The 43942-nt window shown below is 59.7% G+C and carries 36 protein-coding genes, 4 tRNA genes, 2 pseudogenes and 1 riboswitch; of the genes and pseudogenes, 31 read left to right on the plus strand and 11 right to left on the minus strand.

Features of this window, described 5'->3' with window-relative positions; translation table 11 throughout:
- Together YA0848_RS36095 and YA0848_RS19500 are read right to left on the minus strand one after the other, a co-directional pair.
- Window positions 1–293: pseudogene (locus tag YA0848_RS36095) on the minus strand (ribonucleotide-diphosphate reductase subunit beta); the annotation flags it as partial.
- Window positions 294–803: 510 nt separating this feature from the next.
- On the minus strand, window positions 804–1073 hold the full coding sequence (locus YA0848_RS19500) for a DUF2790 domain-containing protein (protein ID WP_034099955.1): 270 nt from the start codon (window positions 1071–1073) through the stop codon (window positions 804–806).
- Window positions 1074–1472: 399 nt separating this feature from the next.
- Here YA0848_RS19500 and acs point away from each other — a divergent pair, with 399 nt between their 5' ends.
- From acs to argR, 7 genes are all read left to right on the plus strand, one after another.
- A complete protein-coding gene (acs, locus tag YA0848_RS19505; protein WP_034099953.1) occupies window positions 1473–3428 on the plus strand; it encodes an acetate--CoA ligase in 1956 nt (651 codons plus the stop codon).
- Window positions 3429–4052: 624 nt separating this feature from the next.
- On the plus strand, window positions 4053–4838 hold the full coding sequence (locus YA0848_RS19510; RefSeq protein ID WP_034099951.1) for an ABC transporter substrate-binding protein: 786 nt from the start codon (window positions 4053–4055) through the stop codon (window positions 4836–4838).
- A gap of 91 nt (window positions 4839–4929) precedes the next feature.
- Window positions 4930–5619 carry an ABC transporter permease gene (locus YA0848_RS19515; RefSeq protein ID WP_003193627.1) on the plus strand — a complete coding sequence of 230 codons (690 nt, stop codon included), beginning with the start codon at window positions 4930–4932 and terminating at the stop codon, window positions 5617–5619.
- On the plus strand, window positions 5616–6314 hold the full coding sequence (locus YA0848_RS19520) for an ABC transporter permease (protein ID WP_034099949.1): 699 nt from the start codon (window positions 5616–5618) through the stop codon (window positions 6312–6314). Before YA0848_RS19515 ends, YA0848_RS19520 begins: the two co-directional genes overlap by 4 nt.
- 1 nt (window position 6315) lies before the next feature.
- Window positions 6316–7428, plus strand: coding sequence for a succinylglutamate desuccinylase/aspartoacylase family protein (locus tag YA0848_RS19525; protein ID WP_198712477.1), 1113 nt, complete (start codon window positions 6316–6318; stop codon window positions 7426–7428).
- 27 nt (window positions 7429–7455) lie between these two features.
- Complete coding sequence (locus YA0848_RS19530) at window positions 7456–8220, plus strand: ABC transporter ATP-binding protein (protein ID WP_010208310.1); 765 nt, start codon at window positions 7456–7458, stop codon at window positions 8218–8220.
- Between the two features lie 205 nt (window positions 8221–8425).
- Complete coding sequence (gene argR, locus YA0848_RS19535) at window positions 8426–9406, plus strand: transcriptional regulator ArgR (RefSeq protein ID WP_034099944.1); 981 nt, start codon at window positions 8426–8428, stop codon at window positions 9404–9406.
- An 8-nt stretch (window positions 9407–9414) separates the two neighbouring features.
- Here the strand turns inward: argR and YA0848_RS19540 are convergent, their stop codons facing one another.
- Window positions 9415–15345 (minus strand): leucine-rich repeat domain-containing protein, encoded by a 5931-nt coding sequence (locus tag YA0848_RS19540; protein ID WP_184316583.1) that lies wholly within the window; start codon window positions 15343–15345, stop codon window positions 9415–9417.
- Window positions 15346–15649: 304 nt separating this feature from the next.
- On the opposite strand from YA0848_RS19540, the gene YA0848_RS19545 reads away from it, so the two are divergent.
- The 7 genes from YA0848_RS19545 (at window position 15650) to astE (ending at window position 23469) form a co-directional block, all read left to right on the plus strand.
- A complete protein-coding gene (locus YA0848_RS19545; RefSeq protein WP_034099940.1) occupies window positions 15650–16870 on the plus strand; it encodes an aspartate aminotransferase family protein in 1221 nt (406 codons plus the stop codon).
- Between the two features lie 205 nt (window positions 16871–17075).
- Window positions 17076–18095, plus strand: coding sequence for an arginine/ornithine succinyltransferase subunit alpha (gene aruF / locus YA0848_RS19550; RefSeq protein ID WP_184316585.1), 1020 nt, complete (start codon window positions 17076–17078; stop codon window positions 18093–18095).
- Between the two features lie 48 nt (window positions 18096–18143).
- Window positions 18144–19169: an arginine N-succinyltransferase gene (astA, locus tag YA0848_RS19555; protein WP_034139052.1), complete on the plus strand. Its 1026-nt coding sequence runs from the start codon at window positions 18144–18146 to the stop codon at window positions 19167–19169.
- Window positions 19166–20635, plus strand: coding sequence for a succinylglutamate-semialdehyde dehydrogenase (gene astD / locus YA0848_RS19560; protein ID WP_169903834.1), 1470 nt, complete (start codon window positions 19166–19168; stop codon window positions 20633–20635). The genes astA and astD overlap by 4 nt, the downstream gene beginning before the upstream one ends.
- 156 nt (window positions 20636–20791) lie before the next feature.
- Window positions 20792–22138 carry an N-succinylarginine dihydrolase gene (astB, locus tag YA0848_RS19565; RefSeq protein ID WP_034099933.1) on the plus strand — a complete coding sequence of 449 codons (1347 nt, stop codon included), beginning with the start codon at window positions 20792–20794 and terminating at the stop codon, window positions 22136–22138.
- Between the two features lie 23 nt (window positions 22139–22161).
- Window positions 22162–22452: a hypothetical protein gene (locus YA0848_RS19570; RefSeq protein WP_034099931.1), complete on the plus strand. Its 291-nt coding sequence runs from the start codon at window positions 22162–22164 to the stop codon at window positions 22450–22452.
- Window positions 22453–22464: 12 nt separating this feature from the next.
- Window positions 22465–23469 (plus strand): succinylglutamate desuccinylase, encoded by a 1005-nt coding sequence (gene astE, locus YA0848_RS19575; RefSeq protein ID WP_034099929.1) that lies wholly within the window; start codon window positions 22465–22467, stop codon window positions 23467–23469.
- Window positions 23470–23589: 120 nt separating this feature from the next.
- On the opposite strand, the gene YA0848_RS19580 is transcribed toward astE, so the two are convergent.
- Window positions 23590–24099, minus strand: a complete 510-nt coding sequence (locus YA0848_RS19580; RefSeq protein ID WP_003193604.1) for a 6,7-dimethyl-8-ribityllumazine synthase — start codon at window positions 24097–24099, stop codon at window positions 23590–23592.
- 114 nt (window positions 24100–24213) lie between these two features.
- A riboswitch (FMN riboswitch) is annotated at window positions 24214–24383 on the minus strand.
- 190 nt (window positions 24384–24573) lie between these two features.
- Here YA0848_RS19580 and ltaE point away from each other — a divergent pair.
- The 8 genes from ltaE to mgtE all read left to right on the plus strand — a co-directional run bounded on the left by ltaE (window position 24574) and on the right by mgtE (window position 32314).
- On the plus strand, window positions 24574–25578 hold the full coding sequence (gene ltaE, locus YA0848_RS19585) for a low-specificity L-threonine aldolase (protein WP_034099927.1): 1005 nt from the start codon (window positions 24574–24576) through the stop codon (window positions 25576–25578).
- 146 nt (window positions 25579–25724) lie between these two features.
- Entirely contained in the window at window positions 25725–28343 is a 2619-nt protein-coding gene (alaS, locus tag YA0848_RS19590) for an alanine--tRNA ligase (protein WP_034099925.1), read from the plus strand.
- A 95-nt stretch (window positions 28344–28438) separates the two neighbouring features.
- Window positions 28439–29680, plus strand: coding sequence for an aspartate kinase (locus YA0848_RS19595; protein WP_034099923.1), 1242 nt, complete (start codon window positions 28439–28441; stop codon window positions 29678–29680).
- A 186-nt stretch (window positions 29681–29866) separates the two neighbouring features.
- On the plus strand, window positions 29867–30055 hold the full coding sequence (gene csrA, locus YA0848_RS19600) for a carbon storage regulator CsrA (RefSeq protein ID WP_003175645.1): 189 nt from the start codon (window positions 29867–29869) through the stop codon (window positions 30053–30055).
- Between the two features lie 62 nt (window positions 30056–30117).
- Window positions 30118–30208 (plus strand) — tRNA-Ser (locus tag YA0848_RS19605).
- 108 nt (window positions 30209–30316) lie between these two features.
- Window positions 30317–30393 (plus strand) — tRNA-Arg (locus YA0848_RS19610).
- A 72-nt stretch (window positions 30394–30465) separates the two neighbouring features.
- Window positions 30466–30542 (plus strand) — tRNA-Arg (locus YA0848_RS19615).
- Window positions 30543–30871: 329 nt separating this feature from the next.
- Entirely contained in the window at window positions 30872–32314 is a 1443-nt protein-coding gene (gene mgtE / locus YA0848_RS19620) for a magnesium transporter (RefSeq protein WP_034099922.1), read from the plus strand.
- Between the two features lie 128 nt (window positions 32315–32442).
- Here mgtE and YA0848_RS19625 read toward each other — a convergent pair whose 3' ends face one another.
- From YA0848_RS19625 to YA0848_RS19635, 3 genes are all read right to left on the minus strand, one after another.
- The gene (locus YA0848_RS19625) at window positions 32443–32769 is read right to left on the minus strand and encodes an Arc family DNA-binding protein (RefSeq protein ID WP_017849200.1); all 327 of its coding nucleotides are present in this window, start codon (window positions 32767–32769) and stop codon (window positions 32443–32445) included.
- 399 nt (window positions 32770–33168) lie between these two features.
- The gene (locus YA0848_RS19630) at window positions 33169–33348 is read right to left on the minus strand and encodes a PA3371 family protein (protein ID WP_034114871.1); all 180 of its coding nucleotides are present in this window, start codon (window positions 33346–33348) and stop codon (window positions 33169–33171) included.
- Between the two features lie 10 nt (window positions 33349–33358).
- Window positions 33359–33589, minus strand: a complete 231-nt coding sequence (locus YA0848_RS19635) for a hypothetical protein (RefSeq protein WP_034099919.1) — start codon at window positions 33587–33589, stop codon at window positions 33359–33361.
- Between the two features lie 324 nt (window positions 33590–33913).
- On the opposite strand from YA0848_RS19635, the gene YA0848_RS19640 reads away from it, so the two are divergent.
- Both YA0848_RS19640 and YA0848_RS19645 read left to right on the plus strand, forming a co-directional pair.
- Window positions 33914–33990 (plus strand) — tRNA-Arg (locus tag YA0848_RS19640).
- 286 nt (window positions 33991–34276) lie between these two features.
- A complete protein-coding gene (locus YA0848_RS19645) occupies window positions 34277–35656 on the plus strand; it encodes an MFS transporter (RefSeq protein WP_034099918.1) in 1380 nt (459 codons plus the stop codon).
- Window positions 35657–35714: 58 nt separating this feature from the next.
- On the opposite strand, the gene YA0848_RS19650 is transcribed toward YA0848_RS19645, so the two are convergent.
- The 4 genes from YA0848_RS19650 to flgA form a co-directional block, all read right to left on the minus strand.
- The gene (locus tag YA0848_RS19650; RefSeq protein ID WP_034099917.1) at window positions 35715–36464 is read right to left on the minus strand and encodes a flagellar brake protein; all 750 of its coding nucleotides are present in this window, start codon (window positions 36462–36464) and stop codon (window positions 35715–35717) included.
- 95 nt (window positions 36465–36559) lie between these two features.
- Window positions 36560–37030, minus strand: coding sequence for a flagella synthesis protein FlgN (locus YA0848_RS19655; protein WP_034099916.1), 471 nt, complete (start codon window positions 37028–37030; stop codon window positions 36560–36562).
- Window positions 37031–37078: 48 nt separating this feature from the next.
- Window positions 37079–37399 (minus strand): flagellar biosynthesis anti-sigma factor FlgM, encoded by a 321-nt coding sequence (gene flgM / locus YA0848_RS19660; protein WP_034099915.1) that lies wholly within the window; start codon window positions 37397–37399, stop codon window positions 37079–37081.
- A gap of 140 nt (window positions 37400–37539) precedes the next feature.
- On the minus strand, window positions 37540–38295 hold the full coding sequence (flgA, locus tag YA0848_RS19665) for a flagellar basal body P-ring formation chaperone FlgA (RefSeq protein WP_034099914.1): 756 nt from the start codon (window positions 38293–38295) through the stop codon (window positions 37540–37542).
- 81 nt (window positions 38296–38376) lie between these two features.
- On the opposite strand from flgA, the gene YA0848_RS19670 reads away from it, so the two are divergent.
- The 7 genes and pseudogenes from YA0848_RS19670 to YA0848_RS19700 all read left to right on the plus strand — a co-directional run.
- Window positions 38377–39309: a chemotaxis protein CheV gene (locus YA0848_RS19670; protein WP_034099913.1), complete on the plus strand. Its 933-nt coding sequence runs from the start codon at window positions 38377–38379 to the stop codon at window positions 39307–39309.
- A gap of 41 nt (window positions 39310–39350) precedes the next feature.
- Complete coding sequence (cheR, locus tag YA0848_RS19675; RefSeq protein WP_034099912.1) at window positions 39351–40178, plus strand: protein-glutamate O-methyltransferase CheR; 828 nt, start codon at window positions 39351–39353, stop codon at window positions 40176–40178.
- Between the two features lie 295 nt (window positions 40179–40473).
- Window positions 40474–40881 carry a flagellar basal body rod protein FlgB gene (gene flgB, locus YA0848_RS19680; RefSeq protein ID WP_003175633.1) on the plus strand — a complete coding sequence of 136 codons (408 nt, stop codon included), beginning with the start codon at window positions 40474–40476 and terminating at the stop codon, window positions 40879–40881.
- 3 nt (window positions 40882–40884) lie between these two features.
- Window positions 40885–41328: a flagellar basal body rod protein FlgC gene (flgC, locus tag YA0848_RS19685; RefSeq protein ID WP_024076985.1), complete on the plus strand. Its 444-nt coding sequence runs from the start codon at window positions 40885–40887 to the stop codon at window positions 41326–41328.
- A 15-nt stretch (window positions 41329–41343) separates the two neighbouring features.
- Window positions 41344–42069: a flagellar hook assembly protein FlgD gene (gene flgD / locus YA0848_RS19690; RefSeq protein WP_034099911.1), complete on the plus strand. Its 726-nt coding sequence runs from the start codon at window positions 41344–41346 to the stop codon at window positions 42067–42069.
- Window positions 42070–42100: 31 nt separating this feature from the next.
- Window positions 42101–43411, plus strand: a complete 1311-nt coding sequence (gene flgE / locus YA0848_RS19695; protein ID WP_034099910.1) for a flagellar hook protein FlgE — start codon at window positions 42101–42103, stop codon at window positions 43409–43411.
- A 143-nt stretch (window positions 43412–43554) separates the two neighbouring features.
- A pseudogene (locus YA0848_RS19700) lies at window positions 43555–43942 on the plus strand (hypothetical protein); the annotation flags it as partial.

Here is a 43942-nt window from a genome sequence, read left to right on the forward strand (position 1 = left end):
AGTTGGTTGAGGTCGGCGCGGCAGTTGATCATGCGCTTTTCGTCGACGGCGACGCGGGCGGAGGCGCCTTCGAGTTCGGCGAGGCCTTCGGCGATGTCGAGTTTGTCCAGGGCGGCCTTGGCGCGCACGATGGCGGCGGAGTCATTGGCGGTGACGGCGCGGGCTTCAATGGCGGCGGCGGCGCCGGCACCGTCGAGGCGGTCCATGTTGGCTTCGGTGGCGTGGCCGGCGTTGGCGCCTTTGGTGGCTACTTCGCCTTCATCTTCTTTGTCGAATTCGTCCCAGCTCAGCATGACGTGTCGTCTCCTGCGTGAGGGCTCCAAGGTGCCCGTGTGAAACCGGATGGTTGGGTATTCACACGGCCCGAGGGCCGCGGTGGATCTTAAGGAATCGTTTCTTGCAACAGCTCGCGCAGGCATTAAACGGAAATTGCGTAACGGGTGCGCTGCGTGAGGCTTGAGGGGCGGAGCGGTCGGTGCTGGCTCCGGCGATGGCCTCAGGTCTGGCTCTTCGTCCCTGTGTAAAGGGATATTGCAGGCCCGATTTACCCGCGCATTATAGGGAAAAAATCGGCTTTGTGTTGCGGCGGATGGTCACGATTGGCCGCTGTGAGGCCATGGTTTTCGGTCAAAGCGCGTGTTTGCAAGGCTTTGCTGGGGTAGGAATTTTTTGACGGGCGGTGGGATGTTTTGGGTAGGCGAGGGTGAGGGCGCAGAGTAGGGCTTTGTAAGGCAGGTTCTTGGCCGCAGAAACGATTTTCTGCGGCGGCCAAGATCCGAGTTTATATCTGAATAATTATGTTATTAGCCGTTAGAGCAGCCATTGCCCATTACATGGTAATTAAGAATATGACGCTGACCTTGGGAGTCTTCATATTCCATTTTTACCGGTACAACTTCGCAGACATTCGGCACGTTGCTCATGGACAGTACTTTGGCGATGTCCAAATGAGTGCTGTAGGTGTAGTCCTCGACAATCGGTGCGTTCTTGCCGGCCAGTTCGGTCGGGGCTTCGTCGGCCAGGGCGGCAGTGGCACACACGCTGCTGAGGGCCATCACTACTAACGCTTTCATTACTTTATTTACCTTCTTCAGGGCGAAAGGGGTCACGGGGCCCTTGTGAGGCCGCGTGTGTAACTTAAAAGTTGGGAAGTTCGGATTAACGTTGCCTTCGTGGGGGCTGTTGCGTTGTTAATCACAGTGCCTTGTTGGCGGAGTTGATTTTAGGCGTGCCGGTTATATTCATATACCCGTGCTTTTGATAAACACTTTTGGCGGTTTTTGTAACAATCGCCAGGTGAAGGATTTTTCATAGGCCGGTAAAGCCCCGTAGGCTGCGGGCCAGAGCGGTGTAAGGGGATAGCAGGGCAATTTGTAGGGTCTTGTTACTACCATCGTCGAATGGTTCTATAGGCTCACCCCGGCTAAAACAGGGGCCATACAAAAACAACTATTGTCACCGAGGTAAGAAAGATGAGTGCGGCTTCCCTGTACCCCGTTCGCCCCGAAGTAGCAGCCAACACGCTGACCGACGAGGCGACCTACAAGGCCATGTACCAGCAGTCGGTGGTCAACCCTGATGGTTTCTGGCGCGAGCAAGCCAAGCGTCTTGACTGGATCAAGCCTTTCACCACGGTGAAGCAGACGTCGTTCGACGATCACCACGTCGACATCAAGTGGTTCGCCGATGGCACCTTGAACGTTTCCTACAACTGCCTGGACCGTCATCTCGCCGAGCGCGGCGATCAGGCAGCCATCATCTGGGAGGGCGATGACCCTGCCGAGAGCCGTACCATCACCTACCGCGAGCTGCACGAAGAAGTCTGCAAATTCGCCAACGCCCTGCGTGGCCAGGATGTGCATCGCGGCGACGTGGTAACCATCTATATGCCGATGATTCCCGAAGCCGTGGTCGCCATGCTGGCCTGCGCGCGCATCGGTGCGATCCATTCGGTGGTGTTCGGTGGTTTTTCGCCGGAGGCCCTGGCCGGTCGCATTATCGACTGTAAGTCGAAGGTGGTGATCACCGCTGACGAAGGCATCCGCGCCGGTAAGAAGATTCCGCTCAAGGCCAACGTCGACGACGCCCTGACCAATCCGGAAACCAGCAGCATCCAGAAAGTTATCGTGTGCAAGCGCACCAACGGCGCGATCAAGTGGAACCAGCATCGCGACATCTGGTACGAAGACCTGATGAAAGTGGCGGGCGCGGTCTGTGCACCGAAAGAGATGGGGGCCGAAGAAGCTCTCTTTATCCTCTATACCTCCGGCTCCACCGGCAAGCCCAAGGGCGTGCAGCACACCACCGGCGGTTACCTGCTGTATGCGGCCCTGACCCATGAGCGCGTCTTTGACTACCGCCCGGGCGAAATCTACTGGTGCACCGCCGACGTCGGCTGGGTCACCGGCCACACCTACATCGTCTACGGCCCACTGGCCAATGGCGCGACCACGCTGCTGTTCGAAGGCGTGCCGAACTACCCGGACATCACCCGAGTGGCGAAGATTGTCGACAAGCACAAGGTCAATATCCTCTACACCGCCCCGACCGCGATCCGCGCGATGATGGCCTCGGGCACCGCCGCCTGCGAAGGCGCCGACGGCAGCAGCCTGCGTCTGCTCGGTTCGGTGGGCGAGCCGATCAACCCGGAAGCCTGGGACTGGTACTACAAGAACGTCGGTCAATCCCGTTGCCCGATCGTCGACACCTGGTGGCAGACCGAAACCGGCGGCAACATGATGAGCCCGCTGCCGGGCGCCCATGCGCTCAAGCCGGGTTCGGCGGCGCGGCCGTTCTTTGGCGTGGTGCCGGCGTTGGTGGACAACCTCGGCAACCTGATCGAAGGCCCCGCCGAAGGCAACCTGGTGATCCTCGACTCGTGGCCAGGCCAGGCCCGTACCTTGTACGGCGACCACGACCGTTTTGTGGATACCTATTTCAAGACCTTCCGTGGCATGTACTTCACCGGTGACGGCGCGCGCCGTGACGAGGATGGCTACTACTGGATCACCGGGCGCGTGGACGACGTGTTGAACGTCTCCGGCCACCGCATGGGCACCGCCGAGATCGAAAGCGCGATGGTCGCCCACCCTAAAGTCGCCGAAGCGGCGGTGGTGGGTGTGCCGCACGACATCAAGGGGCAGGGCATTTATGTCTACGTCACCTTGAATGGCGGCGAAGAACCGACCGAAGCCCTGCGCCTGGAGCTGAAAAACTGGGTGCGCAAAGAAATCGGGCCGATTGCTTCGCCGGATGTGATCCAGTGGGCACCGGGCCTGCCGAAAACCCGCTCGGGCAAAATCATGCGCCGCATCCTGCGCAAGATCGCCACGGGCGAGTACGACGGGTTGGGGGATATCTCCACCCTGGCGGACCCAGGTGTGGTGGCGCATTTGATTGAGACGCACAAGACCATGAACGTCGCGTAAGGCGGGATAGGTGGGAACAGCCCCATTCGGCGTAAGCCGAGTGGGGCTTTTTTATGATCTCTCAAAACTAGTGAGAACCAATGTGGGAGGGGGCTTGCCCCCTGGAGTGCAGTTCCAGGCGGATATGGCGGAGGGGCTGACGGCCCGCCATAACCACCAGACCAATAAATATCGATTTATTGTGTAGGAGGTTTCTGAATGTTACCGAGCGGTGCAAATGTGTAACCCGCTGCCCACACCTGAGGCGAACGGCTACGCATATGGCCCGAAAAACCGCGTTTTAGACACCCCTGGAAATAAGATTAACCGCTAGACTTGCCGTGCTAGAAGGGTTTGCGAATAATAGGCCCGCAATTTGCAGCATCAACAGGTTTAATATCTTTTGTCTCTGCATAAATTTCAGGGGCTGTCAATGAGCTGGAACCGCTTTCTCGGTGCTTCTGTAAATTGTTGTCGCATTGAGGAAATATCGGCTTCCGGCCTGTCGTTAGAATGCCGATCACTCGCTCGTCGTCGCAGGTAGTCACCGGCGTAGGACGCTGCAACGCTATTCGGTTTTACTCAATCGCATCATGGGCCATGGCTCATACTGCTGTTTCTGCCCTATACCGATGGAGTCCCAAGATGAAGAAACTCGTGCTGTTGGGCGCCCTGGCGCTGTCCGTGCTGTCCATGCAGGCTTTCGCTGAAGGCAAGCCACTGAAAATTGGTATCGAAGCAGCCTACCCTCCGTTTGCGTCGAAAGCGCCGGATGGCAGCATCGTCGGTTTCGACTACGACATCGGCAACGCGCTGTGCGAAGAGATGAAGGTCAAGTGCACCTGGGTTGAGCAGGAATTCGACGGTCTGATCCCAGCACTCAAAGTGCGCAAGATCGACGCGATCCTGTCGTCCATGTCCATTACCGAAGACCGTAAGAAGTCTGTGGACTTCACCACCCGCTACTACCTGACCCCAGCACGCCTGGTGTTGAAGGAAGGCACGACCGTCAGCGACAGCCTGGAAGAGTTGAAAGGCAAGAAGATCGGTGTGCAGCGCGGTTCGATCCACGATCGCTTCGCCAAGGAAGTGCTGGCCCCTAAAGGCGCCACCGTGGTTCCTTACGGCACCCAGAACGAAATCTACCTGGACGTGGCCGCCGGTCGCCTCGACGGTACCGTGGCTGATGCGACCCTGCTGCAGGACGGCTTCCTGAAGACTGACGCCGGCAAAGGTTTCGCCTTCGTGGGCCCTGCATTCACCGACGTCAAATACTTCGGCGACGGCGTAGGCATCGCGGTGCGCAAAGGCGACAAGGAAAACCTCGACCGCATCAACGCGGCTATCGCGGCGATCCGTGCCAACGGCAAATACAAGCAAATCCAAGACAAGTACTTCGACTTCGATATCTACGGCGCCGACGCCAAGTAAATCGTCGCAGCTGTCTGTCCAGAATGGCGCAAGCAACAGAATTCCTGCGGTTTGCGCCATTTTTTCATCCCCCTTTTCGAGGACCTGAATCATGTTGAAAGGCTACGGGGCCGTTATCCTCGATGGCGCATGGTTGACGCTTCAGCTCGCCTTGTCGTCCATGGCCTTGGCCATTGTTCTGGGTCTGATCGGGGTCGCCCTGCGCCTGTCGCCGGTGCGCTGGCTGGCTTGGCTAGGTGACTTGTACTCCACGGTGATCCGCGGGATCCCCGACCTGGTGTTGATACTGCTGATTTTCTATGGCGGTCAGGACCTGCTCAATCGCGTCGCGCCGCTGCTCGGCTTCGACGACTATATTGACTTGAACCCCTTGGCCGCCGGCATCGGCACCCTGGGTTTCATCTTCGGCGCCTACCTGTCGGAAACCTTCCGCGGCGCCTTCATGGCCATCCCCAAAGGCCAGGCCGAAGCCGGGCTGGCGTATGGCATGAGTTCGTTCCAGGTGTTTTTCCGGGTAATGGTGCCGCAGATGATCCGCCTGGCGATCCCCGGGTTCACCAACAACTGGCTGGTACTGACCAAGGCCACCGCGCTGATCTCGGTGGTGGGCCTGCAAGACATGATGTTCAAGGCCAAGCAGGCGGCCGACGCCACCCGCGAACCTTTTACCTTCTTCCTCGCAGTGGCGGCGATGTACCTGGTGATCACCAGCGTGTCGTTGCTGGCCTTGCGTTACCTTGAAAAGCGCTACTCGGTAGGCGTAAGGGCGGCTGATCTATGATCTTCGACTACAACGTCATCTGGGAGGCCATGCCGCTGTACCTCGGCGGTCTGGCAACCACCCTGAAACTGCTGGCCATCTCGCTGTTCTTCGGCTTGCTCGTGGCGGTGCCCCTGGGTTTGATGCGGGTGTCCAAGCAGCCGTTGGTCAATGGCGTGGCCTGGCTCTATACCTACGTGATCCGTGGCACGCCGATGCTGGTGCAGCTGTTTTTGATCTACTACGGTCTGGCCCAATTCGAAGTGGTGCGCGAAAGCTTTATGTGGCCGCTGCTGTCCAGCGCCACGTTCTGCGCGTGCCTGGCGTTTGCCATCAACACCAGCGCCTACACCGCCGAAATTATTGCCGGCAGCCTCAAGGCCACACCTAACGGTGAGATCGAAGCGGCCAAGGCCATGGGCATGTCGCGCTACAAGCTGTACCGCCGCATCCTGCTGCCGTCGGCCCTGCGCCGCGCGCTGCCGCAGTACAGCAACGAAGTGATCATGATGCTGCAGACCACCAGCCTGGCCTCCATCGTCACCTTGATCGACATCACCGGCGCCGCGCGCACCGTGAACGCGCAGTATTACCTGCCGTTCGAAGCCTACATCACTGCTGGCGCGTTCTACCTGTGCCTGACCTTTATCCTGGTGCGCCTGTTCAAGTTGGCCGAGCGCCGCTGGCTGAGCTACCTGGCTCCACGGAAGCACTGATATGCAACGTATCGATCACCTGTTGCCCTGGGGCCACCTGGGCTGCGAGCGCCAGTTGAGCGTGTTCCGTTTCGGCAGCGGCGAGCGCAAGGCTTATATCCAGGCCAGCCTGCACGCCGATGAACTGCCCGGCATGCGCGCCGCCTGGGAGCTGAAAAAACGCCTGACCGAACTGGAGCAGCAAGGCGCCCTCAACGGCGTGATCGAGCTGGTGCCGGTGGCCAACCCGATGGGCCTGGGCCAGTTGCTGCAAGGCAGCCATCAGGGGTGTTTCGAAGTGGGCAGCGGCAAGAATTTCAACCGCGATTTTGTCGAGTTGAGCGAGCCGGTCGCCGCGCTGCTGCACGGCAAATTGGGCGATGATCCTCACGCCAACGTGCGCTTGATCCGCCAGGCGATGGATCAGGCGCTGGACGCACTGCCCGAGCCCAGCAGCCAGTTGCAAGGCATGCAGCGCGTGCTGCTCAAGCATGCGTGCAGCGCCGATATCGTGCTCGACTTGCACTGCGACGCCGAAGCCGCGCTGCACATGTACGCGCTGCCTCAGCACTGGCCGCAGTGGCGCTCACTGTCGGCGCACCTGAATGTCAAAGTCGGCCTGCTCGCAGAAGATTCCGGCGGCAGTTCGTTCGATGAGGCTTGCTCACTGCCGTGGCTGCGCTTGTCGCGGGCGTTCCCCGAGGCGCAGATCCCGCTGGCGTGCCTAGCGACCACCCTGGAGCTGGGCGGGCAGGCCGATACCGGTCGCGCTGAGGCGATCTTCCACGCCGAGGGCATACTCGCGTTTCTCGCCGAGCAAGGCCTGATCAAGGGCCAATGGCCGGCGCCGCAGCACGAGCCGTGCGAAGGCGTGCCGTTCGAAGGCACCGAATTGCTGTTCGCGCCCCATGCCGGGGTGATCAGTTACCTGCGCAAAGCCGGGGACTGGGTCGACAAAGGCGAGCCGATTTTTGAAGTGATTGATCCCCTGACCGACCGCGTGAGCATTATCTGCGCGGGGACGTCGGGGGTGTTGTTTGCCGTTGAACGGCTACGTTATGCCCAAGCGGGTTTCTGGCTGGCCAAGGTGGCGGGGCGCGAAGCGCTGCGGCACGGGCGCTTGCTCAACGACTGACCACCTGTTTTTGTGAGAACCGACCGCATGTACAAGCTTGAAGTCCAAGACCTGCATAAACGCTATGGCAGTCATGAAGTGCTTAAAGGCGTATCCCTGGCCGCTGCCGCCGGTGATGTGATCAGCATCATCGGTTCCAGCGGTTCGGGCAAAAGTACCTTTTTGCGCTGCATCAACCTGCTGGAGCAACCCCACGCCGGCAAGATTCTGCTCAATAACGAAGAGCTGAAACTGGTGGCCAACAAGGACGGCGCCATGAAGGCGGCCGACCCCAAACAGCTGCAACGCATGCGTTCGCGCCTGTCCATGGTGTTCCAGCATTTCAACCTGTGGTCGCACATGACCGCGATTGAGAACGTGATGGAAGCCCCGGTGCATGTGCTGGGCGTGTCGAAGAAAGAGGCCCGTGAAAAGGCCGAGCACTACCTGGCCAAGGTCGGCGTGGGCCATCGCAAGGATGCGTTCCCCGGCCACATGTCCGGCGGCGAGCAGCAGCGCGTGGCGATTGCCCGTGCCTTGGCGATGGAACCGGAGGTGATGCTGTTCGACGAACCCACCTCGGCGCTCGACCCGGAATTGGTCGGCGAAGTGCTCAAGGTGATGCAGGACCTGGCTCAGGAAGGCCGCACCATGGTGGTGGTGACCCACGAAATGGGCTTTGCCCGTGAAGTGTCCAACCAGTTGGTGTTTTTGCACAAAGGCATCGTCGAAGAGCGCGGCAACCCCCGTGAAGTGCTGGTGAACCCGCAGTCCGAGCGTTTGCAGCAGTTCCTTTCCGGCAGCTTGAAGTAGCCACTCCTTGTGAGCGCTGCTTTATGTGGGAGGGGGCTTGCCCCCGATAGCTGAGTGTCAGTCAGCACATCTGATTCTGATACGCCGCAATCGGGGGCAAGCCCCCTCCCACATTGGATGTTCATCGTTTTTGAGATTTGTGTTCATTTACGGGCTAGCATTGGCCCACGGCTTCTTTCACTGTTTTTGCTTCGGATAGCCCTCCATGACTGCCCATCGAATTGGTTTCCTGATCTGGCCCAGCACAAAAGCACTCACGCTTGCGCTGGCTGAGGAGGCCTTGCGCGTGGCCCAGCGGGTGCATCCGGAGGTGGTGTACGAACTCTCGTTTTTGCAGGCAGAACCGCCAGTCGACGGTGCCTGGCAACTACCGGGTGAGCCCTGGGCCGGTAAGCTGGAGGGCTTTCAAAAGTTGTTCCTGCTGGCGGACGAGCCACCGGCCGTCATCGCTTCCCAACTCAGCACCGCCCTCAAGCAACTGGTGCGCACCGGCTGCGTGATCGGTGGGCTGTCGGCCGGGGTTTATCCATTGGCCCAGCTCGGCCTGCTCGACGGCTACCGCGCCGCCGTGCATTGGCGCTGGCAGGACGATTTCGCCGAGCGTTTCCCCAAGGTCATCGCCACCAGCCATTTGTTCGACTGGGATCGTGACCGCCTGACCGCTTGCGGCGGCATGTCGGTGCTCGATCTGCTGTTGGCGGTGCTGGCCCGTGATCACGGCGCCGAACTGGCCGGTGCGGTGTCGGAAGAGCTGGTGGTCGAGCGTATCCGCGAAGGCGGCGAGCGTCAGCGCATTCCGCTGCAAAACCGCCTGGGCTCCAGCCATCCGAAGCTGACCCAGGCGGTGCTGCTGATGGAAGCCAACATCGAAGAGCCGCTGACCACCGATGAAATCGCCCAGCATGTCTGCGTGTCACGACGACAACTGGAGCGCATCTTCAAGCAATACCTCAATCGCGTTCCCAGCCAGTACTACCTGGAACTGCGCCTGAACAAGGCGCGCCAGATGCTGATGCAAACCAGCAAATCGATCATCCAGATCGGTCTCTCCTGCGGCTTCTCCTCGGGGCCGCACTTCTCCAGCGCCTACCGCAATTTCTTCGGCGCCACCCCACGCGAAGACCGCAACCAGCGCCGCAGCAGCAGCCCGTTCGAGCTGTCCTCGGTGCCGGCCGAACGCGGCTGAAAACTACCTCACGTCTCCATCGGCTCCGGTGTCCCCGGCGGCGGCAGCGGCACGCCATGCTCGTCGAACATCGCCGCTTCCACGCCGAGTTCGTAGCCAGTCTGCTGATAATACTGGCGCAGCAACTCGATGCTCTCGTCCGACAATGGGTTGCCACTCAGGTCGGAGTCGTCGTTAATCGGCAGAGGCATTTCCAGCAGATCGCTGGGCAGGTGCTCGATTAGGTTGTCGCTGGCATCCAGAATGCGCAGTCGCCCAAGGTTGAACACGCCGATTGGCACTTCGGTCATGCCGCAGTTGTGCAGGTAAAGGGTGGTCAGGCGCTGCAGGTTGCGCACATCCGGTGTGATGCCCAGGGTGTTGTCGCTCAAGTCCAGATAAATGAGATTTTCCAGACTGGCCAGTTGGCCCGCGCTCTGTGGGGTCAGGCGGATCATGTTTTCTGTCAGCGTCAGGTTACGCAGCGAATGCAAGGCGAACACCGGCGCGGGGATGTCGCCCAGAACATAGCGTTCGATCACCAGATGCTTGAGATTAGGGAAGCACCGCAACAGGCCGTCGACGCTTTGGCTGGTGCCTTCGCCGATCAATTCAAGCAAGGTGACGTGGCCGAAGTGGGCGCGCAGCGTCGGCAGCGGCCCGAGTAACTGGCCGTGGAACACCAGTTTGTAAGTGTGATACGGCGGGACGTTGCCCGCTTCATCCGGTTCGACTTCCCGGCGCCAGCAGCTTTCCAGCAGCGCTTTGAAGTGCATGCGCCGCAGTTGTTCTTCGGCGCGGGCACCCACGTCCAGTACCGTATCGAGCAGCGGATCGCGGGTGGGCACATTGAGTGCCCATTCCTGCAACTGGCTGCGCAGCTGTTCGTACTCTTGGCCCAGGCGCGTGATCTGGTGAGCGGCGCCATCGATGTCGCCAGGCAGATCGAAATAGATGCGTGCTTGTTCGGTGTCCGAGATGGCCGGATATAGCGCCCTGATCCGTTGCAGGTCCTCGGCGGGCGGAGTCGCCAGCCAGAACTCTCCGGTGGCCTGGTAGTAGGCTTTGATGCGGCGCAACGCTGGGCGCGACAGCGGGTTGGCGGACAGGTCGACCCTGGCCGCTACGTTGACGGGCAGGTTGAAGGCTTGATCCGGCAGGTTCTCCAGGGCGTTGTGGCTCAGGTCCAGATAGGTGCGGGGCGGCAGCGACAGCAGGTCGGCGGGAATCTCGGTCAGGCCGGTATTGCTCAGTGACAGTCGGCTGAGCCGCGTCAGACGGCGCGTATCGGGAATATGTTCGAGGGGGTTGTCGCTCAAATCCAGCTGTTCCAGGTTGACCATCCCCGACAGTGCATTGGCGGCCAATGGGGTCAGGCGCAGCCGCGTGCGGTTCAGGCTCAATTGGGTGAGCTGGCGCAGGTTGGTGATGCTCAAGGGCAGCGCGTCCAGGGAGTATTGCCGCACGCTCAGCCGTTTCAACGCGGGGAAAGCTTGCAGGAACGCTCCCAGGCGCAGCTCGGCACCGGCACCGTGCAGGCTGAGCGCTGTGACGTGGTCGAAGGTGGTATGCAGGCTTGGCAGTGTGCCGCTGACCGGTTTGCGCAGGGTCAGTTCATAGCCGGTGGTAAGGCCCTGATGCTGCGCATCGAGGGGGATTTCGCGCCGCCAGGCCGCCTCCACATCCTGCAGAAACAGGTTGCGGTAGGTGCGCTCGGCCGTGGACAGCAGGGGCGCGTCGGCCCAGTCCTGCATGTCGCCACGGATGCCCAGGTACTCAAGTTCGAGACGGGTCAGGGTGATCCTGCCGGCCTCCAGATTGCCAGGCAGGGCAAAAATGAAGCGATTGATTTCGTCGCTGCTGAAAGTGGGGTACAGCTGTTGGGCCTGGGCCACATCCGCCGGATCGGCGCTGATGCCCCAGTGCCTGGCAGTGCGTTGGAAATGCGCCTTGACCCGCTCCAGCGACGCGCGCGACAGCGGGTTTTCGGACAGGTCGAGCTTGTCGCTGATGCGCGCGGGCGCATCGAACAGCTCGGCGGGCAGTGTCTGGATACGGTTGTGCGACAGCAGCGCCAGGGTCAGGTCCTGGCGAGTCAACAAGCCCGCAGGCAGTTCGGTGATGCCGGTGTGGTTGAGGTCAAGGTATTTCAGGTTCGGCATGTGCTCGACCGTGGGGGTGCGGCCCAGCGGGTTGTTGTACAGGTCCAGCGTGACCAGGCGGCTCAGAGCGCTGAGGCGGCCATAGGCTTCCTGGTTCAGACGCAATTGGCAGTCGCTGAGGATCAGCTCGTTGAGGTTGGGCATCGCGGCGATGGTTTCCGGAAGCCCCTCAAGCGCCAGGTGGCGAAGGGTCAGGTTGCGCAGCCGGGGAAACAGTTGCAGGAACGTATTGATCTGTAACGGCTGGCCGTCGCCGACCACTTCCAGGCGCGAGATGTGTTCCATGCGCGCCGACAGGCGCGGCAGTTCACCGATGATCGGCGCGGTCAGTTTGAGTACATGGCCGTTGCGCGACATGGCTTCGTAGTACTGATCCACCTCGGTTTCCTGGCGCCATGCGCGCCGGATTTCTGTGGCCCACAGCTCACGGTTGCGCCGCGCGTAGTCATACTCGGCTTCACTCATTGGGGCTTCGCTGACCGCGCGAAAACGTGGGGTGCTGGACACCCACAGCGACAGGCCGACATCCAGCCTCATGTATTCGTTTTTCAGCGTCACCAGGGTGGCCAACGCTCCGCCGGGTCGGTTCTCCAGGGTCTGTACCAGATCGCGTACCTGTTCGGCGGACAGCGTCGGCAGTAAGTCGTGGGCGCGTTGTTCGAGGGTCAACTCCTGGCTGGAGCCGGGTTGCGGCGCATCGGCGGGCCGATAGCCGTCCATGCCGCCACGCAGGCGCATAAAGGCTGGGTTGTAGGGTGGCTTGATCAGCGGATCTGTGTGCAACAGTCGGCGCAAGGGTTCGCGCCCGAGTGCGTGGGCGGCAATCGCCTGCTTGAGCCGTTCGCCTTGACCGATATGGATGTTCAGCGCATCGCGGCGGGCGTCCGGCAGGGCCTGGAGGAGGGCGGTGTAAAAGTCGCTGCTGCCAAAGAGCGCGTTCTGCTGATCATAGGGAACGTAGTCGCCTTCCACGGTGTGCACCAGGACGCGGCGCACTTCGGCATCCTCGGGACCGATGGCGTCAAGCAGCGTGCCGTTGACCTGGTAGCGGCGAACTTCCAGGCGCGTACTGGCCTGCCATCCTGGCAGGTTTTCCAGGGAGTGCAGGGCCAGCCTGGGGGTGTCTGGGCTGTCGCTGGCTTCCAGGTACAGGCCTTCGTAGGCGCGGGTGGTCCTGACTTGCAGTTGCGCCCAGTCGGCCAGTTCTTTCAAGCGGACGGGCACGGTGGCCCGGTCCAGTGCGCGCAGCTCGTCGCCGTCGGCACCGGCGAGGATTTCTTCGGCGACGCTGGTGGGCAAGCCGGGGTTCGGTGCGGCGTCGATGATGCGCTGCACGCGGGCATTGCGCGCGGTTTCCAGGCCGCGATAGTGGGCGTCGAACAGCGCAAAGCGCTTATTCCATGCTAGCCGCGCGAGGCGTTTGCGCCACGCGTTCGCACGGGTTTGCGCCGAAGACGGCGGCATGCCGAATGGCTCCTCCAGCAGGCTTTTGCGCTCAGATTCGTCCAGGCTTTCGATCAGTACCCGCAGCAGGTCACCGTTCTCCAGTTGCGCCTGATGCACCTGCACCACGCTGGCCTCACCGTTGCGAGCAAACTCCCACAGGGTGTTGCCCCGAGGATCGAGGAATCGCAGGGTTCGGGTTTGCGGCCACGGTTCGTAGGTGACCACCAACTGCAGTTGGATACGCGGATCGGCCTGTCGATAGACCGCCGGGTCGTCGCTGTTCATCTGGGTGACGAAGTCTTGCAGGCGCTGGTCGAGGGTGAAGCGCTTGAGGCTGTCGGCCAGCAGCGGCGGCGGGGGTTGCTGGTTGATGTGCATGTGGCGCAGCAGGTTGTCGTGGGTGGCGCTGATGTCCTGGGCCTGTTGCAGGCGCGTATCGCTGAGGTTGTCGACCTGATGACCCAAGCGCCTGAGCAGGGTGGGCGTGTCCCAACTCAGCGGGCGTTCCAGCTCGGTGAGCCAGGCGCCGTGGCCATTGGTCATGACGCTGGGGCGATAGGCGTCGGCGCGCGTGGGATGCTCAAGGGTATGGCGCCCGGATGTCGCGTCTGTGCGCAACCGGTAGTACCCATCGCCAAGGCGCAGCACGGGCTTGCCGTGGTGCCAAAGGATGCCTTGTGCGTCCGGGCGCAGGTCCTTGGGAATGCTCAGGTCATGGCGATAGGGCGCCAGGTCGGGCTTCCACAAGCGGGTATCGCCGCTGGGCCTGGTGACCGGACTGAGCGCGTCGATAAAGCCCAACACATTGGCCGGCAGGGACGCGCGCATCAGGTCGGCTGCAATGGGCAGGCCGACGCCGAACATCCCCAGTTGCACCAGTTGCTCGGAAAACGACAACGCGTGGCCAAGCGCCTCGCGCCTTTGGCCTTCGGCCCAGTCGACAATTCCCTCAAACCCATCGTCGAGTAGTTGATAGGCGCTGTAGCCCAGTACCAACGCTCCCAGCGGCGGCACGAACGGCGTGGCGATAAACGCGAGGATTTGCAGCAACGTGCTGCCGATCTTTTGCAGCACCGCCCAGCGTTCCCAGCGCGCTTGCTGATCGACACTGGCCGTGGACACCGCCTGGGTGCGCGCATCGTTGAGCAGTTTATTGAGCTTGACCTGATACAGGTGCTCAAACAGATCGCCGGCGATGGGCTTCGGACGAAACTGCAGGTTCGGCCGGACCACTGCGGTTTCGCGCCAGCTGGCGGTCGATTCGCCAGGGATGTGCGCATGCCAGGTGACCTGGGTAAGGCGTTGGTTGAGGTCGGCAAAGAACGTACCGAGGTCCTCGTGAGCGACAAAGCGGCTGAAAAAGCGCTGGTAATCCGGATCGCGCAATTGCTCGCACAGCGCGCGCATAAACGCCTGGCCGCTGGGGTAGCGCTTGATCGGGTGCTGCGGGTCATCCGGGATCCAGGCGATCACCGGCACTACGCTGCGGCTGGTCGCCAGATCGTCGGCGAACAGCACGATGCCGGCCAGTCGGGTGGACAGGATACTCAGCTCATACCGCAACAGAGGCTGGCAACCGTTAGCGCTGTGGGCTTGACCATTGAGCAGGCCGATAACGCTGTCATAGCCACTCTGCGGCAGGTCTTGCTTGAGCAGGGCCATGTACAGCGCGCATTTCAGGGCGCTCATGTGGCTGTGTTGGAGACGTTGCCGCAGGCGGGCCTGGGCCACGGCGTTATCCAGGTCAAGGTAGTCGCGCAGGTAGCGCTGATACGCCGCGCCGATGTCGAGCTGGCGACACAGCGCCGTGAATTGCGCGACTGTGATCTGCGCGGCTACCCCAGGCAGCGCTTCAAAGTGCCCGGCGGCCGTGGGTCGGGTGCTGAAGGTGGAGGCGCTGTCATAGGCATCGACTGCGGTTTCGCTGGCTTCAAAGTTGTGCAGCGCCGCCTCGATCAATGACACCGACCAGGTGCGCGCGGCGCCGGGCTTGACGGTAAAGCCGGCGATTTTCAGCGGGATATAAAGCTGCAGCCAGGTGCTCCTCACGTCGATGCTCACGCCGTATTGCGCCTTGAGCGCCGCTTGCAGGCGCTCGGCGCCAAAAGCCTGGGGGCTTTTGAGCTGCGCCATGGCAGTGTCCACCGAGTTCTGGGCAATCCAGGCCTGGTCATTGAGGCGCTTGAGCGTTCGATGCTGCGCCGCGTTGGCATTGTTGTACCAGTCGGCGACGATCGATTCGGGCTGGGCCAGGTCGCTGCGTCTGTCGGGTGTGATGTCGGCCAGCCATGGGGGCAGGGCGTTTTTCAGGATGTCGTAGTGGGGAACGGAGGAGGTGGGGAGTTCAGTCACAAGGGCTCCAGGGCAAGGTCAAGAAGCCCTCAGCAAACCAGTTCGCGTCGTGCAGTCTGTGGTAGCCGGTTAGGGCTGCGCGAAATTTGCCGATGAGCCGTGATCGAACCTGCCCACGGAGAGGGCGCACGGTTTAAACTGCGCCATTGCGACGCTATATGTCGCATTGCCGTAAACCCGCGTAAAACCGGGGTTGGCGCTATAAGAAGTTGTCGCTTGGCGGCAAGGTCGCGCTGAAAACTGTCCTTACAATCCCTGCATCGCCCGCCAGTTCCAGGCAGGCGTTCCTCTTCAGGAGACTCCGATGTCCGTTGAGCAAGCCCCGGTGCAACGTGCCGATTTCGACCAGGTCATGGTTCCCAACTACGCACCTGCCGCGTTCATCCCTGTGCGTGGCAAAGGTTCCCGCGTCTGGGACCAGGCCGGTCGCGAGCTGATCGACTTTGCCGGCGGCATCGCGGTCAACGTTTTGGGCCATGCCCACCCGGCGCTGGTCGGCGCGTTGACCGAGCAGGCCAACAAGCTGTGGCATGTCTCCAACGTATTCACCAACGAGCCGGCGCTGCGCCTGGCCCATAAGCTGATCGACGCCACCTTTGCCGAGCGCGTGTTCTTCTGCAACTCCGGCGCCGAGGCCAACGAGGCCGCGTTCAAGCTTGCGCGCCGCGTGGCGTTCGACCGCTTCGGCAGCGAGAAGTACGAGATCATCGCGGCGCTCAACAGCTTCCATGGCCGTACCCTGTTCACCGTCAACGTCGGTGGCCAATCCAAGTACTCCGATGGTTTCGGGCCTAAAATCACCGGCATTACCCACGTTCCTTATAACGACCTGGCTGCACTGAAAGCCGCCGTTTCGGACAAGACCTGCGCCGTGGTGCTGGAGCCGATCCAGGGCGAAGGCGGTGTGCTGCCGGCCGAGCTGGCCTACCTGCAAGGCGCCCGCGAGCTGTGCGATGCACACGATGCGTTGCTGGTGTTCGACGAAGTGCAGACCGGCATGGGCCGTAGCGGCCATCTGTTCGCCTACCAACATTACGGCGTGACCCCGGACATCCTCACCAGCGCCAAGAGCCTGGGCGGCGGTTTCCCGATCGCGGCGATGCTTACCACTGAAGCGCTGGCCAAGCACCTGGTGGTCGGCACCCACGGCACCACTTACGGCGGCAACCCGCTGGCATGTGCAGTGGCCGAAGCGGTGATCGACGTGATCAACACCCCTGAAGTGCTGGCGGGCGTAACGGCCAAGCACGCACTGTTCAAGGCGCGCCTGGAGCAGATCGGCAAGCAGTACGGCATCTTCACCGAAGTGCGCGGCATGGGCCTGCTGATCGGTTGCGTATTGAGCGATGCATTCAAGGGCAAGGCCAAGGACGTGTTCAATGCGGCCGAAAAAGAAAACCTGATGATCCTGCAAGCCGGCCCCGACGTGGTGCGTTTCGCCCCGAGCCTGGTGGTGGACGAAGCAGACATCAACGAAGGCCTGGATCGTTTCGAGCGTGCGGTTAAAACGCTGACCCAAGCCTGATACACATCTGTCTGTCGGACCGGATCAAGTGTGGGAGGGGGCTTGCCCCCGATGGCGGTGTATCAGTCATAGATGTATCAACTGACAGACTGCTATCGGGGGTAAGCCCCCTCCCACACTGGAATATGCCCACTTGAAGATATGTGGTGTTCCTGACCTGTTCGGTATTTTTTTTCTGTGAGTTCTAGAGTTAAGGAGTGACACCATGCTGGTGATGCGCCCCGCGCAAATGGCTGACCTGGGCGAGGTACAGCGTCTGGCTGCGGACAGCCCGATTGGTGTCACCTCCTTGCCGGACGATGTGGAACGCTTGAGCGACAAGATCGCCGCCAGCGAAGCCTCCTTCGCGGCCGAGGTGAGTTTCAACGGTGAAGAAAGCTATTTCTTCGTGCTTGAAGACACCGAGACCGGCAAGCTCGTCGGGTGTTCGGCTATCGTCGCCTCGGCCGGCTATTCCGAGCCGTTTTATAGTTTTCGCAACGAGACCTTCGTGCACGCCTCCCGCGAGCTGAAGATCCACAACAAGATCCATGTGCTTTCCCAGTGCCACGACCTGACCGGTAATAGCCTGCTCACCAGTTTCTACATGGTGCCGGAGCTGGTCGGCTCGCCGTGGTCGGAACTCAATTCCCGCGGGCGCCTGCTGTTCGTCGCCAGCCACCCGGAGCGCTTTGCCGATTCGGTGGTGACCGAGATCGTCGGCTACAGCGACGAGAACGGTGACTCGCCGTTCTGGGACGCCATCGGGCGCAACTTCTTCGACCTCAATTACGCCGCCGCCGAGCGCCTGTGCGGGCTCAAAAGCCGCACCTTCCTCGCCGAGCTGATGCCCCATTACCCGATCTACGTGCCGCTATTGCCGGACGAAGCCCAGGAAGCCATGGGCCAGGTGCACCCGCGTGCGCAGATCACCTTCGACATCCTGATGCGTGAAGGCTTCGAGACCGACCATTACATCGACATCTTCGACGGCGGCCCGACGCTGCACGCGCGGGTCTCGGGCATCCGCTCGATTGCCCAGAGCCGCGTGGTGCCGGTGAAGATCGGTGAGATGGTCAAGGGGGCGGGCCGCCAGTATCTGGTGAGCAATGCGCAGTTGCAGGATTACCGCGCGGTGATGCTGGAGCTGGACTACGCGCCCGGCAAACCGGTGACCCTGGACCTGGCCGCGGCCGAAGCCCTGGGTGTGGGCGAGGGCGCCAGCGTGCGTCTGGTCGCGGTTTAAAAGCAGAGTTTCGCGGGTGGCCCACGGCGGCCCGTTTGAGGAGATAGCATGATCGTTCGTCCCGTACGCAGCAGCGATTTACCGGCCCTGATTGATCTGGCGCGCAGCACCGGCACCGGCCTGACCACCTTGCCGGCCAACGAAGAGCGCTTGACCCACCGGGTGGGCTGGGCGGAAAAAACCTTTCGCGGCGAGGCCGGTCGCGGCGACGCCGACTACCTGTTCGTGCTGGAAAACGACGAAGGCCGCGTGGTGGGCATTTCTGCGATTGCCGGTGCCGTGGGCTTGCGCGAGCCCTGGTACAACTTTCGGGTGGGCCTGACCGTCAGCGCGTCCCAGGAGTTGAACATCTATCGCGAGATTCCGACGCTGTTCCTGGCCAACGACCTCACCGGCAACTCCGAGTTGTGCTCGCTGTTCCTGCACGCCGATTACCGCAACGGCCTCAACGGCCGCATGCTGGCCAAGGCGCGCCTGCTGTTTATCGCGGAGTTCCCGCAACTGTTTGGCAACAAGATCATTGCCGAGATGCGCGGCGTGTCCAACGAGGCTGGGCGCTCACCGTTCTGGGAAAGCCTGGGTCGACATTTCTTCAAGATGGAATTCAGCCAGGCCGACTACCTCACCGGCGTGGGCAACAAGGCATTTATCGCCGAGTTGATGCCGAAGTTTCCGCTGTATAGCTGCTTTTTGTCCGAAGACGCGCGCAACGTGATCGGCAAAGTCCATCCGGACACCGAGCCGGCGTTGAGCATGCTCAAAAGCGAAGGGTTCAGTTACCAGGGCTATGTCGATATTTTCGACGCCGGCCCGGCGGTGGAGTGCGAGACCACCAAGATTCGCGCGGTGCGTGACAGCCAGTCACTGGTGTTGGCCATCGGCACACCGGGGGACGACGCCACGCCGTTCCTGATCCATAACCGCAAACGCGAAGATTGCCGCATCACCGCCGCGCCCGCACGCCTGGCCGCCGGCACGCTGGTGGTCGACCCGTTGACCGCCAAGCGCCTGCAATTGGTGGTCGGCGATCAAGTGCGTGCCGTACCGTTGTCCGCTGCTCGGGAGTCGAAATAATGAATTCGCTGTATATCGCAGGTAGCTGGCTGGCTGGCCAGGGTGAGCTGTTCGAATCGCGCAACCCGGTGACCCAGCAAGTGCTGTGGGCCGGCAACGGTGCCACCGCCGAGCAAGTCGAGTCCGCCGTGCAGGCCGCACGCCAGGCGTTCCCGGCTTGGGCCCGGCGTACCCTGGAAGAACGCATCGCGGTGCTGGAAGCCTTCGCTGCCACCCTCAAGCGTCGCGCCGATGAAATCGCCCGCTGCATCGGCGAGGAAACCGGCAAGCCGTTGTGGGAAGCGGCGACAGAAGTCACCAGCATGGCCAACAAGATCGCCATCTCGGTGCAAAGCTACCGCGAACGCACCGGCGAGAAGAGCGGCCCGCTGGGCGACGCCACCGCTGTGCTGCGCCACAAGCCGCACGGCGTGGTGGCGGTATTCGGCCCGTATAACTTCCCCGGTCACTTGCCTAACGGGCATATCGTGCCGGCGTTGCTGGCGGGTAACACCGTGCTGTTCAAACCCAGCGAGCTGACACCGAAAGTCGCCGAGCTGACCGTGCAATGCTGGATCGAAGCCGGGTTGCCGGCGGGCGTGTTGAACCTGCTGCAAGGCGCGCGGGAAACCGGAATCGCCTTGGCGGCCAATCCAGGCATCGACGGCTTGTTTTTCACCGGCTCCAGCCGCACCGGCAACCATCTGCACCAGCAGTTCTCCGGGCGCCCGGACAAAATCCTGGCCCTGGAGATGGGCGGCAACAACCCGCTGGTGGTGGATGAAGTGGCCGACGTGGACGCGGCGGTCTACACCATCATCCAATCGGCGTTTATTTCGGCCGGCCAGCGCTGCACCTGCGCCCGTCGCCTGTTGGTGCCGCAAGGCGCCTGGGGCGATGCGTTGCTGGCGCGGTTGGTGGCAGTCAGTTCGACTATTGAAGTCGGCGCGTTCGATCAGCAACCGGCGCCGTTCATGGGCTCGGTGATTTCCCTCGCCGCTGCCAAAGCCTTGATGGACGCCCAGGAATTGTTGCTGGCCAACGGTGCCGTGGCGCTGCTGGAAATGACCCAGCCCCAGGACCAGGCCGCCTTGCTGACTCCGGGCATCATCGACGTGACCGGCGTGGCCGAGCGCGAAGACGAAGAACTATTTGGCCCGCTGCTGCAAGTGATCCGCTACAGCGATTTCGAAGCGGCGATAGTCGAGGCCAACAACACTCAGTTCGGCCTGGCCGCTGGCTTGTTGTCCGATTCCGAAGCGCGCTACCAGCAGTTCTGGCTGGAAAGCCGCGCCGGGATCGTCAACTGGAACAAACAGCTGACCGGCGCCGCCAGCACCGCGCCTTTTGGTGGGGTAGGGGCCTCGGGCAATCATCGCGCCAGTGCGTATTACGCGGCGGATTATTGCGCCTACCCGGTGGCATCGCTTGAGACCCCAAGCCTGGTGGTTCCGGCCACGCTAACCCCCGGCATTACGCTGATCTAAATGTGGGAGGGGGCGTGCTCCCGATGGCGGTGTGTCAGGCACCTGATTTATCAACTGACCAACTGCTATCGCAGGCAAGCCTTCTGCCACACTGGATTTGCGGTGTGTTGAAGACTTTTGATGCCTATAAAAACAGATGTTCGTGGAGCCTCGCCGATGAAATCCTATGAAGTCAATTTTGACGGTCTAGTGGGGCCGACCCATAACTACGGCGGTTTGTCCTACGGCAACGTCGCGTCCCAGAGCAACAGCCAGCAGTCTTCGAACCCGAAGGAAGCGGCGTTGCAGGGCCTGCAAAAAATGAAGGCCCTGATGGATATGGGCTTCGTGCAGGGCGTGCTGGCTCCCCAGGAACGTCCCGACGTGGCCGCATTGCGTAACCTCGGTTTCAGCGGCAGCGATGCCCAGGTGATCCAGCAGGCGGCCCAGCAAGCCATGCCGTTGCTGGTCGCCAGTTGCTCGGCGTCGAGTATGTGGGTGGCCAACGCCGCCACCGTCAGCCCCAGCGCCGACACCGCGGATGGCCGTGTGCATTTCACCGCCGCCAACCTCAACTGCAAATACCACCGCAGCATCGAGCACCCGACCACCAGCCGCGTGCTGGGCGCCATGTTTGCCGATCCGCAGCACTTCGCCCACCACGCCGCGTTGCCGGCGGTGGCGCAGTTCGGTGACGAAGGCGCGGCCAACCACACGCGTTTTTGCCGCGAATACGGCGAGGCGGGCGTGGAGTTTTTCGTGTTCGGCCGCAGTGCATTCGACACCCGTTACCCGGCACCGCAAAAGTACCCGGCGCGCCAGACCCTCGAAGCGTCACAGGCTGTCGCCCGCCTGCACGGCCTGAAGGACGACGGCGTGGTCTACGGCCAGCAGAACCCGGCGGTGATCGACGCGGGTGTGTTCCACAACGACGTGATCGCGGTGGGCAACGGCGAGGTGCTGTTCTATCACGAGGATGCGTTCCTCAATACCGAACAGATGCTCGGCGAACTGCAAGCCAAACTGGGCAAGCTGGGCGGCAATTTCCAGTCGGTGTGTGTACCGCGCGCCCTGGTCAGCGTCGAGGACGCGGTGCGCTCCTACCTGTTCAACAGCCAGTTGCTGACCCGCGCAGACGGCTCGATGCTGCTGATCGTGCCGGAAGAGTGCCGCGCCAACGAACGTGTCTGGCACTACTTGCAGGGCCTGACGGCCTCCGGTGGGTTGATCCGCGAAGTGAAAGTCTTCGACCTCAAGCAAAGCATGCAGAATGGCGGTGGCCCGGCGTGCCTGCGTCTGCGCGTGGCGTTGAACGAAACCGAACTGGCGGCGGTGAATCCAGGCGTTATCATGACCGCGCCGTTGTACGACACGCTGACCCAATGGGTCCACAAGCACTACCGCGACAGCCTGCGCGAATCCGACCTGGCTGATCCGCAATTGCTGCTTGAGTGCCGGACGGCACTGGATGAACTGACGCAAATCCTTAAACTGGGCGCGGTTTATCCTTTCCAGATCAATTAACGCCGCACGGCTGAGAGCATTTTATGAGCACCGATACCCTGAAACTGATCCTTGAAGACACCGACGGCACCCAGCTGGAAACTTCCTGCACCCGCGTTGCTGTGGTGTGGCAGGGCAAGGAGATCTGGATCCAGCACGACGGTCGCGGCCAACTGCTGATCGGTGTGGACGTCGAAGAAGGCGACGCCGAGTACGCCAACCTGCTGATGCGCCCATTGGCCACCAACCTGATGAGCCTGCAGCTGGAAATGGAACCGGCCGACATGGAAGGTGATGATGACGATCACGTCCACGGTCCTGGCTGCAACCACTAAGGAAGCTTGCGTATGCTCGCCCTCGGCAAACTGCTTGAACTGACCCTCGCCGGTCGCGAACCGGCGCAAAAAATTCAACTGACTGTCGACGGCGTGCAGATGCGCTGGCTCAGCGAGGGCGCGCTGGAAGTGCGTCCGCCGCAAGCCTCGGACAATGGCAGCGACCTGCTGCTGTCGTCCGGCATCCATGGCAACGAAACCGCGCCGATCGAATTGCTCGACCGCCTGTTGCATGGCATCGCCCGTGGGGAGATCAAACCCCGCACCCGTATTCTGTTCCTCTTCGGCAACCCCGAGGCCATGCGCCGCGGCGAGCGTTACCTCGAACTGGACATCAACCGGCTGTTCAATGGCCGTCATGAAAGCAACATCGGCCCCGAAGCCATGCGCGCCGCGGAGCTGGAACAACTGGCCCGTAGTTTTTTCAGCAAGCCCGAGCGCTCGCGCCTGCATTACGACCTGCACACCGCCATCCGTGGCTCGAAGATCGAGCAGTTCGCGCTGTACCCGTGGAAAGACGGGCGCCAGCATTCGCGACGCGAGCTGGAGCGGCTGCGTGCGGCCGGGATGGAAGCGGTGCTGCTGCAGAACAAAACGTCCATCACCTTCACGGCCTTCACCTACGAGCAACTGGACGCCGAGGCTTTCACCCTGGAATTGGGTAAGGCGCGGCCGTTCGGACAGAACCAGGGAGTGGACGTCTCACGCCTGGAGGCGCGCCTGACTCAGATCATCGAAGGCAGCGAGCCTGAGGCGGACAGCCTGGATGGGTTGAAACTGTTCGCTGTTTCGCGGGAAGTCATCAAGCACAGCGATGCGTTCCTGCTGCACTTGCCCGCGGACGTGGAAAACTTTTCTGAGTTGGAAAAGGGTTATCTGCTGGCCGAAGACGTGGCCAAGACCCGTTGGGTGATTGAGGAGGAGGGCGCGCGCATCATCTTCCCCAACCCGAAGGTGAAAAACGGTTTGCGTGCAGGGATATTGATTGTGCCGACCACGGACGTGGGCCTGGCATAGACCTGGACCGAATGTGAGAGGGGGCTTGCTCCCGATAGCAGTGTGTCAGTCAGCTCATCTGGAGCTGAGACACCGCCATCGGGGGCAAGCCCCCTCCCACATTTTGTTTTGCAGTATTGCTTAGACTGCTACCGCCCGTGGCTCGCTGCGGCGGATCGCCCGCACTTTGTGCAGGGTGTCGGCGCACGTACGCGCGGCTTCCTGACCCTTGTGCACGAAGTGCTCATAGAAGAATGTGGTGTGTTCACTGCCGGCGTGGAAGTGATGCGGGGTCAGGGACACCGAGAACACCGGCACTTCGGTTTCCAGCTGCACCTGCATCAGGCCGCTGACCACCGATTGGGCAACGAATTCGTGGCGGTAGATGCCGCCGTCCACCACCAACGCGGCGGCAACGATGCCCGCGTAGCGACCGGTCTTGGCCAGCAGTTTGGCGTGCAGGGGCATTTCAAAGGCACCGCCGACTTCGAAAAAGTCGATGTCCGATTCCTGGTAGCCCTGGGCGATCATTTCGGCGAGAAAGCCCTTACGGCTCTGGTCGACAATATCCTTGTGCCAGCAGGCCTGGATAAACGCGACGCGCTCGCCGTGATGGTTTTTGCTTTTGCTGTCGATAGCGGTGGGTTGCATGTTCTGACTCCTGTTTAAGAAAAAAACAGGGCGTTATGAATCGAATGGGATTTCAAGGGTATGCAACGCGTGGGCATGCGGGCATGCGGTCAACGTGCGGCCCTTGGGTGCCAATCCCGTTCTCTCTTCATCCGGACTATGACCGTCGGCCCCGGGATCACACCGGGTCTGCTGACCTTGCCGCCGGCCTGCGTAAGCAGTCCAAGGCGCCAAGCGCTCGCGGGCTATACACATTGCGTGTAATTACCGCCGGTGGGGAATTACACCCCGCCCTGAGAACGTTGCCGCCAGAACCCTGGCGGCGCAGAGTTTTTAACACGGTTTTTCAGAAACTGCACGGACGTCGTATCGATTAGCTATATCGGTTTGTTTGGTTGGTATTCGATTGAATGCACACGGGGCTTGATATTGCGCGGCTTTGCCCGCAGTAATCGTCAATACGACAAAACGCCCCATCTGCCCGAGGCCAGTTAGATGACCGTGATAGACCTTCGCAGCGACACCGTGACCCAACCCACCGCCGGCATGCGCGATGCCATGGCCAGCGCCGCCAGCGGCGATGACGTCTACGGTGAAGACCCTAGCGTCAATCGCCTGGAAGCCGAGCTGGCCCATCGCCTGGGGTTTGCCGCTGCGTTGTTCGTGCCCACCGGCACCATGAGTAACCTGCTGGCGCTGATGGCCCACTGCGAACGCGGCGAGGAATACATCGTCGGGCAGCAGGCCCACACCTACAAATACGAAGGCGGCGGTGCGGCGGTGCTGGGCTCGATCCAGCCACAGCCGCTGGAGGTGCAGGCGGACGGTTCTCTGGATCTGGATCAAGTGCTGGCGGCCATCAAACCCGACGACTTCCACTTCGCCCGCACCCGCTTGCTGGCTCTGGAAAACACCATGCAGGGCAAAGTGCTGCCCATGGAGTACTTGGCCAAGGCGCGAGCGTTTACCCGTGAGCATGACCTGGCCCTGCATCTGGATGGCGCGCGTCTCTACAACGCCGCGGTCAAGCTGGGGGTGGATGCGCGGGAGATCGCCCAGCATTTCGATTCGGTGTCGGTGTGCCTGTCCAAGGGCCTCGGCGCTCCGGTAGGCTCGGTGTTGTGCGGGTCTACCGCGCTGATCGCCAAGGCGCGCCGTTTGCGCAAGATGGTGGGCGGCGGCATGCGCCAGGCCGGTTCATTGGCGGCGGCGGGTCTGTATGCCCTGGATCATCAAGTGCAGCGCCTGGCCGAAGACCACGCCAATGCCCAGTGGCTGGGGGATGAGCTGCGCAAGGCCGGTTACAGCGTAGAGCCGGTGCAGACCAACATGGTCTATGTGCAGGTGGGCGATCAGGCCCAGGCATTGAAGGCGTTTGCCGCCGAGCGCGGGATCAAGTTGAGCGCGGCGCCTCGTCTGCGCATGGTCACCCATTTGGATGTTAATCGGGCGCAGATGGCACAGGTGCTGGAAACATTCGTCGAATATTCGCGTAAATGAACGTGCAGACCGTCTAATTGAACCTCTCTATCGCATAAACACGCTGTACCACCGGCAAAGGGCCGATATAATGCGGCCCTTTGCCGTCGCTCCGTCTGATGATGTTGCGCACTGGCCTTTGGCCGCAGCCTCCGTGGAAGAACCTAATGAAAAGCGCAGAAATCCGTGAAGCCTTCCTTCGCTTCTTCGAAGAGCAAGGTCACACCCGTGTCTCCTCCAGCTCCTTGATCCCAGGCAATGACCCTACCCTGCTGTTCACTAACGCGGGGATGAACCAGTTCAAGGACTGCTTCCTGGGCCAGGAAAAGCGCGCCTACACCCGCGCGGTCAGCAGCCAGAAGTGCGTGCGCGCCGGTGGTAAGCACAACGACCTGGAAAACGTCGGCTATACCGCCCGTCACCACACCTTTTTCGAAATGCTCGGCAACTTCAGCTTTGGCGATTATTTCAAGCAAGACGCGATCAACTTCGCCTGGACCTTCCTGACCGGCGTGCTGAAACTGCCGAAGGAAAAACTCTGGGTCACCGTCTACGCCAGCGATGACGAGGCGTACGACATCTGGACCAAACAAGTGGGCGTGCCGGCCGAGCGCATGGTGCGTATCGGCGACAACAAAGGCGCACCTTACGCGTCCGACAACTTCTGGACCATGGGCGATACCGGCCCATGCGGCCCTTGCACCGAGATCTTCTACGACCACGGCGCCGATATCTGGGGTGGCCCGCCGGGCTCGCCGGAAGAAGACGGCGACCGTTACATCGAGATCTGGAACAACGTTTTCATGCAGTTCAACCGCACCGCCGATGGCGTGTTGCATCCGCTGCCGGCACCGTCGGTGGACACCGGCATGGGCCTGGAGCGGATCAGTGCGGTGATGCAGCACGTTCATTCCAACTACGAAATCGATCTGTTCCAGAGCCTGCTGGCTGCGGCCGCCAAGGCCATCGGTTGCAGTAATGATGACCAAGCCTCGCTCAAAGTGGTGGCCGACCACATCCGTTCCTGCGGCTTCCTGATCGCCGACGGCGTACTGCCGTCCAACGAAGGCCGTGGCTATGTGCTGCGTCGCATCATTCGTCGCGCTTGCCGTCACGGTAACAAGCTGGGCGCCAATGGCAGCTTCTTCTACCAGATCGTCGCGGCCCTGGTCGCCGAGATGGGCGATGCCTTCCCGGAACTCAAGCAGAACCAGGCGCACATCGAGCGCGTGCTCAAGGCCGAAGAAGAGCAGTTCGCCAAAACCCTGGAACAGGGCCTGAAGATCCTCGAACAAGACCTGGCCAACCTGTCGGGCAACGTGGTGCCGGGCGACGTGGTGTTCAAGCTCTACGACACCTACGGCTTCCCGATGGACCTGACCGGCGACATCGCCCGCGAGCGCAACCTGACCCTCGACGAGGAAGGTTTCGAACGCGAGATGGAAGCCCAGCGCGTACGCGCACGCTCGGCCAGTTCCTTCGGCATGGACTACAACAGCCTGGTCAAGGTGGATGTGGCCACCGAGTTCACCGGCTACAAGGCCACCAGCGGCTCGGCCAAAGTGGTCGCGCTGTACAAGGAAGGCCAGTCGGTCGACGTGTTGAACGAAGGCGACGAGGGTGTCGTGGTGCTGGATCAGACCCCGTTCTATGCCGAATCCGGCGGTCAGATCGGCGACTGTGGTTTCGTCAAATCCAGCTCCGGTCGTTTCGACGTACGTGATACCACCAAGACCGGCGGCGCCTTCCTGCACCACGGTGTGCTGGCCTCAGGCAGTCTGACCGTAGGCTCCCCGGTGGACACCCAGGTAGACGCCGACGTGCGCCACGCCACGTCGCTGAACCACTCGGCCACCCACTTGCTGCATGCCGCCCTGCGCCAGGTGCTGGGTGAACACGTTCAGCAGAAAGGTTCGTTGGTCGACAGTCAGCGCCTGCGTTTCGACTTCAGCCACTTCGAAGCGATCAAGCCAGAGCAGATCAAGGCACTGGAAGACATCGTCAACGCCGAAATCCGCAAGAACACCCCGGTGGAAACCGTCGAGACCGATATCGAGACGGCCAAGGCCAAGGGCGCCATGGCATTGTTCGGCGAGAAGTACGGCGACAGCGTGCGCGTGCTGAGCATGGGCGGCGATTTCTCGGTGGAACTGTGTGGCGGTATCCACGCCAACCGTACTGGCGACATTGCCTTGCTCAAGATCATCAGCGAAGGCGGCGTGGCGTCCGGTGTACGTCGTATCGAAGCGGTGACCGGCGCTGCGGCCCTGGCATACCTGAACTCGGCGGAAGAACAACTCAAGGAAGCGGCCAGCCTGGTCAAGGGCAGCCGCGACAACCTGATCGACAAGCTGTCCGCTGTCCTGGAGCGCAACCGTGCCCTGGAGAAACAGCTGGAACAGTTGCAAGCCAAGGCTGCCAGCGCAGCGGGCGACGATCTGTCGGCTTCGGCCGTTGACGTCAAGGACGTGAAAGTCCTGGCCGCACGCCTGGACGGTCAGGACGGCAAGGCGTTGTTGGCCCTGGTCGATCAGTTGAAAAACAAGCTCGGCCGCGCAGTGATCCTGCTCGGCGGTGTCCATGAGGAAAAGGTCGTACTGGTTGCCGGTGTAACCAAAGACCTGACTGGCCAACTCAAAGCCGGTGATTTGATGAAGCAAGCCGCTGCGGCAGTGGGCGGGAAGGGCGGTGGTCGTCCTGACATGGCACAAGGCGGTGGTGTAGACGCCGGTGCCCTGGATGCGGCCCTGGCCCTGACCGTGCCGTTTGTCGAGGCTGGCATTTAAGGCACTGTGAATCGGCCCGCGGTCTAGTCGCGGGCCTGATCAGTGCTGGTTGATTGGATATTTAGGCGCCCCTTTACGGGCTGAGGCGGCTGGAAATGGCTTTGATCGTACAGAAATTTGGAGGCACCTCGGTCGGCTCTGTCGAAAGAATCGAGCAGGTGGCCGACAAAGTTAAGAAATTCCGCGACGCTGGCGACGACCTGGTGGTGGTGCTGTCGGCCATGAGCGGCGAGACCAATCGCCTGATCGATCTGGCCAAGGCAATCAGTGGCGACCAGCAACCGTTGCCGCGCGAGCTGGATGTGATCGTATCCACCGGCGAACAGGTGACCATTGCCCTGCTGGCCATGGCCCTGAACAAACGCGGCGTGCCGGCTGTGTCCTACACAGGCAGCCAAGTGCGCATCCTCACCGACAGCGCTCATACCAAGGCGCGTATTCTGCAGATCGACGATCAGAAAATTCGCGCTGATCTGAAAGCCGGGCGTGTGGTAGTTGTAGCGGGCTTCCAGGGTGTGGACGAGCAGGGCAACATCACCACCCTTGGCCGTGGCGGTTCGGACACCACCGGCGTGGCGCTGGCGGCAGCTCTCAAGGCTGATGAATGCCAGATCTACACCGATGTGGATGGCGTCTACACCACGGACCCGCGTGTGGTGTCCGTGGCGCAGCGCCTGGACAAGATCACCTTTGAAGAGATGCTGGAGATGGCCAGTCTCGGTTCCAAGGTGCTGCAAATCCGCGCGGTGGAATTCGCCGGCAAGTACAACGTTCCGCTGCGCGTATTGCACAGCTTCAAAGAGGGTCCGGGCACCCTCATTACTATTGATGAAGAGGAATCCATGGAACAGCCGATCATTTCCGGCATCGCTTTCAACCGCGATGAAGCCAAGCTGACGATCCGTGGCGTGCCAGACACCCCGGGCGTGGCATTCAAGATCCTGGGCCCTATCAGTGGCGCAAACATTGAAGTCGACATGATCGTGCAGAACGTTTCGCACGATAACACCACCGATTTCACCTTCACCGTGCACCGCAACGAATACGATGCGGCTGAGCGTATTCTGCAGAACACTGCAAAAGAAATCGGCGCCCGTGAAGTGGTGGGTGACACCAAGATTGCCAAGGTCTCCATCGTAGGCGTGGGCATGCGTTCCCACGCCGGCGTTGCCAGCCGCATGTTCGAAGCCCTGGCCAAGGAAAGCATCAACATCCAGATGATCTCCACCTCGGAAATCAAAGTCTCGGTGGTGATCGAAGAGAAGTACCTGGAACTGGCTGTACGCGCGCTGCATACCGCTTTTGAGCTGGACGCTCCAGCCCGACAGGGCGAGTGACGTAATGCCAGAAAGGCGCGGTTTACCGCGCCTTTCATTTTTTTGTGGGCTGCGTGTGTAGGACCTGTTCTTTTGCGCGCGCTCGACAATACTTAGGCGGGTAGGGCTATGGCTTTCGGGTTGTAGGTCGAAGGCCTTTTTTTTGCAGACTGTTGTTCCTGAACTGAAATGCGTGAGGAGAAAGGCATGCTGATTCTGACTCGTCGTTGCGCAGAAAGCCTGATTATCGGTGATGGAGAAATCACCGTGACCGTGCTCGGCGTTAAAGGCAATCAAGTGCGTATCGGGGTTAACGCTCCGAAAGAGGTAGCGGTCCACCGCGAGGAAATTTACCTGCGGATCAAGAAAGAGAAGGACGAAGAACCAAGCCTTTAATTTTTATCGTTTTTTATGTTTGCAAACGGGGATGAACGTGGTTAATATACGCCCCGTGTTGCGGAGAGCTGGCCGAGTGGCCGAAGGCGCTCCCCTGCTAAGGGAGTACACCTCAAAAGGGTGTCGGGGGTTCGAATCCCCCGTTCTCCGCCATTATTTGCTTAGTACGTTGCAATCTGGATTTATCGGTAAGTTGTTGAAATTACTCGAAAAAATCGCTTTACATAGAGATTGAACGGCCTATAATGCGCGGCAACAAATGCACTCGTAGCTCAGCTGGATAGAGTACTCGGCTACGAACCGAGCGGTCACAGGTTCGAATCCTGTCGAGTGCACCATTTAAGAGTTAGCTGCAGCGATGCAGGTAGCTTGGCTTCAACCAGTTGTGATCTGGTCTAAAAACACAATCTGCACTCGTAGCTCAGCTGGATAGAGTACTCGGCTACGAACCGAGCGGTCACAGGTTCGAATCCTGTCGAGTGCACCATACAAACAAAAAGCCCGCCTAGCGCGGGCTTTTTGCCGTCTGGGGTTTTATCTTTTTTCTCTCGGCCCATGTGTTTTCCTTTCCGTCTGCGTCGTCGCAGTTCATAGATGCGGCCAATACTCAACTTTGGCTCGCAAGCGCTTGTTCTTTCCAGTTTTTTAACGTTAAAAGCGGACGCAAGGTGTATCATTGCGCCCGTCAGCCCCGCCGGGGCTTGTGGAATACCTCCATGGACTTACCCAGTAGTTACTCAGTGCCCCGTTTCACCAATCATGAATTGACTGATTGATCCTTCCGGCGTGCCCCGCTGCTGGGAGTGGAGTTCGCCTATGACCGAAGTTGAAGTAAAGAAAACTCAAGAAAGCCTGCAGGATCGCCTTGCTCAAGTTATCGAGCTGCTGCAGCGCCAGCGTGTGGTCGAAGACCTAACGCACCGCCAGGAAGGTCCTCACCACGACCGCGTCGAAAACCTGGTGCACCGGCAAAACCTCGTCGAGCTGCAACGCAAGCTCGATGATCTGCACTCTGCCGACGTCGCCTACATACTTGAAGCCCTCCCGCTCGATGATCGACTGACCCTGTGGCAGTTGGTCAAGGCCGACCGTGATGGCGACATCCTGCTCGAAGTGTCGGACTCGGTGCGTGAAACCCTGATCGCCGACATGGACGATCACGAACTGTTAGCGGCGGCCAAGGAGATGGACGCCGACGAACTGGCCGACCTGGCGCCGGAATTGCCGCGTGACGTTGTCCACGAGCTGATGGAGGCCCTTGACGGTCAGCAGCGCGAGCGCGTGCGCTCAGCGTTGTCCTACGATGAGGATCAGGTCGGCGCCCTGATGGACTTCGAGATGGTCACCATCCGTGAAGACGTCAGCCTGGAAGTGGTACTACGCTATCTGCGTCGATTGAAAGAATTGCCAAGCCACACCGATAAGCTGTTCGTGGTGGATTACGAAGGTATTCTCAAGGGTGTGCTGCCGATCAAACGGCTGCTGGTCAACGACCCTGAGAAAAAAGTGGCCGATTTGATGGCTAGCGACACGGTGAGCTTTCATCCTGACGAAGATGCTTACGAGGCGGCTCAGGCCTTTGAGCGTTACGACTTGATTTCGGCTCCCGTGGTCGATAAGAACGGCAAGCTGATTGGTCGTCTGACTATCGATGAAATCGTCGACCTGATCCGTGAAGAGAGTGAGACCGAAGTCCTCAACATGGCGGGTCTGCGTGAAGAGGAAGATATTTTTGCCTCGGTTTGGCGTTCGCTGCATAACCGCTGGGCGTGGCTTGCAATCAATCTGATTACTGCGTTTATCGCATCCCGCGTGATCGGATTGTTCGAAGGCTCCATCGAGAAGCTGGTGGCGTTGGCGGCGCTGATGCCGATTGTGGCAGGCATCGGCGGCAACTCAGGCAACCAGACGATTACCATGATTGTGCGTGCGATGGCACTGGATCAGGTGAGTACTGCCAACTCCTCGCGATTGCTGCGCAAAGAATTGGCGGTGGGCTTGATCAACGGATTGGTATGGGGCGGCGTGATCGGCGTCGTGGCTTACTTGCTGTATGGCAGCTGGTCGCTTGGCGTAGTGATGACTGCCGCCATGACCCTTAACCTTCTGTTGGCGGCGCTGATGGGGGTGTTGATACCCATGACTTTGGCACGCCTGGGACGCGACCCTGCCATGGGTGCCAGCGTGATGATCACGGCCATGACCGACAGCGGCGGCTTCTTTATATTCCTGGGCCTGGCGACGATCTTTCTCCTCTAAGCCAACTCGATGCGCGGCTGCCCGGCCGCTACGCCGCAAGAGCGAGCAGACTTGCTCTTGCGGTTGTCTTCACAAATCCCACGCAAAAAAAAGCCAGCACTAGGCTGGCTTCTGCTTTCAGTTGCAATTCATTCGGCTTCTGCGGCCGCCTCAACGTCGTGCGCGATCAGCGAGACGAGAGCATTTTGCTGGCGATGGGAGAGCTGACGAAAACGCTGCAGCAGTTCGCGTTCGTGCAGCGACAGCTCAGGACTGTCCAGGCGCATGCTCAACTCTTCACCCAACGCACCTTCCTGAATAAGGCTCTGTTCCAGGCGCGCGATGATTTCGGAGTTCATGCTGCGGTGATGATTGCGAGCCACCTCGGCAATGCGTTCCCGCATTCCGTCTGGCAGACGTACGACGAACTTGTCAGCCGTACGGCTGGAATAAATTGCCTGTTTCAATGGGCGCATATATTTAACCGGTTAGTTCAGGGGAGCGGTTTCTGGAATTGGCCGCAAGATGAGTGTTAAGACAAGACTCACGACCAAAGTTCAACCCGAATTGCAAAGAGGCCGCATCATGCCTCACATTTGCCAGTTCCTTGGCGTCAATTCTGTGACAAATATTGAACTGCCTGGAGGCTTTATGCCAGCACTGATTTGCATTTTTGCGGACTGGTTGGAAAACATTCACTTGAGGGGCTACCCAGATGGAACTATCCCGAAAACCCAGTCGCAGCAGGGTTTGAGGCCGCACATCCTATAGCAAAGTGGCCTTTTGCCCTTATCCTTTAGACTAGTGGCAAACGGCCAAATGAGTAGGTTGAGGCGACGTAAGGTATGGGTGAATGAAAGGAAGAGGAGGAGCTGTCAGCGCAGGATCGGATCGAATTTGATCCGACGGCCTACGAAAAGGGTTAGTAAGAAAAAGCAGGCGGATATGCCGCTGACAATTAAAGCGGTGCTTTGCTCATCTTTTGTATACGTCTCTAAGCCATACAGGCCGGTGGCGGTGGTCAAGCACAAAAAAAGCCAGGCAGATTTGCTCATTATTAAATTCTCAGAAAACCCAGTGTTCGGATGTAGGTGCGGCCTGGGTGCCCTGGGTCAGGCGTACGGGAGATTGCGCGGTTGGCGTCATCACTGCCAGTTGCGGGCGTTGCTGCAAGTGGTGTGGAACAGCGTGTTGGCTGATCTGCGCTGGGTCCTGCGCATTTGACGATTGAAAGTGAAACATCACCAGTGCAGCCAGGGCGACAGAATTGAGAGCTAACAGAAGGGCGCTGTTCATGGGCATGTTCTCCGTTTACCGCCTGGCTGAGTGGTGGGGTATAAGAACAGTATTGCAGGTGTCGTGCCAAACCATTAACTCAATAAAATCAATGGCTTGTAGGCGTTTATGCTGCTTCTCAGGTTGCAATTTGCAACGCGACCAGTTTGGGGGAGTGCATTTTGCACGACTTAGACCAAGTGCCTATGTATACGGGGCGAAACCGAATTCGCTGTAGTCAGGATCGGCTTACGGGCAAAAAGCCTAAGGACGACATGACAAAACTCACCTCCGCCGTTAACATGCACGCCGTCCATCGCCGCCATGGCTTGATGGCTGTCATTAGTCCCAGTAGCTCAATTGGATAGAGCATCCCCCTCCTAAGGGGAAGGTTGGCCGTTCGAACCGGCCCTGGGACGCCATATTCAAAGCCCCGTACGGAATATCCGGCGGGGCTTTTTTGTGCGCGCTTGAACTTTTGCAACACGGGTCGAACCTTGGCGTCAATCGAGGTTCACAGCAGGGCTTAGCGTGTATTTGTGGCAACGGTGTACCTCGCACCCCACTGAGCATCGTCTGAACAGCAGTCAATTGTTTTGTAAAAATTTATCCCCGGAAGCTGCCTGTATTGCCTGTCCGGAACCGACCACCGGGGACTATCATGCCGATAGCCCTGTTTCTCACTGCAAGGAGCCGCTCGGAACGCCGATGCGACAGATCTGGAAATCTTTTCGAGCCCTTTATTTCGCCTCCTTGATGATGCTGATCGGCTCTGGCTTGCTCAGCACCTACCTGGCGCTGCGCCTGGCGGCTGATAACGTTGACAGCCTGTGGGTCGGTGCGCTGATGGCCGCCAACTATTTTGGTCTGGTGCTGGGCGGCAAGATTGGACACCGCCTGATTGCCCGAGTCGGGCATATCCGCGCGTATGCGACCTGTGCCGGAATTGTCGGTGCGGCGGTGTTGGGTCATGGCCTGGTCGATTGGCTGCCGGCCTGGATCGTGCTGCGGGTGATCGTGGGTCTGGGCATGATGTGCCAGTACATGGTCATTGAAAGCTGGCTCAACGAACAGGCGGACGCCAAGCAGCGTGGTGTGGTGTTCAGTGGCTATATGATCGCCTCTTATCTGGGGCTGGTACTGGGTCAGTTGATTCTGGTGATGCATCCCCAGCTCGGCCTGGAACTGTTGATGCTGGTCGCGTTGTGCTTTGCGCTTTGTCTGGTACCGGTTGCCATGACTCGGCGCATTCACCCGGCGCCTTTGCGGCCGGCTCCGATGGAGCCGCGCTTCTTCATCAAGCGCGTCCCGCAGTCGCTGAGTACAGTGTTGGGCGCGGGGCTGATCGTCGGTTCTTTCTACGGTTTGGCGCCGCTGTATGCGTCCCAGCAGGGGTTGACGACCGAGCAGGTCGGCTTGTTCATGGGTAGCTGCATCTTTGCCGGGTTGGTGGTGCAGTGGCCGTTGGGCTGGTTATCGGATCGTTATGATCGCGCGCTGCTGATCCGTTGCTTCGCGCTTTGCCTGGCCGTGGCGTCATTGCCGTTGGCGATTCTCACTCAGGTGCCGCTGGAGGTGTTGTTCATCGCCGGGTTCCTGTGCTCGTTGGTGCAATTTTGCCTGTACCCGCTGGCGGTGGCGTTTTCCAACGACCATGTCGAAGGTGACCGCCGAGTATCTCTGACGGCCATGCTGTTGGTTACGTATGGCGTCGGCGCCAGTGTCGGGCCTTTGTTGGCGGGTGTGGTGATGAAGCTGTTCGGCAGTCAGATGCTGTACGCGTTTTTCACTTTGTGTGCGCTGATCCTGGTGTGGCGGATTAGGCCCAAGGCTGTCACTAATCTGCATCAGGTGGACGACGCGCCTTTGCATCACGTAGCGATGCCCGACAGTATGTCCAGTTCGCCGTTGGTCGCGGCGCTCGATCCGCGGGTGGATGAGCAAGTGGTGCAGGATCAGATGCAAACGAGCCCCGAGCCCGAAGTCGAGCCGCCGCAGCCGCCGGTCGAGGAGCCCAGTACCGAGGCGCCTGCCGAGCAGCCGGACTCCGACGAGCATCCCAACGGCTTGAGCGGGGCGCGTCCCTAACAACGAAAAACGGGCAGACCCCTGAGGGCTGCCCGTTTTTTATTGCGACCCGTGGCGCTTAAAAGTCGTCGTCTTTGTCGAAACGACGTGCTTCGCGCTGCAATTGGTAAACGAAACGCTCGACCTGTCGCTGCACCAGCCCGCTCATATTATGGAAGCGTACGCCGGCGAAAGTGGTGTTGATCTTCTCTTCGAAGTGCAGGTAGCGCAGTTCGACCGAGGTGGTCATGCTGCCGAAGGGCAGGGCGGCGATAAATCGGTCATAGACCTGGCCCAGTTGCAGGCGCTCAGTGATGTCTCCCTCGAAGCGCAATTTGCAGCCGGTGGCGGAAATATCCAATAGCTTGCCGTTGATCGGCGCCTTGAGCTTTTCACCACCCAGCTCGATGTTCACCAACTGTGCCAGCTTCAGGGCTGCACGAAAGGCATTCCTGCGTTGGTGATACACAACTTCATTGGGCATGCTGCCGGTGTAGATGCGGTGACCATTCTTTTCGCTGATGGTCATGCCACCGTTGCTTTCCCACGCGACGCGCACGCCATCGTGGAAGCCTTCGATGCGGAACGGCTCGCCATTTTCAAGATAGCGCTCACCGTCGCGGGGGATCATTTCGTCCATGACCAGCGTGTTACTGTCCCGATCGACATCCACCAGATAACTCTGGAAACGCTGGCTGCGCTCGTGAAACGTAATGATCAGCGGGTCATGGCTTTCTTGCAGCATTCGCAAGTTGCCGGCGATTTCCAGAGGCGTGGTGAGGACCTTGGGGGGCTGCGGAGCATCTTCCGCATTAAGAGCGTTGAACACGGTTCTTCCATCTCCAGACAAATACGACTACACGCAAGAACCGGCATTTTGCCAGCATGTAGCGCGCCTTGGATAGGGCGCGCGGTAAACCGGTGTCAGGCTTGGCTGCGGGTGCTGGGCTTGACCAGACGCGAGGTGGAGCCCTGAGCGTTATACAGCGCCGGTGGCTCGCCGCCGTGGAGTATACGCAACTGGTTGGCCGTCGTAGCTTGCTGAAGCTGAATCGACTGGCCGTTGAGTTGATTGGCTTCCTGGCACTGGCTGAGCAATTGATTGAGTGCTTTGCTCTGAGTGAGCAGATGGTCGCCCACCGAGGAGTGGCTGGCCAGCTGTGCCAGGCCGTCATGGTCTGCGGGCAGACCCAGGCTGATAAGGATCTGGCTGCGTTTCTTGCCATGCTGTTCCAGTAGGACGATCAGCGACTGCTTGCGCGCCAGGATTTCCTCAAGGAGCGGCATATCCCGGCCATAGAGCGCCAAGGATTCTTCTTTTAGCAGCTCGAGCAACTGTTGCGTCGGCGCTAGATCATCGATGATCAGTTGAAGCAGGGTTTCGTCGTGATGCATGGCTGGCCTTGGGTTTTAAGCGTCCAAAAGCCCGGCGCAGGCCTTTGCCTAGCGCTCGGCTTCGAAGTTAAGCAGCTTGCTGGCTACACGGTTGCTGTCGACTTTGTAGCTGCCATCAGCGATTGCCTGTTTCAATTCGGCCACGCGGGCTTTATTGACCACCGGTTGATCGCGCAGCGAGTCAGTGACCTTCTGCAACTGTTGAGCCTCATTGCTCAGGTGTACCGATTCCCCGCTCTGGCTGGCGCTGGTCTGTTCCGTCTTGGCAGGCGCTGGGGCCTTGGTTTCCGCACTTTCTTTGGCACCCGTGGTGCGAGCAGTACCAGACGTTGCCGGGGAGTTATTTAAACGATTGAAATCAATGACCATGATAAAAAACCTCTGGGTATTTGGACGCTTGCCATGTTTTCGGCCATACCCGGATAAACTTTAGGCGCGAATGACAATAAATCTCCACACGGGACTTCTCGTGCACAGTGTAGGAAAACCCAGCGTCCTCTACCAGCGATCTATAAAGCCACCTCCACTTGTCCTGGGGCGGTCACGCGCGCTTTGATCACGCGGTTTGAATTGAGGTTCTTAACCCGGATCTGCTCGCTCATGCCGCCGTTGGACAGTGCTTCACCGGGCATTTTCACATTCAAAGCGCCGCTACTGGCTGAAATCACCACCTGATCGCCCTTACGGATAACCTCGGCCTGCTCTAAATGAACCAGCGTGAGAACCTGATCGGTGACCACTGGTCGGGTTAATCTCTGCCCGATGGCCTGGTCGACGCTCGTCAGATAGCCCTGACTGATCTGACTGATGTCACGTTCGCGTAAGACGACATCCTCAAAAGCGATGATCCCGGTGCGCTTCAGTGGCCTCGCCACCACCACCACATCGCGGAATAGTTTGACCTGCGCCGGCACAAACACGGTCCAGGGCGAGGCGCCGTCGCACCGGACCCTCACAGTCACACGGCCGATGGGCTGGGCAGGACTTTCCAGGGTGGCTGTCAATTCCTTGTCGCACATCGGCATGCGCAGGCGAGGGTCCAATTGGTTGACTTGGATTTCATAACGACCCAGCGTCTGTGTAGTTGCCAGATAATCTTCTACAGTGAACTCAAGAAAGCCTTGAGTGACGCCGATAAGGAGATCAGGCAAGGTGACGTTCTCTGCGCGGGCCGTGGTGCCCAGGCAGAAAGCCAGCAATGCCATCGAGACGCTGAGCAATCTGCGGTGGCGGGGGTGTCGGGAAACTGTCGTTTTCATATCCATAGCCAACAAATAGCAAAGCTCGTGCCGTTTAGTGTCGGGTGCGCGTCGTACCCCCGAAGGTTTTAGCGTAGGAGTCTGGGCATGGCAGGTGTAATGGATTCAGTAAACCAGCGCACACAGCTGGTAGGGCAGAATCGCCTGGAGTTGTTGCTTTTCCGCCTCGATGGCAGGCAGCTGTATGGCATCAATGTGTTCAAAGTGCGGGAAGTGCTGCAATGCCCCAAACTGACGATCATGCCCAAATCCAGTCCGGTGGTATGTGGTGTGGCCAATATTCGCGGCGCCACTATTCCGATTCTTGATCTGGCCCTGGCGACAGGCTCGTCCGGTCTTCAGGACCGTGAAAGTCCGTTCGTGATCATCACCGAGTACAACACCAAGACCCAGGGTTTCCTGGTGCGCTCGGTGGAGCGCATCGTCAACATGAACTGGGAAGAGATCCATCCACCACCCAAGGGCACCGGCCGCGATCACTACCTCACGGCGGTGACGCGGGTCGATAACCAGTTGGTGGAAATTATCGATGTGGAGAAGATCCTCGCCGAAGTTGCCCCTACCTCTGAGACCATTTCGGTGGGCGTGGTCGATGCCGAGACGGCGCACAAAGCGGTGTCCCTGCGTGTGCTGACGGTGGATGACTCTTCCGTGGCGCGCAAGCAGGTGACCCGTTGCCTGCAAACTGTCGGTGTGGAAGTGGTGGCGCTCAACGATGGCCGCCAGGCGCTGGATTACCTGCGCAAACTGGTGGATGAGGGCAAGAAGCCGGAAGAAGAATTCCTGATGATGATCTCGGATATCGAGATGCCGGAAATGGACGGCTACACTCTCACAGCCGAGATACGTAGCGACCCGCGTATGCAAAAATTGCATATCGTCCTGCATACTTCATTGTCGGGTGTATTCAACCAGGCCATGGTCAAAAAGGTCGGGGCGGATGATTTCCTGGCCAAATTCCGTCCTGATGACCTTGCATCGCGGGTTGTCGACCGGATCAACGCAGCAGATCACGGCTAAGGTTTAACCTTGGCGATCATACGATTTTAGAGGCGGTATCAGTGTCGACAGGTAATTTGGATTTTGAACAGTTCCGGGTCTTCCTGGAAAAGGCCTGTGGCATATTGCTCGGTGAGAACAAGCAGTACCTGGTATCCAGCCGTCTCAACAAGCTGATGGAGCAGCAGGGTATCAAGTCCCTGGGCGAGTTGGTTCAGCGGATCCAGAGTCAGCCGCGCAGTGGGCTCAAGGAGATGGTGGTCGATGCCATGACCACCAACGAAACCCTGTGGTTTCGCGATACGTATCCCTTTGAAGTGCTTAAGAGCAAGGTGTTGCCGGAAGCCATCAAGGCCAGTCCCGGACAGCGCTTGCGCATCTGGTCGGCGGCCTGTTCGTCGGGGCAGGAACCGTACTCGATTTCCATGGCTATCGACGAGTTCGAGCGGACCAACATGGGCCAGTTGAAGGCTGGGGCACAGATTGTCGCCACTGACCTGTCCGGGACCATGCTGAACAACTGCAAGACCGGCGAATACGACACCCTGGCACTGGGTCGCGGTTTGTCTCAGGAGCGTTTGCAACGTTACTTTGACTCCAAGGGAGCAGGGCGTTGGGCGGTAAAGGCGCCGATCAAGAGCCGAGTGGAGTTTCGCTCGTTCAACCTGCTCGACAGTTACGCCAGCCTGGGTAAGTTCGACATGGTGTTCTGCCGCAACGTGCTGATCTACTTTTCGGCCGAAGTGAAGAAAGACATCCTGTTGCGTATCCATGGCACGCTCAAGCGTGGCGGCTACTTGTTCCTCGGAGCGTCTGAGGCGCTCAACGGCCTGCCGGATCACTACCAGATGGTGCAGTGCAGCCCTGGCATCATCTACCAGGCCAAGTAAACAAGGCCTGTACAGTCAAAAATGTGGGAGGGGGCTTGCCCCCGATAGCGTTGGATCGGTCACCTCTATGTGACTTGATACACCGCTATCGGAGGCAAGCCTCTTCCCACTTTTAGTTTTGCGGCAATCCCCCATTGCCGCTTTACTGGCGCCAAGCGGAAGCCGCTTGCCGCTTTTCTGGCATTGCCGCCGGTAATTTCTGCTTAAGTCCTTGATATATGGGGGCTGAAAAAATTGGCATGCACCTTGCTATACCTCTGTCAACGAACAGCAGGTCAGCCTAAAGGTTTCCGCCATGAGCATCAGCTTCGATAAAGCGCTCGGTATCCACGAACAAGCCTTGGGCTTTCGCGCCCAGCGTGCCGAAGTCCTGGCCAACAACATTGCCAACGCCGATACCCCGAACTACAAGGCTCGGGATCTGGATTTCTCCGCCGTGCTCGCTGCACAGCAGGACAAGACCAAAAACGGCACCTTTGCCTTGAATATGACCAACAGTCGTCATATCGAAGCGCAAGGCCTGAGCAGTGGTGACGAGTCGCTGCTGTATCGCACGCCGATGCAGCCATCCATCGATCAGAACACCGTTGATGCGCAGCTGGAGCAATCGGCCTATGCCGAGAACTCGGTGAACTTTCAGGCCAGCTTCACCCTGCTCAACAGTAAATTCAAAGGGCTGATGTCAGCCCTGCGTGGAGAGTAAGCCATGTCCCTGTCCAGTGTTTTCAATATTGCCGGCAGTGGCATGAGCGCGCAGACCACGCGCTTGAACACCGTCGCCAGTAACATCGCCAACGCCGAGACCGTGTCTTCGAGCATTGACCAAACCTACCGCGCCCGTCACCCGGTGTTCGCCACCATGTTCCAGGGCGGCCAGAGCGGTGGCAGCGATTCGCTGTTCCAGAACCAGGACGCCGCGGGCCAGGGTGTGCAGGTACTCGGCGTAGTCGAGGATCAAAGCAACCTGGAAGCCCGTTACGAGCCCAACCATCCGGCGGCGAACGAAAAAGGCTACGTGTACTACCCGAACGTCAATGTGGTCGAGGAAATGGCGGACATGATTTCGGCCAGCCGCTCGTTCCAGACCAACGCGGAAATGATGAACACCGCCAAAACCATGATGCAGAAGGTCCTGACCCTGGGTCAGTGATAAGGGGCGCCAACCATGGCCATTGTCGATACGTCTAATAACACGGCGGTTCAAGACCTTTTCAACTCGAAGGTCAAGACGGCGTCGGACAACACTAACTTAGCGGATGCTTCCAAGGCCGCGACCGGCAGCCAGTCACTGGGCAAGGACGCATTCTTGCAGTTGCTGGTCACCCAGCTGAAAAACCAGAACCCGCTGTCGCCCCAGGACAACGGCGCGTTCGTTGCCCAACTGGCGCAATTCAGCAGCCTGGAAGGCATCAACACCCTCAATGACTCGGTGAATTCGATTTCCAGCAACTTCAGCTCCTCCCAGGCGCTGCAGGCTTCGTCGCTGGTAGGTCGTTCGATCATCACCCAGACCGACAAGGCTTTGGTCGATACCAGCAAGAGCATGACCGGTTCGGTGGCGGTGACGGCGGCGACGGGCAACGTCTCCGTCAAGATTACCGACAAGGACGGCAACGTGGTCCGCACCATCGATATGGGCGCCCAAAGCGCCGGCACGTCCGACTTTATCTGGGACGGCAAGAACGACAAAGGTGAGGTGGCGGCAGCGGGTACTTATACCTTCGCGGCCACGACCAAGAACGACAAAGGCGACTCGGTGGCCCTGGCGACTTCGCTGCCGGCAACGGTGACCAGCGTGACGCTGAGCAAGACCGGCGGCGAAATGCTGCTGAACCTGGCGGGCGGCATGGGCAGCGTCAAGCTGTCGCAAATTCAGACTATCGGTACATAGAGCCGGCTAAATACGGCAGAAGGAGAGAAACATGTCTTTTAACATCGGCCTTAGCGGCCTCTATGCAGCCAACAAACAACTGGACGTGACGGGCAACAACATCGCCAACGTCGCGACCACTGGCTTCAAATCCTCTCGTGCGGAATTCGCCGATATCTACGCTGCCTCCAAGCTGGGCACCGGTCAGAACAGCATTGGTAACGGTGTGAACCTGGCGGCGGTGTCACAGCAGTTCACCCAAGGTGACGTCAACGGCAGCGGCGGTATCCTGGATATGGCGATTCAGGGCGGTGGCTTCTTCGTGCAGAAGGGCAGCGACGGCTCGCTTGAGTACACCCGTTCCGGTGCGTTCCGTGCCGATAAGGACGGCTACATCACCAACAACACCGGCACCTCGCGTCTGCAAGGTTATGCAGCGGATGAAGACGGCAAGATCATCAAGGGCGGCCTGACCGACCTGCAACTGAACCTGTCGAATCTGCCGCCAAAGGCGTCCACCAAAGTGGACTCTACCAGTAACCTGAACTCTTCTGAGCCGGTGATCGACCAGACGCTCAAGCCGTTCAACCCTACCGATACCAGCACCTTCACCACCCAGTACAGCACTACGTTGTACGACTCCCAGGGTAATGCGCACCCGATGGTGCAGTACCTGGTGAAAACCGACGGCAACAAGTGGAACGCCTACACCCTGATCGACGGCCGCAACCCGAACGGTTCGGCGCCTACCGGCACACCGTCCACGCCGCCTGTTCCGTCGACCCTGAGCTTTGATGGCGCGGGCAAACTTACCGGTATTCTCACCGGGACTGTTTCCAGCACGACTCTGAACATCACCGGCTGGGTGCCAGGCACCGTGACCAATGGTGTGTGGAAGGCAAACGGTGCGGATGCCAACCCGACCGGTATCGCCATCAACATGGCCAACATCACGCAGTACAACTCCGCCACTTACCGTAACCCACCGGTGACTGACGGTTATGCGACTGGCCAGATCACCGGCCTGAAAATTGACGGCAGCGGTGTACTGTTCGCCACGTTCAGCAACCAGCAGAGCAAGGCCATCGGCCAGATATCTCTGGCCAGCTTCAACAATGAGCAGGGGCTGCAGCCTTCCGGCGGCACTTCCTGGCGTGAAACCTTTGCTTCGGGCCAACCGGGTTACGACACCCCTCAGGCCGGTACCTTGGGTTCGATCGTGGCCAACTCGCTTGAGAACTCCAACGTCAACCTGACCAACGAACTGGTAGACCTGATCAAGGCCCAGAGCAACTACCAGGCGAACGCCAAGACCATCTCGACCCAGAGCACCATTATGCAGACCATCATTCAGATGACCTGATGCCATGGCGTTATGCGTTTGACTTAAAGCCCCTCCATCGAGGGGTTTTTTTTTAATCAATATCATCTGGAACGCCCTACACCCCCAATACCACCCAGGAAGCGGCGAGCCGTTGAGTGTGTGATTTTGGTTGGGGGAGAGCGATGGGAAATCAGTGGCAGGTGGGTCTTGTCGGGACCGGAGCGCATTTTCCTGCTGGAGCGGCACCGCTTTATTTGAGCGAAAAAGGCGCGACAGTCAATATTAACGATGACGTGAGCGCAAATAAGAGCGCCGTCGCAACACTGCTCAAGGAGCTTGACGACGCGCAAATTACCGGCAAGAGCCAGACCGTCCGGGAGCTACGCGACAAACTTAATGAGAAGCGCAAAGCGCTTGGCGACCAGGAGTTCAAAAAAATCCTTGAGCAACTCAAGGAAGAATGGCCGAGACGGTGGCTGGATCTTTTGAAGATGCTGTTTCCGGATTTGTTCCCTGATGAGCCTTCTCCTTCTCCGCAGCCATCACCTGGTGGTGGTGGTGGTGGTGGTG

It is taken from the genome of Pseudomonas sp. S4_EA_1b, from assembly GCF_016307435.1.
Taxonomy (GTDB): Bacteria; Pseudomonadota; Gammaproteobacteria; order Pseudomonadales; family Pseudomonadaceae; genus Aquipseudomonas; species Aquipseudomonas rhodesiae.

Coding starts and splice junctions, on each gene's coding strand:
- YA0848_RS19500 (WP_034099955.1), bottom strand. CDS start 1,073: ATGAAAGCGTTAGTAGTGATGGCCCTCAGCAGCGTGTGTGCCACTGCC.
- acs (WP_034099953.1), top strand. CDS start 1,473: ATGAGTGCGGCTTCCCTGTACCCCGTTCGCCCCGAAGTAGCAGCCAAC.
- YA0848_RS19510 (WP_034099951.1), top strand. CDS start 4,053: ATGAAGAAACTCGTGCTGTTGGGCGCCCTGGCGCTGTCCGTGCTGTCC.
- YA0848_RS19515 (WP_003193627.1), top strand. CDS start 4,930: ATGTTGAAAGGCTACGGGGCCGTTATCCTCGATGGCGCATGGTTGACG.
- YA0848_RS19520 (WP_034099949.1), top strand. CDS start 5,616: ATGATCTTCGACTACAACGTCATCTGGGAGGCCATGCCGCTGTACCTC.
- YA0848_RS19525 (WP_198712477.1), top strand. CDS start 6,316: ATGCAACGTATCGATCACCTGTTGCCCTGGGGCCACCTGGGCTGCGAG.
- YA0848_RS19530 (WP_010208310.1), top strand. CDS start 7,456: ATGTACAAGCTTGAAGTCCAAGACCTGCATAAACGCTATGGCAGTCAT.
- argR (WP_034099944.1), top strand. CDS start 8,426: ATGACTGCCCATCGAATTGGTTTCCTGATCTGGCCCAGCACAAAAGCA.
- YA0848_RS19545 (WP_034099940.1), top strand. CDS start 15,650: ATGTCCGTTGAGCAAGCCCCGGTGCAACGTGCCGATTTCGACCAGGTC.
- aruF (WP_184316585.1), top strand. CDS start 17,076: ATGCTGGTGATGCGCCCCGCGCAAATGGCTGACCTGGGCGAGGTACAG.
- astA (WP_034139052.1), top strand. CDS start 18,144: ATGATCGTTCGTCCCGTACGCAGCAGCGATTTACCGGCCCTGATTGAT.
- astB (WP_034099933.1), top strand. CDS start 20,792: ATGAAATCCTATGAAGTCAATTTTGACGGTCTAGTGGGGCCGACCCAT.
- YA0848_RS19570 (WP_034099931.1), top strand. CDS start 22,162: ATGAGCACCGATACCCTGAAACTGATCCTTGAAGACACCGACGGCACC.
- astE (WP_034099929.1), top strand. CDS start 22,465: ATGCTCGCCCTCGGCAAACTGCTTGAACTGACCCTCGCCGGTCGCGAA.
- YA0848_RS19580 (WP_003193604.1), bottom strand. CDS start 24,099: ATGCAACCCACCGCTATCGACAGCAAAAGCAAAAACCATCACGGCGAG.
- ltaE (WP_034099927.1), top strand. CDS start 24,574: ATGACCGTGATAGACCTTCGCAGCGACACCGTGACCCAACCCACCGCC.
- alaS (WP_034099925.1), top strand. CDS start 25,725: ATGAAAAGCGCAGAAATCCGTGAAGCCTTCCTTCGCTTCTTCGAAGAG.
- YA0848_RS19595 (WP_034099923.1), top strand. CDS start 28,439: ATGGCTTTGATCGTACAGAAATTTGGAGGCACCTCGGTCGGCTCTGTC.
- csrA (WP_003175645.1), top strand. CDS start 29,867: ATGCTGATTCTGACTCGTCGTTGCGCAGAAAGCCTGATTATCGGTGAT.
- mgtE (WP_034099922.1), top strand. CDS start 30,872: ATGACCGAAGTTGAAGTAAAGAAAACTCAAGAAAGCCTGCAGGATCGC.
- YA0848_RS19625 (WP_017849200.1), bottom strand. CDS start 32,769: ATGCGCCCATTGAAACAGGCAATTTATTCCAGCCGTACGGCTGACAAG.
- YA0848_RS19630 (WP_034114871.1), bottom strand. CDS start 33,348: ATGAGCAAATCTGCCTGGCTTTTTTTGTGCTTGACCACCGCCACCGGC.
- YA0848_RS19635 (WP_034099919.1), bottom strand. CDS start 33,589: ATGAACAGCGCCCTTCTGTTAGCTCTCAATTCTGTCGCCCTGGCTGCA.
- YA0848_RS19645 (WP_034099918.1), top strand. CDS start 34,277: ATGCGACAGATCTGGAAATCTTTTCGAGCCCTTTATTTCGCCTCCTTG.
- YA0848_RS19655 (WP_034099916.1), bottom strand. CDS start 37,030: ATGCATCACGACGAAACCCTGCTTCAACTGATCATCGATGATCTAGCG.
- flgM (WP_034099915.1), bottom strand. CDS start 37,399: ATGGTCATTGATTTCAATCGTTTAAATAACTCCCCGGCAACGTCTGGT.
- flgA (WP_034099914.1), bottom strand. CDS start 38,295: ATGGATATGAAAACGACAGTTTCCCGACACCCCCGCCACCGCAGATTG.
- YA0848_RS19670 (WP_034099913.1), top strand. CDS start 38,377: ATGGCAGGTGTAATGGATTCAGTAAACCAGCGCACACAGCTGGTAGGG.
- flgB (WP_003175633.1), top strand. CDS start 40,474: ATGAGCATCAGCTTCGATAAAGCGCTCGGTATCCACGAACAAGCCTTG.
- flgC (WP_024076985.1), top strand. CDS start 40,885: ATGTCCCTGTCCAGTGTTTTCAATATTGCCGGCAGTGGCATGAGCGCG.
- flgD (WP_034099911.1), top strand. CDS start 41,344: ATGGCCATTGTCGATACGTCTAATAACACGGCGGTTCAAGACCTTTTC.
- flgE (WP_034099910.1), top strand. CDS start 42,101: ATGTCTTTTAACATCGGCCTTAGCGGCCTCTATGCAGCCAACAAACAA.